This is a genomic window from Streptomyces sp. NEAU-174 (assembly GCF_052665095.1).
The window spans coordinates 1-57,671 of sequence record NZ_JBQTCE010000007.1; the positions used below are offsets into that span (position 1 = coordinate 1).

At 71.7% G+C, this 57,671-nt stretch carries 38 protein-coding genes and 1 pseudogene (1 of these 39 running past the window's edge); 21 read left to right on the plus strand and 18 right to left on the minus strand.

What is annotated here, in order from left to right; genetic code table 11:
* The 5 genes from ACT2CW_RS20730 to mhpA all read left to right on the plus strand — a co-directional run.
* Positions 1 to 625, plus strand: a 625-nt coding sequence (locus ACT2CW_RS20730) for an acyltransferase domain-containing protein (protein ID WP_445517750.1), incomplete at its 5' end; no start/stop codon positions are given.
* Complete coding sequence (locus ACT2CW_RS20735; protein WP_445517751.1) at positions 585 to 2,876, plus strand: SDR family NAD(P)-dependent oxidoreductase; 2,292 nt, start codon at positions 585 to 587, stop codon at positions 2,874 to 2,876. The genes ACT2CW_RS20730 and ACT2CW_RS20735, both read left to right, overlap by 41 nt.
* 26 nt (positions 2,877 to 2,902) lie before the next feature.
* Complete coding sequence (locus ACT2CW_RS20740; RefSeq protein WP_445517752.1) at positions 2,903 to 14,563, plus strand: SDR family NAD(P)-dependent oxidoreductase; 11,661 nt, start codon at positions 2,903 to 2,905, stop codon at positions 14,561 to 14,563.
* 8 nt (positions 14,564 to 14,571) lie between these two features.
* On the plus strand, positions 14,572 to 15,345 hold the full coding sequence (locus ACT2CW_RS20745; protein WP_445517753.1) for an arylamine N-acetyltransferase family protein: 774 nt from the start codon (positions 14,572 to 14,574) through the stop codon (positions 15,343 to 15,345).
* The gene (gene mhpA / locus ACT2CW_RS20750) at positions 15,342 to 16,988 is read left to right on the plus strand and encodes a bifunctional 3-(3-hydroxy-phenyl)propionate/3-hydroxycinnamic acid hydroxylase MhpA (RefSeq protein ID WP_445517754.1); all 1,647 of its coding nucleotides are present in this window, start codon (positions 15,342 to 15,344) and stop codon (positions 16,986 to 16,988) included. Before ACT2CW_RS20745 ends, mhpA begins: the two co-directional genes overlap by 4 nt.
* Before the next feature lie 103 nt (positions 16,989 to 17,091).
* Here mhpA and ACT2CW_RS20755 read toward each other — a convergent pair whose 3' ends face one another.
* From ACT2CW_RS20755 to ACT2CW_RS20780, 6 genes are read right to left on the minus strand one after another with little or no spacing between them, the layout of a single operon-like run.
* On the minus strand, positions 17,092 to 17,388 hold the full coding sequence (locus ACT2CW_RS20755) for an O-linked N-acetylglucosamine transferase (protein ID WP_164424270.1): 297 nt from the start codon (positions 17,386 to 17,388) through the stop codon (positions 17,092 to 17,094).
* A 4-nt stretch (positions 17,389 to 17,392) separates the two neighbouring features.
* On the minus strand, positions 17,393 to 19,453 hold the full coding sequence (locus tag ACT2CW_RS20760; RefSeq protein WP_445517755.1) for a carbamoyltransferase family protein: 2,061 nt from the start codon (positions 19,451 to 19,453) through the stop codon (positions 17,393 to 17,395).
* Between the two features lie 51 nt (positions 19,454 to 19,504).
* Entirely contained in the window at positions 19,505 to 20,623 is a 1,119-nt protein-coding gene (locus ACT2CW_RS20765; RefSeq protein WP_445517756.1) for an HAD-IIIC family phosphatase, read from the minus strand.
* Complete coding sequence (locus ACT2CW_RS20770; RefSeq protein WP_445517757.1) at positions 20,620 to 21,753, minus strand: acyl-CoA dehydrogenase family protein; 1,134 nt, start codon at positions 21,751 to 21,753, stop codon at positions 20,620 to 20,622. The genes ACT2CW_RS20765 and ACT2CW_RS20770 overlap by 4 nt, the downstream gene beginning before the upstream one ends.
* On the minus strand, positions 21,750 to 22,025 hold the full coding sequence (locus ACT2CW_RS20775) for an acyl carrier protein (RefSeq protein ID WP_164424262.1): 276 nt from the start codon (positions 22,023 to 22,025) through the stop codon (positions 21,750 to 21,752). The genes ACT2CW_RS20770 and ACT2CW_RS20775 overlap by 4 nt, the downstream gene beginning before the upstream one ends.
* On the minus strand, positions 22,022 to 22,888 hold the full coding sequence (locus ACT2CW_RS20780) for a 3-hydroxyacyl-CoA dehydrogenase family protein (RefSeq protein WP_445517758.1): 867 nt from the start codon (positions 22,886 to 22,888) through the stop codon (positions 22,022 to 22,024). Before ACT2CW_RS20780 ends, ACT2CW_RS20775 begins: the two co-directional genes overlap by 4 nt.
* A gap of 232 nt (positions 22,889 to 23,120) precedes the next feature.
* On the opposite strand from ACT2CW_RS20780, the gene ACT2CW_RS20785 reads away from it, so the two are divergent.
* Positions 23,121 to 23,777, plus strand: coding sequence for a class I SAM-dependent methyltransferase (locus ACT2CW_RS20785; protein ID WP_182469882.1), 657 nt, complete (start codon positions 23,121 to 23,123; stop codon positions 23,775 to 23,777).
* 67 nt (positions 23,778 to 23,844) lie between these two features.
* Here ACT2CW_RS20785 and ACT2CW_RS20790 read toward each other — a convergent pair whose 3' ends face one another.
* The 5 genes from ACT2CW_RS20790 to ACT2CW_RS20810 all read right to left on the minus strand — a co-directional run bounded on the left by ACT2CW_RS20790 (position 23,845) and on the right by ACT2CW_RS20810 (position 32,373).
* Positions 23,845 to 26,634, minus strand: coding sequence for an AAA family ATPase (locus tag ACT2CW_RS20790; protein ID WP_445517759.1), 2,790 nt, complete (start codon positions 26,632 to 26,634; stop codon positions 23,845 to 23,847).
* 148 nt (positions 26,635 to 26,782) lie between these two features.
* The gene (locus ACT2CW_RS20795) at positions 26,783 to 27,850 is read right to left on the minus strand and encodes a 3-dehydroquinate synthase family protein (protein WP_445517760.1); all 1,068 of its coding nucleotides are present in this window, start codon (positions 27,848 to 27,850) and stop codon (positions 26,783 to 26,785) included.
* An 83-nt stretch (positions 27,851 to 27,933) separates the two neighbouring features.
* Complete coding sequence (locus ACT2CW_RS20800; protein ID WP_037961789.1) at positions 27,934 to 28,128, minus strand: ferredoxin; 195 nt, start codon at positions 28,126 to 28,128, stop codon at positions 27,934 to 27,936.
* Between the two features lie 87 nt (positions 28,129 to 28,215).
* A complete protein-coding gene (locus ACT2CW_RS20805; RefSeq protein WP_182469885.1) occupies positions 28,216 to 29,409 on the minus strand; it encodes a cytochrome P450 in 1,194 nt (397 codons plus the stop codon).
* Between the two features lie 126 nt (positions 29,410 to 29,535).
* Entirely contained in the window at positions 29,536 to 32,373 is a 2,838-nt protein-coding gene (locus tag ACT2CW_RS20810; RefSeq protein WP_445517761.1) for an AAA family ATPase, read from the minus strand.
* Positions 32,374 to 33,191: 818 nt separating this feature from the next.
* On the opposite strand from ACT2CW_RS20810, the gene ACT2CW_RS20815 reads away from it, so the two are divergent.
* Together ACT2CW_RS20815 and ACT2CW_RS20820 are read left to right on the plus strand one after the other, a co-directional pair.
* Positions 33,192 to 33,905, plus strand: coding sequence for an HAD family hydrolase (locus ACT2CW_RS20815; RefSeq protein ID WP_445517762.1), 714 nt, complete (start codon positions 33,192 to 33,194; stop codon positions 33,903 to 33,905).
* A 185-nt stretch (positions 33,906 to 34,090) separates the two neighbouring features.
* Positions 34,091 to 34,717: a TetR/AcrR family transcriptional regulator gene (locus ACT2CW_RS20820; RefSeq protein WP_164424247.1), complete on the plus strand. Its 627-nt coding sequence runs from the start codon at positions 34,091 to 34,093 to the stop codon at positions 34,715 to 34,717.
* A 25-nt stretch (positions 34,718 to 34,742) separates the two neighbouring features.
* Here the strand turns inward: ACT2CW_RS20820 and ACT2CW_RS20825 are convergent, their stop codons facing one another.
* Positions 34,743 to 36,224 carry an LVIVD repeat-containing protein gene (locus ACT2CW_RS20825; RefSeq protein ID WP_414080487.1) on the minus strand — a complete coding sequence of 494 codons (1,482 nt, stop codon included), beginning with the start codon at positions 36,222 to 36,224 and terminating at the stop codon, positions 34,743 to 34,745.
* A 191-nt stretch (positions 36,225 to 36,415) separates the two neighbouring features.
* Between ACT2CW_RS20825 and ACT2CW_RS20830 the strand changes: the two genes are divergently transcribed.
* The 3 genes from ACT2CW_RS20830 (at position 36,416) to ACT2CW_RS20840 (ending at position 40,137) form a co-directional block, all read left to right on the plus strand.
* Entirely contained in the window at positions 36,416 to 37,096 is a 681-nt protein-coding gene (locus ACT2CW_RS20830; protein WP_445517763.1) for a DUF305 domain-containing protein, read from the plus strand.
* Positions 37,097 to 37,278: 182 nt separating this feature from the next.
* Positions 37,279 to 38,622 (plus strand): FAD-dependent oxidoreductase, encoded by a 1,344-nt coding sequence (locus ACT2CW_RS20835; protein ID WP_164424241.1) that lies wholly within the window; start codon positions 37,279 to 37,281, stop codon positions 38,620 to 38,622.
* Positions 38,623 to 38,748: 126 nt separating this feature from the next.
* Positions 38,749 to 40,137 (plus strand): nucleobase:cation symporter-2 family protein, encoded by a 1,389-nt coding sequence (locus tag ACT2CW_RS20840; RefSeq protein ID WP_445517764.1) that lies wholly within the window; start codon positions 38,749 to 38,751, stop codon positions 40,135 to 40,137.
* On the opposite strand, the gene ACT2CW_RS20845 is transcribed toward ACT2CW_RS20840, so the two are convergent.
* Together ACT2CW_RS20845 and ACT2CW_RS20850 are read right to left on the minus strand one after the other, a co-directional pair.
* Positions 40,051 to 40,458, minus strand: a complete 408-nt coding sequence (locus ACT2CW_RS20845; protein WP_375792223.1) for an ArsR/SmtB family transcription factor — start codon at positions 40,456 to 40,458, stop codon at positions 40,051 to 40,053. The two genes, ACT2CW_RS20840 and ACT2CW_RS20845, sit on opposite strands and share 87 nt — an antisense overlap.
* 132 nt (positions 40,459 to 40,590) lie before the next feature.
* Positions 40,591 to 41,670, minus strand: coding sequence for an NADH:flavin oxidoreductase/NADH oxidase (locus ACT2CW_RS20850; RefSeq protein WP_445517765.1), 1,080 nt, complete (start codon positions 41,668 to 41,670; stop codon positions 40,591 to 40,593).
* A 226-nt stretch (positions 41,671 to 41,896) separates the two neighbouring features.
* Between ACT2CW_RS20850 and ACT2CW_RS20855 the strand changes: the two genes are divergently transcribed.
* The 5 genes from ACT2CW_RS20855 to ACT2CW_RS20875 all read left to right on the plus strand — a co-directional run bounded on the left by ACT2CW_RS20855 (position 41,897) and on the right by ACT2CW_RS20875 (position 47,120).
* Positions 41,897 to 42,985, plus strand: a complete 1,089-nt coding sequence (locus ACT2CW_RS20855) for a WD40/YVTN/BNR-like repeat-containing protein (RefSeq protein ID WP_445517766.1) — start codon at positions 41,897 to 41,899, stop codon at positions 42,983 to 42,985.
* A 77-nt stretch (positions 42,986 to 43,062) separates the two neighbouring features.
* A complete protein-coding gene (locus tag ACT2CW_RS20860) occupies positions 43,063 to 43,740 on the plus strand; it encodes a uracil-DNA glycosylase (RefSeq protein WP_164424233.1) in 678 nt (225 codons plus the stop codon).
* Between the two features lie 39 nt (positions 43,741 to 43,779).
* The gene (locus ACT2CW_RS20865) at positions 43,780 to 44,601 is read left to right on the plus strand and encodes a phospholipid scramblase-related protein (protein ID WP_182469896.1); all 822 of its coding nucleotides are present in this window, start codon (positions 43,780 to 43,782) and stop codon (positions 44,599 to 44,601) included.
* A 4-nt stretch (positions 44,602 to 44,605) separates the two neighbouring features.
* The gene (locus ACT2CW_RS20870) at positions 44,606 to 45,829 is read left to right on the plus strand and encodes an N-acetylglucosamine kinase (RefSeq protein ID WP_445517767.1); all 1,224 of its coding nucleotides are present in this window, start codon (positions 44,606 to 44,608) and stop codon (positions 45,827 to 45,829) included.
* Between the two features lie 292 nt (positions 45,830 to 46,121).
* On the plus strand, positions 46,122 to 47,120 hold the full coding sequence (locus ACT2CW_RS20875) for a hypothetical protein (RefSeq protein WP_445517768.1): 999 nt from the start codon (positions 46,122 to 46,124) through the stop codon (positions 47,118 to 47,120).
* Positions 47,121 to 47,215: 95 nt separating this feature from the next.
* Here the strand turns inward: ACT2CW_RS20875 and ACT2CW_RS20880 are convergent, their stop codons facing one another.
* The gene (locus tag ACT2CW_RS20880) at positions 47,216 to 48,250 is read right to left on the minus strand and encodes a lactonase family protein (RefSeq protein ID WP_445517769.1); all 1,035 of its coding nucleotides are present in this window, start codon (positions 48,248 to 48,250) and stop codon (positions 47,216 to 47,218) included.
* Positions 48,251 to 48,405: 155 nt separating this feature from the next.
* On the opposite strand from ACT2CW_RS20880, the gene ACT2CW_RS20885 reads away from it, so the two are divergent.
* Both ACT2CW_RS20885 and ACT2CW_RS20890 read left to right on the plus strand, forming a co-directional pair.
* Positions 48,406 to 49,086, plus strand: coding sequence for an HAD family hydrolase (locus tag ACT2CW_RS20885; RefSeq protein WP_445517770.1), 681 nt, complete (start codon positions 48,406 to 48,408; stop codon positions 49,084 to 49,086).
* A gap of 114 nt (positions 49,087 to 49,200) precedes the next feature.
* Positions 49,201 to 50,142, plus strand: a complete 942-nt coding sequence (locus ACT2CW_RS20890; RefSeq protein ID WP_445517771.1) for a D-alanyl-D-alanine carboxypeptidase family protein — start codon at positions 49,201 to 49,203, stop codon at positions 50,140 to 50,142.
* A gap of 95 nt (positions 50,143 to 50,237) precedes the next feature.
* On the opposite strand, the gene ACT2CW_RS20895 is transcribed toward ACT2CW_RS20890, so the two are convergent.
* A complete protein-coding gene (locus ACT2CW_RS20895; RefSeq protein ID WP_445517772.1) occupies positions 50,238 to 51,668 on the minus strand; it encodes a DUF1996 domain-containing protein in 1,431 nt (476 codons plus the stop codon).
* A 316-nt stretch (positions 51,669 to 51,984) separates the two neighbouring features.
* Between ACT2CW_RS20895 and dacB the strand changes: the two genes are divergently transcribed.
* Entirely contained in the window at positions 51,985 to 53,328 is a 1,344-nt protein-coding gene (gene dacB, locus ACT2CW_RS20900) for a D-alanyl-D-alanine carboxypeptidase/D-alanyl-D-alanine endopeptidase (protein ID WP_445517773.1), read from the plus strand.
* A gap of 177 nt (positions 53,329 to 53,505) precedes the next feature.
* Here the strand turns inward: dacB and ACT2CW_RS20905 are convergent, their stop codons facing one another.
* Positions 53,506 to 54,165, minus strand: a complete 660-nt coding sequence (locus tag ACT2CW_RS20905) for a response regulator (RefSeq protein WP_432046611.1) — start codon at positions 54,163 to 54,165, stop codon at positions 53,506 to 53,508.
* Positions 54,138 to 55,399 (minus strand): annotated as a pseudogene (locus tag ACT2CW_RS20910) (sensor histidine kinase). Before ACT2CW_RS20910 ends, ACT2CW_RS20905 begins: the two are co-directional and overlap by 28 nt.
* Positions 55,400 to 55,592: 193 nt before the next feature.
* Here ACT2CW_RS20910 and ACT2CW_RS20915 point away from each other — a divergent pair.
* Positions 55,593 to 56,330 carry an ABC transporter ATP-binding protein gene (locus ACT2CW_RS20915; RefSeq protein ID WP_445517774.1) on the plus strand — a complete coding sequence of 246 codons (738 nt, stop codon included), beginning with the start codon at positions 55,593 to 55,595 and terminating at the stop codon, positions 56,328 to 56,330.
* A protein-coding gene (locus ACT2CW_RS20920; protein ID WP_445517775.1) for an ABC transporter permease crosses the window boundary here: on the plus strand, positions 56,324 to 57,671 show its 5' portion. The gene runs 1,118 nt beyond the window's last position; the window shows 1,348 of its 2,466 coding nt (coding positions 1-1,348); it begins with the start codon at positions 56,324 to 56,326; the stop codon falls past the right edge of the window. The genes ACT2CW_RS20915 and ACT2CW_RS20920 overlap by 7 nt, the downstream gene beginning before the upstream one ends.

The window sequence follows — 57,671 nt, forward strand, 5'->3', positions numbered from 1 at the left end:
CGGCGGCATGATGTCCGTCCTCACCTCCCAAGAATGGATCGAGGAAGCGCTGGCCCCCTGGGACGGACGCCTGTGGATCGCCGCCGTCAACGGCCCCGCCTCCGTCTCCGTATCCGGAGACCCCGACGCACTCGCCGAATTCGGCAAAACCCTCTCCAAAGCCAAGATCTACCGCTGGCAACTCCCCGGCGTCGACTTCGCCGGACACTCCGGACACGTCACCACCATCAAGGAAGAGCTGCACCAGGTACTCGACGGCGTCACCGCCACACCCGGCCACACAGCCTGGATGTCCACCGTCACCGCCGACTGGGCCGACCCCACCCACATCACCACCGACTACTGGTACCGCAACCTCCACGACACCGTCCGCTTCCACCAAGCCACCCAAAACCTCCTCAACCACGGCTACCGCACCTTCATCCGAGGTCAGCACCCACCCCGTCCTCACCACCGCCATCCAAGACACCACCGAAACCCACCCCGAACTACAAGCCACCATCACCGGCACCCTCCGACGCGACGACGACAGCCCCCACCGCTTCCTCACCCACCTCGCCGAACTCACCACCACCGGAACACCGGTGGACTGGCCCACCCTCTTCGCCGGCTCCGGAGCCCGTAAAGTCCCCCTGCCCACCTACCCCTTCCAGCACCAGCACTACTGGCTGGAGCCCGCCAGGACACCGACGCGGGCCGAGACCGCCGACAGCTCCCTGTGGGCGGCCATCGAGGACGGAGACGCGCAGTCCCTGGCGCGGGACCTCGAGGTGGACGCGGCGGCGCTGGGCACGGTGCTGCCCGCGCTGGCCTCGTGGCGCCGGCGCAGCCGGGAGGACTCCCTCGCCGACGCATGGCGGTACCGGGTCGGCTGGAACGGGGTGGCCGCCGCCGAACCGCGCCTGGCGGGCCGGTGGCTGGTGCTGGTCCCGGCCGTACGGGCCGGTTCGGCACGGGTCCGCGCGGTGCTGGACGGACTGGCCGCGCGGGGCGCCGAGGTGGTGGCCGTCGAGGTCGCCGAGACCAGCCGGGAGGCGCTGGGCGACCAGGTCAAGTCGGCGGACGGCTGCGCCGGGGTGGTGTCCCTGCTCTCGTGGGACGACCGCGCCGACACCGAGTACGGCACGGTGTCCGTGGGCACCGCCGCGACGCTGGCTGCGGCGCAGGCGTTGCGGGACCACGGCGTCACCGCACCACTGTGGTGTGTCACCAGTGGCGGGGTCGCGGTGGCCGGTGAGGCGGCCGACCCGGTGCAGTCGGCGGTGTGGGGATTCGGCGCCGTGCTCGGGCTCGACCACCCGGACACCTTCGGCGGCCTGATCGACCTGCCCACCCAAGGAGACGACGAGGAGGTGCCGGACGGGCTGTTCGCGGCGCTGTGCTCCCCAGAAGGCGAGGATCAACTCGCGGTGCGCGCCGACGGGCTCTTCGCGCGCCGGATGCTGCGGGACCGGGACGGCTCGGGCAGCGTCTGGAAGCCACGCGGCACCGTACTGGTCACGGGCGGCACCGGCGGGCTCGGTTCACACGTGGCGCGCTGGCTCGCCGCGAACGGGGCGGACCATGTGGTGCTGCTCAGCAGGCAGGGCGGTGACGCGCCGGGTGCGGCCGAACTGGTGGCGGACCTGGCAGATGTGCGGGTCACGGTCGCCGCGTGTGATGTGACCGACCGGGACGCCGTGGCCGCCGTGCTGGCGGAGGCGGAGCGGACACATCCGCTGACCGCGGTGGTGCACACCGCCGGTGCCGGGCTGCCCCCGGCCCCGGTCACCGAGGTGACCGCCGAGGAGTTCGCCGCTGTGACGGGGGCGAAGGTGCGTGGCGCGCTGGTCCTGGACGAGCTCGTCGGCGACCGGGAGCTGGACGCCTTCGTGCTGTTCTCCTCCGGTGCCGGTGTCTGGGGCAGTGGCGGTCAGGCCCCGTACGGAGCGGGCAACGCCTTCCTCGACGGGCTGGCGCAGCGCCGCCGCGCCCGGGGTCTCGCGGCCACGTCGGTGGCGTGGGGCGGCTGGGGCGGTGGCGTCGGCATGATCGACGCCGATGGCGGCGACCAGTGGCGTCGTATCGGGATCCTGCCGATGGACCCGGCGCCCGCGCTGCGTGCGATGGCGCGTGCCGTGGGCGGTGGCCCGCCGAATGTGATCGTCGCCGACATCGACTGGGCACGGTTCGTGCCGGGATACACGATGGCCCGGGAGCGGCCGCTGCTGCGGCAGTTGCCCGAGGTGGCCGAGATCCTGGCGGCGGACGCGCCGGGCGGCGGCGCGTCGCGGCGCGAGGTGCTCCTGAACAGCCTGGCCGAGCTGACCGGCCCGGAGCGGGAGGCGTTCCTGACCGACCTGGTACGGCGCGAGGCGGCGGCCGTACTCGGGCATGCCGACGGTGACGCGGTGGAGCCGGAGCGCGCGTTCAAGGACACCGGGTTCGACTCGCTGACCGCGGTGGAGCTGCGCAACCGGATCAACGCGGCCACCGGTCTCCAGCTCTCCCCCACGGTGGTGTTCGACTATCCGAAACCCACCACGCTGGCGAGGAAGCTCCGTACGGAGCTGCTGCCCACCGCGGACGAGACCGCCACCGAGACCGCCAACGGGACCGTGGACGGGCTCGCGAACGGCGCGGCCACCGACGCCGACGGCCGTGAGCGGGAGCTCCGTCGGGTGCTTGCCTCGGTGCCGTTGCGCCGCTTCCAGGAGCTCGGGGTGCTGGACGCGCTGGTGCGCCTCGCGGACTCCACGGCCGGTGGGCCGGGCGGGCTGAGTGGTCTGAGCGAGCCGAGCACCGCCGCCGAGGCGGAGAACACCGCGATCGCGGACCTGGACGCCGACGAACTGGTGAGCCGGGCGATGCGCGGCACGACCTTCGGAAACGACTGACGCCGCGGTTGCGGAGAGGAGTACACATGGCTGCGTCCCGGGAAGACCTGGTCAAGGCGCTGCGTACCTCGCTGATGGACGTCGAACGGCTGCGGCGGGAGAACGACCGGCTGATCGCCGAGTCCACCGAACCCGTGGCGATCGTGGCGATGGCGTGCCGGCTGCCGGGCGGGGTGACCGACCCGGAGTCGCTGTGGGAGCTGGTGGCCGAGGGGCGGGACGCGATCGGCCCGTTCCCCCAGGACCGCGGCTGGGACCTGGACACACTCTTCGACCCCGATCCGGACGCCGTGGGCAAGTCCTACGTGCGCGAGGCGGGATTCCTGGAGGGTGCGGGCGGCTTCGATGCCGCGTTCTTCGGCATCTCCCCGCGCGAGGCCCTGTCGCTGGACCCGCAGCAGCGGCTGCTGCTGGAGACCGCGTGGGAGACCTTCGAGCGGGCGGGGATGGATCCGCGGTCGGTGGAGGGCCGGGACATCGCGGTGTTCGCCGGGGGCAGCGGCCAGGGGTACGGCGGCGGTCCGGGTGAGGCGCCCAAGGGCCTGGAGGGCTATCTCGGGGTCGGCGCCTCCGGCAGCGTCATCTCCGGACGCGTGTCGTACACGCTCGGGCTGACCGGGCCCGCCGTGACCGTGGACACCGCCTGCTCCTCCTCGCTCGTGGCCACCCATCTCGCCGTACAGGCGCTGCGGTCCGGCGAATGCTCCATGGCGCTGGCCGGTGGTGTCGCCGTCATGGGCCAGCCCACCGCGTTCGTGGAGTTCTCCCGCCAGCGTGGCCTGGCGCCCGACGGGCGCTGCAAGTCGTTCGGCGAGAGCGCGGACGGCACCACCTGGTCCGAGGGTGTCGGGCTCGTGTTGCTGGAGCGGCTGTCCGACGCGCGCCGCAACGGCCACGACGTCCTGGCCGTCATCCGGGGCACGGCGGTCAACCAGGACGGCGCGAGCAACGGCCTCACCGCGCCCAACGGCCCGTCCCAGGAACGGGTGATCCGCCAGGCGCTGTCCAACGCCGGGCTGACGGCGGCCGATGTGGACGCGGTCGAGGCCCACGGCACCGGCACCGCCCTCGGCGACCCGATCGAGGCCCAGGCGCTGCTGGCCACGTACGGCCGGAACCGCCCGGAGGACCAGCCGCTGTGGCTGGGGTCGTTGAAGTCCAACATCGGACATGCGCAGGCCGCCGCCGGGATCGCCAGTGTCATCAAGACCGTCATGGCGTTACGGCACGGCCGGCTGCCGAAGACCCTCCACGCCGAAGAGCCCACCTCCAAGGTGAACTGGGCCACGGGTGCGGTGTCCCTGCTCACCGAGGGGCGGGCGTGGCCGGAGACGGGACACGCACGCCGCGCCGGAATCTCGTCCTTCGGCGTCAGCGGAACGAACGCCCATGTCATCCTCGAGCAGGCCCCGGCGGACACCACCGCCCCACAGCCGGAGGAGCCCGCCGAGCCCGGTCCGGTCGCCACCGGCCACGTCGTGCCGTGGGTGCTCTCGGGCCATACGGAGGCGGCGCTGCGGGCCCAGGCCGCCCGGCTGCTGACCCAGGTACGGAAGTCGGACGCCGACAGCGTGCGGGACGTGGGCTGGTCGCTGGCCACCACCCGGACCCTCCACGACCACCGCGCGGTCGTGCTGTGCGCCGATGCCGAGGAGGCCGTCGCGGGGCTGGAGGCGGTGGCCTCGGGCGCGTCCGCCAGGTCGGCGGTCACCGGGTCCGTGGCCTCCGGCAAGGTCGCGGTGCTGTTCACCGGCCAGGGCAGCCAGCGCGCCGGAATGGGCCGGGAACTCCACGGCCACTACCCGGTGTTCGCGCGGGCCTTCGATGACGTATGCGCCCAGTTCGGCGACCTGCGCACTGGAGACGGGGACGGGGGCGGGGGCGACGAGGTGTCGCTCGCCGAGGTGGTGTTCGCCGAGGAGGGGTCGGCGAGGGCGGCGCTGCTGGACCGGACCGAGTTCACCCAGCCCGCGCTGTTCGCGCTGGAGGTGGCGCTGTTCCGGCTCGTGGAGTCGTGGGGGGTGCGCCCCGCGTATGTGCTGGGCCACTCGATCGGCGAGGTGGTCGCGGCTCATGTGGCCGGGGTCCTGTCCCTGCCGGACGCCTGCGCACTGGTGCGGGCGCGCGGGCGGCTGATGCAGCGACTCGACGCGACCGGGGCGATGGTCGCGGTGGAGGCGGCCGAGGACGAGGTCGTCCCCCTGCTCACGGGGAAGGAGCACCTGGCCTCCATCGCCGCGGTCAACGGCCCGACGTCCGTGGTCGTCTCCGGTGACGAGGACGTGGTCACGGCGGTGGCGGAGACGCTGGCGCGGCAGGGCCGCAAGACCAAGCGGCTCGTGGTCTCGCACGCGTTCCACTCGCCTCACATGGACGGGATGCTGGACGCGTTCCGCGAGGTGGTGTCGCGGCTGACCTACGCACCGCCCCGGGTGCCCGTGGTGTCGAATCTGACGGGTGGGATCGCGGATCCCGAGGAGCTGTGCACCCCGGAGTACTGGGTGCGGCATGTGCGGGGCGCGGTGCGGTTCCTCGACGGTGTCCGCGCGCTCGCCGACGCGGGCGTACGCACCCATCTGGAGCTGGGCCCGGACGGGGTGCTGACCGCGATGGGCCAGGACTGTCTGCCGGATGCCGATGCGGATGGGAAGGCGGCCGCGGTCGCGGACGGGGCGTTCGTCCCGTCCCTGCGTCCGGGCGTCCAGGAGGCCCAGGCGGTGCTGGCCGGGCTCGCCGGTCTGTACGTACGCGGTGTGCCGGTGGACTTGGACGCGCTGTTCGCCGGGTCCGGCGCCCGGCGCGTCGCCCTTCCGACGTACGCCTTCCAGCATGAGCACTACTGGCTGGAGCGGGCCGCCGGGTCCGGCGATGTGGGCGCGGTGGGCCTCGGGGAGGCGGGCCACCCGCTGCTGGGCGCCGTGGTGCAGCTGCCGGAGACGGGCGGTGTGCAGCTCAGCGGGCGGCTGTCGGTACGGGCCCAGCCGTGGCTGGGCGAACACGTCATCTCCGGTGCGGTGTTGGTGCCCGGCACGGCGATGGTGGAGCTGGCGGTGCGTGCCGGGGACGAGACCGGCACCCCGGTGCTGGAGGAGCTGGTGATCGGGCAGCCGATGACGCTGACCGCCGACACCGCCCTGAGTGTGCAGGTCGTCGTGGGCGCGGACGAGGGCGGGCGGCGCACGGTGCGGATCTACTCCCGCGCCGACGGCGGCACGGACTGGACCGAACACGCCACCGGCACGCTCACCGCGCAGGTCCCGGCACCGCGGGACGGGGCGGTCGGCGAGTGGCCACCCGCCGAAGCCGAGCCGATCCCGGTGGAAGACTTCTACCGCTCGCTCGTCGGCGCCGGTTACGCGTACGGACCGGCGTTCCGCGGGCTCGTCGCCGCGTGGCGCCGGGACGGTGAGATCTTCGGCGACGTGGCGCTGCCGGAGGCGTACACCACGGAGGCCGAACGGTTCGGCATCCACCCGGCGTTGCTGGACGCCGCGTTGCACGCGGGCAGCTTCTGCCTGCCCTCCGACCCGGAGCGACAGGTGACCCTGCTGCCGTTCGCCTGGAACAACGTGCGTCTGCACGCGGGCGGCGCGACCGCGGTCCGGGTGCATGTCCGGCCGGTGGGCGACGACGCGTTCGCGGTGCGGCTGACCGATGGCTCGGGCCAGACGGTGGCCTCCGTGGACTCGCTCACGCTGCGGGCCGTGGACCCGGCCCAGCTGGAGAGCGGCAAAGCCGATGACGCGCTGTGGACGGTCCGCTGGAGCGAACACGCCTTGCCGGAGGGCGCGGTCTCCTGGGCGCCGCTCGGCGAAGCGGGGGGCACCGAGGGCACCCTTCCCGACGTCCTCGTGGCCGACACGCGCACGTGGGCCGACGGCCTCACCGAGCCGCTGCCCGCGCGCACCCGGGAGCTCACCGGCCGCCTGCTGGCGGAGCTCCAGCGGTGGGTCGGCGACGACGCGATGGCCGGGACGCGGCTGGCCGTGGTCACCCGCGGCGCGGTCGCCGTGCACGGGGACGCCGAGGTCACCGACCCGGCCGCCACCGCGATCTGGGGCCTGGTCCGCTCGGCCCAGGCCGAACACCCGGGGCGGCTGGCCCTGGTGGACGCCGATGCCACGTACGAGGAGCTCCCCGAGCTGCCCGCCGGTGTGTGGGCCGGGTCCGGGGACGAGCCCCAGCTGGCGGTGCGCGGTGGCGCGGTGTGGGTGCCACGCCTGGCCCGGGTCGAGCCCGGCCTGCGGGTGCCCGAACAGCCGTCGTGGCATCTGGACTCGCCCGAGTACGGCACGCTGGACAACCTCGCGCTGCTGCCCGACGAGGCCGGAACCGCGCCGCTGGAGTCCGGTCAGGTGCGGATCGAGGTCCGTGCCGCCGGGCTCAACTTCCGCGATGTGCTGGTGACTCTCGGCATGTATCCGGGCCGGTCGGTGATCGGCACCGAGGGCGCCGGTGTGGTGACCGAGGTCGGCCCGGGCGTCGGGGACCTGGCCGTGGGCGACCGGGTGATGGGCCTGTTCTCCGGCTCGTTCGGCCCGCTCGCCACCGCTGACGCGCGTACGGTGATCCGGATGCCGGAGGGCTGGTCGTTCGGCACGGCGGCCGGGGTGCCGGTGGCCTATCTGACGGCGCTGTACGCGTTGCAGGACCTCGGGAGGGTCCAGCCCGGCGAGACGGTGCTGGTGCACGCCGCCGCAGGCGGGGTGGGCATGGCCGCCGTCCAGCTCGCACAGCACTTCGGCGCCACCGTCCTGGGCACCGCCCACCCCTCCAAACACCACGCCCTGCACCGGCTCGGCATTCCCGCCGAACGGCTCGCCTCCAGCCGCGACCTCGCCTACGCCGACACCTTCCCCACCGCCGACGTCGTGCTCAACTCCCTCACGGGCGAGCACATCGACGCCTCCCTCGGGCTCCTCGGCCACGGTGGCCGGTTCCTGGAGATGGGGAAGACCGATCTGCGGGAGCCCGGCGAGGTCGGGGCGCGGCATCCAGGGGTGGTCTACCGGGCGTTCGACCTCGGTGGCGAGGCCCCTGCCGAGCGGGTGCGGGAGTTGCTGGGCCAGCTGGTGGAACTGTTCGAGGCGGGCCGGATCGAGCCGCTGCCCGTACGGCACTGGGACATCACCCGCGCTCCCGAGGCGTTCCGCTGGATGAGCCAGGGCCGCCACACCGGCAAGCTCGTGCTCACCCTTCCCCGTGCCCTGGATCCGGAGGGCACGGTCCTGGTGACCGGCGGCACCGGCGCCCTCGGCGCCACCGTCGCCCGCCACCTCGCCGGCCGGCGGGGCGTACGCCATCTGCTGCTGCTCAGCCGCCGGGGACCGGATGCCCCCGGTGCCACGGACCTCACCACCGAGCTCACCGAACTCGGCGCCACCGTCCGGATCGCCGCCTGCGACATCGCCGACCGAGACCAGCTCGCGGCCACCCTCGCCGACATCCCGACCGACCATCCCCTCACCGCCGTGGTCCACACCGCAGGAACCCTGGACGACGGCATCCTTACGGCCCTCACCCCCGACCGCCTCGACACCGTCTTCCGCCCCAAGGTCGACGCGGTCACCCATCTGCACGGCCTCACCCACGACAGCCACGACCTGGCGGCGTTCGTGGTGTACTCGTCCGCCGCCGGGGTCCTCGGCGGGCCCGGGCAGGGCAACTACTCCGCCGCCAACGCCTATCTGGACGGTCTCGCACAGTGGCGGCGTGCGCGCGGGCTCCCCGCCACCTCGCTGGCGTGGGGCATGTGGGCGGAGACCAGTGGCATGACGGCCGGGCTGGGCTCCGGCGATCTGCACCGGATGCGGCGCGGGGGCATCGTCGGACTGTCCACCACGGAGGCCCTGGGCCTGTTCGACCGGTCGGTGGAGTCCGGCCTTTCGGTGCTGGTGCCGATGAGGTTCGACCTCGGCGCCCTCGCCGCCCTCGGCACGGAGGCCACGGAGCCCCCGCCACTGCTGCGGGGTCTGGTCCGGCCGACGCGGCGTACGGCCCGGCCGGTGCCCAAGGCCGGTGAGGGTGGTCTCGTCGAGCGGCTGGCCGGACTGTCGGAGGCCCAACAAGAGCGTGTGCTCGTCGAGTTGATCCGCGAAGAGGCCGCTTCGGTGCTCGGGTTTCCCACGATCGACCCCATCGGGCCGGAACAGGCGTTCCGTGACATGGGATTCGACTCGCTGACCGCGGTGGAGCTGCGCAACCGCCTCAACACCGCCACCGGCTTGCGGCTGCCGGCGACGCTGGTCTTCGACCACCCGAGCCCCCTGGCCACCGCCGAGTTTCTGCGTGACCAACTGGGCGGGCGTACGGCCGAGGCCACGCCCCGGCCGGTGCGGCGTGACCGGACCGCTCCGGACCAGGCCGAGGATCCGGTCGTCGTGGTCGGCATGGGCTGCCGCCTGCCCGGGGACGTCCGCACCCCCGAGGATCTGTGGCGGCTGGTCGCCGCCGGAGACGATGCCATCGGGCCGTTCCCGCGGGACCGGGGCTGGGACCTGGCCGAGCTGTTCGACTCCGACCCGGACGCCGTGGGCAAGTCCTACGTACGCGAGGGCGGTTTCCTCACCGACGCGGGCGGGTTCGACGCCACCTTCTTCGGCATCTCCCCGCGCGAGGCGCTGTCGATGGACCCGCAGCAGCGCGTACTGCTGGAGACCGCCTGGGAGACCCTGGAACGCTCCGGGATCGTGCCGACGTCGCTGCGCGGACAGGAGGTCGGTGTCTTCGTCGGGGCCAGCGGTCAGGGGTACGGCGTCGGACCGGGCGCGGCCCCGGAGGGCTTGGAGGGCTACCTCGGGGTGGGCGGCGCGACGAGCGTGGCGTCGGGCCGGGTGTCGTATACCTTCGGGCTGACCGGTCCGGCGGTGACCGTGGACACGGCCTGCTCCTCCTCGCTGGTGGCCCTCCACCTCGCCGTACAGGCCCTGCGCTCCGGCGAATGCACGATGGCACTCGCCGGTGGTGTCGCCGTCATGGGCCAGCCCGGCGCGTTCGTCGAGTTCTCACGCCAGCGCGGCCTCGCGTCGGACGGCCGCTGCAAGTCCTTCGGCGAGGGCGCGGACGGCACCAACTGGTCCGAGGGCGTCGGCCTTGTGCTGCTGGAACGGCTCTCGGAGGCCCGCCGCAACGGGCACGAGGTGCTGGCCGTCGTCCGTGGCACGGCGGTCAACCAGGACGGGGCCAGCAATGGCCTCACCGCGCCGAACGGGCCGTCGCAGCAGCGGGTGATCCGGCAGGCGCTGGCGAACGCCGGACTGTCCCCCTCGGACATCGACGCCGTCGAAGCGCACGGCACCGGAACCGCCCTCGGCGACCCCATCGAGGCACAGGCGGTCCTGGCCACCTACGGGCAGGAGCGCCGGGGGGACGAGCCGGTATGGCTCGGATCACTCAAGTCCAACATCGGCCATGCCCAGGCCGCCGCGGGCGTGGCCAGCGTCATCAAGATGGTGCTGGCGATACGGCACGGCACACTTCCGCGCTCCCTGCACATCAACGAACCGACCACGCAGGTGGATTGGGCGTCGGGCGCGGTGTCCCTGCTCACCGAGGGGCGGGCGTGGCCGGAGACGGGACGTCCGCGACGCGCGGGGATCTCGTCGTTCGGCGTCAGTGGCACCAACGCCCACCTCATCCTGGAGCAGGCTCCTCAGCCCGAACCCGAAGCCGCGTCGGAGGTGGACGAGGGCACGGACACCCCGGGGCTGGTGGCCACCGGCGGAGTCGCCCCCTGGGTCCTGTCCGCCAAGACCCCGGCAGCGCTACGGGCTCAGGCGCAACGCCTGCTGGACCACCTGGAATCCGGCGTGGACGCACGCCCGGTGGACGTCGGCTGGTCCCTGGCCACCACCCGCGCTCTCCACGACCACCGTGCCGTCATCATCGCCGACACCGAAACCGACGCCGATAGCGACGAGGCCACGGCCGCTCTCACCGCCCTCGCCACCGGGCAACCGCACCCCCGCCTCACCACCGGCCACGCCACCACCCACGGCAAGACGGTCTTCGTCTTCCCTGGTCAGGGTGCTCAATGGGTGGGGATGGGGGCCCAACTCCTCCAGACCTCACCCGTGTTCGCCGAACGCCTCCACGAATGCGCTGCGGCCCTGGCCCCGTACACCGACTGGTCGCTGATCGACGTCATCACCGACGCCCCCGATGCCCCATCGCTCGAACGCGTTGATGTCGTCCAGCCCGCCACCTTCGCCGTCGTCGTCTCCCTCGCCGCCCTCTGGCAGTCCGTAGGCATCCGCCCCGACGCTGTCATCGGCCACTCCCAGGGTGAAATCGCCGCCGCCTGCGTCGCCGGACACCTCACCCTGACCACCGCCGCCAAAATCGTGGCCCTGCGCAGCCAGACCATCGCCCACCACCTCGCCGGACACGGCGGCATGATGTCCCTCGCCGCCCCCGCCCACACCATCAACCTCAGCGACTGGCACGGCAAACTCTGGATCGCCGCCCACAACGGCCCCAACGCCACCGTCATCGCAGGCGACACCGACGCCCTCCACCAACTCCACACCCACTACACCGACCAAGGCATAAGGGCCCGCATCATCCCCGTCGACTACGCCTCCCACACCGGACACGTCGACACCATCAAGAACGAACTCCACCAGACCCTGGCCGACATCACCGCCTCCCCCGGCACCATCCCCTGGCTCTCCACCGTCACCGGCCAGTGGATCGAACCCCACACCCTCGAAAGCGACTACTGGTACCGCAACCTCCGCCAAACCGTCCAATTCGAACGCACCATCCGCACCCTCGCCGACAACGGCTACCGCACCTACATCGAAGTCAGCCCCCACCCCGTCCTCACCACCGCCATCCAAGAAACCCTCGAAACCACCAACACCCCCAACACCACCATCGTCACCGGCACCCTCCGCCGCGACGACGACACCCCCACCCGCTTCCTCACCCACCTCGCCGAACTGTCCACCAGGGGAACACCAATGGACTGGCCCACCGCGTACACCGGATCACAACCCTCCCAAATTCCGCTCCCCACCTACCCCTTCGAACACGAGACGTTCTGGCTGGACCGCGGTGGTCCGGGCGACGTCCGTGCCGTGGGGCTGGAGGACACCGGCCATCCGCTGGTCGGGGCCGTGGTGAGCGTGCCCGACACCGGAGGTGTGCTGCTCACCGGACGTCTCTCCCTGCACAGCCACCCCTGGCTGGCCGACCACGCCGTGTCCGGCACCGTCCTGCTCCCCGGTACGGCGATGGTCGAGCTGGCGGTGCGCGCCGGGGACGAGGCGGACACGCCTACCCTGGAGGAGCTGGTCATCAGCCGGCCGATGACGGTACCGGACGAGGGCACGCTGCATGTCCAGGTGCTCGTCGGTGCCGAGGAACGCGGGCGCCGCAAGGTGGGGGTCTACTCGCGCCCGGAGGGCATACGGCAGTGGACCGAACACGCCACCGGCACCCTGACCGCAGGAGCCACGGCCCCGCCGCCCGAGGCCGCTCAGCCGTGGCCGCCCGAGGGCTCGGAGCCCGTCGCCATCGAGGGGTTCTACGAGCACCTGGCCGAGGTCGGATACGCGTACGGCCCGGCGTTCCGCGGGCTGCGGGCGGTGTGGAAGCGGGGCGACGAGGTGTTCGCTGAGGTGTCCGTGCCGGAGGAGCAGACCGGGGTCGCCGGGCGGTTCGGCATCCATCCGGCGTTGCTGGACGCCACCCTGCACGCCGGGAACTTCTGCTTCCAGTCCGATGGTGAGCGGCCCACGATGCTGCCGTTCGCCTGGACCGATGTGCGGCTCCACGCCGTGGGCGCCACCGCGGTGCGAGTGCGGGCGACGGTGTCCGACGGGGACGGGCTGTGCGTACGGATCACCGATCCGCAGGGCGTTCCGGTGGCCACGATCGGCTCCCTCCAGCTCCGGGAGACCACACCCGACCAGTTGCGCGCGCTGTCCGCCGCGTCGGGCGGCAATGCGCTGTGGGCGGTCGGCTGGTCCGAATGCGGGCTCGACGCCACGGAAGCGCGGTGGGCCACGCTCGGGGAGAGCCGACTCCCGGACTCCCCGCCGGGCTATGCCGATGTCTCCGAGGCCGTGGCGGCCATGGAGATCGCGGAAGGCGGGGAGCGGCCCGCCGTGCTCGTCGCCGACGTGTCCGCCTGGGTCCCGGAGAAGACCGGGCCCATCGACCGTACGCACGCGCTCTGCGCCCGGGTCCTGGAGCTGCTGCGGCAGTGGGTGGACCGGCCCGAACTGGCGGACACCCGCCTGGTCGTCCTCACCCACGGCGCCATGGCCGTCCACGACACCGCCGAGGTCACCGACCCGGCCGCGGCCGCCGTCTGGGGTCTGGTCCGCTCGGCCCAGTCCGAGCACCCGGGGCGTATCCAGCTCATCGACACCGACGACCACTCCCACCGAGCCCTGCCCACCGCGCTCGCCACCACCGAGGCCCAGCTCGCCCTCCGCGACGCCACCGCCTACACCCCCCATCTGACGCCCGCGCCGCCCACCACACCCGAGCCCCTCGCCCTCGACCCCGAGGGCACCGTCCTCATCACCGGCGGCACCGGCACCCTCGGCGCCCTCACCGCCCGCCACCTCATCACCCACCACAACGCCCGCCACCTCCTCCTGGCCAGCCGCCAAGGCCCCAACACCCCAGGCGCGACCGAACTCACCACCGAACTCACCGAACTCGGCGCACACGTCCGCATCACCGCCTGCGACACCGCCGACCGCGACCAACTCACCACCCTCCTCAACGACATCCCCACCGACCACCCCCTCACCGCCATCATCCACACCGCAGGAACCCTCGACGACGCCCTGCTCACCGACCTCACCCCCGACCGCCTCGACACCGTCCTCCGCCCCAAGGTCGACGCCCTCACCCACCTCCACGACCTCACCCAGGACCACCACGACCTGACCGCCTTCGTCGTCTACTCCTCCGCCACCGGCACCCTCGGCACCCCCGGCCAAGCCAACTACGCCGCCGCCAACACCTACGCCGACGCCCTCGCCCAGCAGCGCCACGCCGCCGGGCTCCCCGCCACCTCACTCGCCTGGGGCCTGTGGGAAACCACCAGCGCCCTCACCGCGGGCATGACCACCACCCAGCAGCAACGCACCCGCGACAGCGGTGTCATCCCCCTGACCGACGCCGACGGCATGCGCCTCCTCGACACCGCGCTCGCCGCCCCTCACCCCCACCTCGTCCCCCTCAAACTCGACCTCGCCGCCCTCCAGAACAACACCGGCCCGCACACCCTGCCGCCCCTGCTGCGCACCCTCGTACGCGGCCGGCACCGCCCCACCGCCCACACCTCGGCCCAGCCCGAGGACGACGCCCCGCCCCTCGCCGAGCAGCTGGCCGCCCTCGACCCGACTCAGCGGCACCAGCGCCTCACCGAACTCGTCCGCGCCGAAGCCGCGGCCGTCCTCGGACACGCCACGCCGGACGCGGTGGGGCCGGACGACGCCCTCTTCGAGATCGGGTTCGACTCGCTGACCGCGGTGGAACTGCGCAACCGCCTCAACACGGCCACCGGCCTCCAGCTCGCGGCGGCGATGCTGTTCGACTACCCCACCCCGTCGATGGCCGCCGAGCACCTTCAGGACCAGCTCGCGCTGGGCGCGGCCACCACGGACACGGACCTGGCGGCCCGGGAAGCGGCCGAAGACGACGACCAGAGCACGGAGAGGTGACACACAGCATGTTCGACGTGGCGAAGTATCTGCGGCGCATCGGGGTGGAGGGCACCCCCCCACCCACCCTCGACACCCTCCGTCATCTGCACAAACGGCATCTCATGGCGGTCCCGTACGACAACTCCACGGCCCCCGACCGGCTCCCGGCCTCGCGGCACCTCACAAACGTCCCGCTGGACCTGGTGTTCGAGCATGTGGTGACCGAGGGCCATGGCGGAGTGTGCTACGAGCTCAACCGGCTGTTCCATACGCTGCTGACCGAACTCGGCTACGACGTGCGCATGGTGGCGGCCGCGGTGCGGCAGGCGAACGGGACCTTCGGCCCGGAGCGGGAGCACACCTTCGACCTGGTCCACCTCGATGGCCGGATCCACCTCGTGGACGTCGGCTTCCCCGGGCCGTCGTATTCGGAGCCGCTGTACCTGTCCGAGGAGGAGCAGCACCAGTACGGCTGCTCGTACCGCGTGACCGAGCACGACGGCTACCAGGTGGTGGAACGGCGGCCCAAGGAGAGCGACTGGCAGCCGGTGTACCGGTTCCGGCCGGAGCTGGCCGATCCGTCCGGCTGGGACGCGGTGCGGCTGGACAGCCTGGACGACTACGCACAGGACTCGGTGCTCGCGGGAACCACCTTCCGCAGCCGGGCCACGGACAACGGGAAGATCGTGCTCATCGGCAGGCGCTACTTCACCGTCGAGGACGGGGTGGAGCGCACCAAGGTGCTGGTGAAGGCGGACGAATTCCAGGACGTTGTCGATCTGATCCTGGCGGGCGCATGAGCGGGAGGGAGACGGCGGTGGACACCGCGCGGGAAACGGACGGCCTCGCGGCCGAGGTGCTGATCGTCGGCTATGGACCGGTGGGCCAGCTGCTGTCGGTGCTGCTGGCCCAGCGCGGCCGGCGGGTGACGGTGGTGGAGCGCTGGCCGGAGCCGTACCGGCACCCCCGGGCGGTCGGGTTCGACAGTGAGGCCGCGCGCATTCTGGCCTCGGCCGGGATCGGCGACTCGCTCGACAAGTTCACCGAACCCGCACGGGACCACGCCTGGCAGAACACCAAGGGCGAGACGCTGATCGACCACGAGGTGGCCGACCGGGGCCACTGCACCTGGCCGGAGGCGCTGTCCGCCTATCAACCCGCCCTGGAGTCCGCGCTGATCGAGCACGGGGCGACGCTGCCACCGCTGCGGATCCTGCGCGGATACGAGGCGGTGGGACTCGCGGACGACGGCGACCGTGTGACGTTGACCGTGGTCGGCCCGGACGGGGAGAAGACGGACCTCACCGCGTTGTGGGTGGTCGGCTGCGACGGCGCGAACAGCCTGGTGCGGACGGGTGTCGGCACCACCATGACGGATCTCGACTTCTCGTACGACTGGCTGATCTGCGATGTGCGGTTGCACGAACACCGCGAGTTCCGGCCGAACAACCTGGAGATCTGCGACCCGGCACGCCCCCGGACGGCGGTGTCCGCGGGCCCCGGCCACCGGCGGTACGAGTTCATGCGGGTGCCCGCGGACGACCCCGACCACTTCGGCACCGTGGAGAGCGCCTGGGAGCTGCTGCGGCTGTTCGATGTGACGCCCGACAACGGCGTCCTGGACCGGCACGCGGTCTACACCTTCCAGGCCCGCTGGGCCGAGCGCTGGCGGTCCGGGCGGATGCTGCTGGCCGGGGACTCGGCACACCTCATGCCGCCGTTCGCGGGGCAGGGCATGTGCTCGGGATTCCGTGACGCGGCCAACCTGGCCTGGAAACTGGACCTGGTCCTCGGCGGACACGCGGCACCCACCCTGCTGGACACCTACACCACCGAGCGGCGGGCACATGTGCGGCACGCGGTGGAGATGTCGGTGGGCCTGGGCCGGGTGGTGTGCATGGCGGACCCGGCCGCGGCGGCGGACCGTGACGCGGCGATGCTGGCCGCACGCAAACGCAACATCGGCCCGAGCGCCGCCCGCCGCTCCGTGGTGAAACCGCTCGTGGACGGGTTGCTGCGCAAGGACGGCCAGGGCCGCCCGGCGCGTTACGCCGGCCAGGCGGGCCCCCAGTGGCGAGTCGGCCGCGCGGGGACCACCGGCCTGTTCGACGACGTGGTGGGCACCGGTTTCGTCCTCCTCTACGCCGAGGACGTGGTCCCGGCGCTGGACGCACGACGCCTGAAGTTCCTCGACGGCATCGGCACCCGACTGGTCCGCATGGTCCCCGCGAACACACCCACGGCCGACCTGGCCCCACGGGACACGCTGGACGTGGAGGACCGATACCTGCCCTACCTGTCGGAGATGGACGCGCTGGCGGTGCTGGTACGCCCGGACTTCTACCTGTTCGGCATCGCGAGGGACGAGAACGAACTCCACTCCCTGGTGGACGACCTGGCCACCCAGCTGAACCCGCCCCCCGCCTCGTCCGCCTCGTCGTAGGGCGCTTCCCCGCCCGGACATGACTGGTCCCTTCCCCCGAGCCGCTTGGGGGAAGGGACCAGTTGGTTTCGCGCCCCTGACGGGGGCACATCCAGCGGAGTGACTAGGTGTCCGAGGTGACGCTCTCCCCCGTCCGGGCCGCGCGGCGGCGTTCGTCGCCCGCCTTGACCAGGGCGTATCTGATGGCCAGGGCGGCCGCGTTGACCGCGTGAAGGGCTTCCTGGGCGCCGGTGTCCGGGTGTTCCTGGCCGGTGGCGGCGGCCGAGGTGCACTGGGCGGCCTCCAGGCAGGCCACGCACGCCTCCACGAGGGCGTCCGGGCGGGTGCCGGAGGGCCGGCCCAGTTTCGTCAGCAGCCGGGTGATCTCCCGGTGCACTTCGGTGATCGGGTCCGCCGCCATCGGGTCAGCGCTCCCGGGTGCCGTCGTCCGCCGACGGACCGATGTCCCCGGCCGGGGTCAGGGTGAGGAACCGCTGCTCCCACAGGGCGAACACCTCGGTGGCCAGCGCCTCGGACAGCCCGCCCGCGACGGTCTTGGCCAGGTCCCCGAGCGTGGTGGTGCCGTCCACCGCGCCCAGCAGTTCGTACAGCTCGGGTGACACCTTCGCGGACGGGCCGCCGTCGTAGTCGAGGGAGATCTCGTGGGTCTTCGCCCCCGCCGAGGCGTCAGGACCGGCGGTCGTGCGCTCGGCCAGCCGGGTCACCGGGCGGAACCGCGGCACCAGGGCGCCCAGGTCGGGCGAGGGTTTGGCGCGGACCAGGCAGTCCTCCACCACCAGGGCGTCCAGGTCGGTGGTGAGGAAGCTGGTCACCACGTCGTCGAGGCTCTGCACGATGGGTTCGGCGTTGTTGTTGAAGGAGGTGTTGAGGAGCACCGGGGTGCCGGTGAGCTCGCCGAACCGCCGTACCAGGCGGTGGAACCGCTCGCCCGACTCGGCCGAGACGACCTGCACCCGGGCGGTGCCGTCCACGTGGGTGACCGCGCCGAGTTCCGTACGCCGCTCCGGCAGCACCGGCACCACGAAGGACATGAACTCGTGGTGGCCCTCCGCGCCGGAGAGGTCGAAGTAGTCGGGGGCGGCCTCCGCGGTGACCACCGGGGCGAACGGCCGGAAGCCCTCGCGCTTCTTCACCATCGCGTTGATGCGGGTGCGGTTCTCCTCGGGGCGCGCGTCCGCGACGATGCTGCGGTGGCCCAGCGCGCGGGGGCCGAATTCGGACCGGCCGTGGGCCCAGCCAAGCACCTCTCCCCGGGCGAGGAGCCCGGCCGCGGTCTCCACGGCGTCGCCCGGGAACTCCACATCGATCAGCGGCGCCCAGTCGGCCAGCCGGGCCCTGATCCGCTCCCGGTCGCCGAGCGCCGGGCCGAGGCTCGCGCTGAGCAGCCGCTTCCTCGGCCGCTGGAGGGTGCCCAGGCTCGCCGCCGCGGCGTAGGCGGCGCCCTCGCCGGCGCCCGCGTCATGCGAGGCGGGGTGCACGAACACCTCGTCGAACAGGCCGGATTTGAGGATCAGGCCGTTGAGGCTGGAGTTGTGGGCGACGCCGCCGCCGAAGCACAGGCGCGACAGACCGCTGGTCTTCGCCCAGTGCTGGAGGATGTGCAGCACGATCTTCTCGACCGTCTCCTGGAGCGCGGCGGCGAAGTCGCGGTGCGCCTGGGTGAACGGCTCGCCCTTGCGGCGCGGCCGGAAACCCTCGGCGTAGAACAGCGGGCTGACCAGGTTGGGCACCATGATGTTGCCGTGCAGCTCGTACTCGCCGTTGTCGCGGAGGGTGTAGAGCTTGGCGAAGGTGTCGCGGTAGGTGGCGGGGTCGCCCCAGGGGGCCAGGCCCATCACCTTGTACTCGTCGCCGAAGCCGTAGCCGAGCAGATAGGTGGCGTTCAGATAGAGCCCGCCCAGTGACTTGGACACGGGGTAGTCGGCCAGCTTCTCCAGCTGGGTGCCCCAGGCGCGGTAGACGGTGCCGGAGTGCAGCTCGCCACGGCCGTCCAGCACCAGGACCAGGGCGGATTCCATGCCGGAGTGCAGATACGAGGAGTACGCGTGTGCCTCGTGGTGCGGTACGTACACCAGCTTCTCGTCCGGCAGGTCCCAGCCCAGGCCCTCCTTCAGCCGCTCCCGGATCAGCTCCCGGGAGTAGCGCAGGGGCACCCGCGGATATTCGGTGTAGAGGTGGTTGAGGACGGTGTCGATGTGGTTCTCGGGAAAGTAGTAGCCCACCGCGTCGACGTCCTCGGGCCGCGCACCGGCCAGGGCCAGACACTCACGGACCGCGTTGAGGGGAAATTTCGTCGTCTTTTTGATCCGGTTGAGCCGCTCCTCCTCCACCGCGGCCACGAGTTCGCCGTCGCGGATCAAAGAAGCCGCCGAGTCGTGGAAGAACACCTCACCCAGCTGCGGCACCACATCGGTGTCCGCGGCGGAGAAGTTGCCGTTGAGCCCGAGCACAAGCACAGTGATCACCCAAACCAGTCAGAGGCGAACGCGAGGATCCGGGGCGGAAGCGCCCGCCGGTCAGCGGGAGTGCGGCAGCGCCGCGTCGGCGAGGTCAGGCGCCGTCAGCCGCAACGTCGTCGGGGCCGGCTGGAACGCGGGGGTGAGGTGGAGGCGTTCGACCCCCTCCTCGCCGGGGGGCGCGAGGGCCGCGGTGCACCCGCAGGTGGTTTCGGCGAACCCGGCGAAGCGGTAGGCGACCTCCATCATCCGGTTGCGGTCGGTCCGCCGGAAGTCGGCGGCCAGGTGCACCCCGGCCCGCGCCGCCTGGTCGGCCAGCCAGTTCAGCACGGTGGATCCGGCGCCGTAGGAGACCACGCGGCAGGAGGTGGCGAGCAGTTTCAGATGCCACACCTTCGGATGCCTCTCCAGCAGCACGATGCCGACGGCCCCGTGGGTGCCGAACCGGTCGCCCATCGTGAGGACCAGCACCTCATGGGCGGGGTCGGTGAGCAGTCCGCGCAGTACGGAGTCGGCGTAGTGCACACCGGTGGCGTTCATCTGGCTGGTGCGCAGGGTCAGTTCCTCGACCCGGGACAGCTCCCGCTCGGTGGCGCGGGCGATGGCCATCCGGATGTCCAGGGTGCGCAGGAACTCCTCGTCGGGGCCGCTGAATTCGGCCCGCTCGGCGTCCCGGCGGAACCCCGACTGGTACATGGCCCGCCGCTGCCGCGAGTCCACGGTGACCACGGCGGGGCTGAACTCGGGCAGCCCGGTGAGCCCGGCCACGTCCTCGGCCCGGTAGCAGCGCACCTCGGGGAGCCGGTAGGCGACCTCGGCGCGTTCGGCGGGCTGGTCGTCCACGAAGGCCATGGCGCGGTGGGCGAAGTTCAGCCGCTCCGCGATGGCGCGCACCGCTTCCGACTTGGGGCCCCAGCCGATATGCGGCAGGACGAAGTACTCGGCGAGACCCAGCGCCTCCAGCCGTGCCCAGGCGTGGTCATGGTCGTTCTTGCTGGCGACCGACTGGAGAATGCCACGTTCGTCGAGGGTGGTGATGACATCGCGCACCCACTCGAACGGCGGCACCTCCCCTTCCTCGAGCAGGGTGCCGCGCCACAGGGTGTTGTCCAGGTCCCAGACGAGACATTTGACGGCCGTCGGCGGCTCGCTCCCGCTCACGGGCTTCCCCTCCGTCATGCTTGCACCTTCCTCCGCGTGTGCTGGGCCGGCTTCCGCGTGTGCTGGGCCAGGATGAGCTGGCAGATCTCGCTGGTGCCCTCGATGACTTCCATCAGCTTGGCGTCGCGGTACGCCCGGGCCACCACATGGCCGTCGGAGCCCGCGGCGGACGCCAGGAGCTGTACGGCGCGGGCCGCGCCCTCGGCCGCCTCGCGCGAGGCCACGTACTTGGCGTGCACCGCGTCCACCGCCATGTCGGGCGAGCCGGCGTCCCAGGAGTCACTGGCGTGTTCGCAGGCCCGGGTGGCGTGCCGCTCCGCGACATACAGCTCGGCCAGGTGCCGGGCCACCAACTGGTGCTCGGCGAGTACCCGGCCGGACTGCTCCCGGGTGGCGGTGTGCGTGGCGGCGGCGTCCAGGCACGCGCGCAGAATGCCGACACACCCCCACGCCACGGACATCCGCCCGTAGGTGAGCGCGGCGGTGGTCGCGAGGGGCAGCGGCAGCCCGGTGCCACCGAGTACGTGGTCGGCGGGCACCCGGACCGCGTCCAGGGTGATGTCCGCGTGGCCCGCGGCACGGCAGCCCAGCGGGTTCGCCACCCGGGTGATCCGGACTCCGGGCGCCCGGGCGGGCACGACCACGGCCGTGGCGCCGCCCCGGTACATGCCGAACACCACCAGCAGATCGGCGTAGTGGGCGGCGGTGATCCACACCTTCCGCCCGGTGACCACCACGTGTGTGCCGTCGTCGGCGATCTCGGTCTCCATCGCCGACAGGTCGCTGCCCGCCCCTGGCTCGCTGAACGCGACCGCCGCCAGGTCGCCGGAGGTCAGCCGGGGCAGAAAGGTGTCCGACTGCTCCGGGCCGCCAAGTCTCCGCACGGTCCACGCCGCCATGCCCTGCGAGGTCATCACGCTGCGCAGGGAGCTGCACCGGGCGCCGACCAGCGCGGTGAGCTCCCCGCCCGCCCGGCTGTCCAGCCCGGTGCCGCCGTGCTCGGGGCCGACCTGTGCGCACAGCACTCCGGAGGCGCCGAGTTTGACCAGCAGGTCGCGGGGCAGCTCCCCGGCCACGTCCCACGCGTCGGCCCGGTCCCCGATCAACTCGCCGACCAGCTCGGCATGGCGCGTGACGGCGTCGGTCACGGCTGTGCCTCGCGCAGCCGCAGGACCATCCCGGTCATCGCGTTCACCGTGCGGAAGTTGTCCAGCGCCAGGTCGGGGCCGGTGATCATCACGTCGAAGGTCGACTCCAGGTGCACGACCAGTTCCATGGCGAACATCGAGGACACGGCACCGCTGCTGAACAGATCGGTGTCCGGGTCCCAGGTCTGCTTGGTGCGCTGTTCGAGGAACTGCTGCACCTCCTGCGCCACCGTCTCGGCGGTGTGGCTGCCCGGCTTCGATGAGATGGTCACGCCAGTTCCTTCCCGTATGCGTAGAACCCGCGGCCCGACTTGCGGCCCAGGTGGCCGTCGCGGACCTTCTCCAGCAGCAATTCGCTCGGTGCGCACCGGGAGTCCCCGGTGCGTTCGTGCAGCACGCGCAGCGAGTCGGCGAGGTTGTCCAGGCCGATCAGGTCCGCGGTGCGCAGCGGCCCGGTGCGGTGGCCCAGGCACTCCCGCATCAGGTCGTCCACGGCCTCCACCGTCGCGGTGCCCTCCTGCACCACCCGGATCGCGTCGTTGATCATCGGGTGCAGCACCCGGCTGGTGACGAACCCCGGCCCGTCGCCGACGACGACCGGCTTGCGCTCCAGCGCCCGCAGCAGGTCCGTCACGGCGGCCATCACCACGTCCCCCGTGCGGGGGCCGCGGATCACCTCCACCGTGGGGATCAGATAGGGCGGGTTCATGAAGTGGGTGCCGACCAGCCGCGCCGGATCGGCGATGAAACCGGCCAGTTCGTCGATCGGGATGGAGGAGGTGTTGGAGATCAGCGGCACCTGGGCTCCGGTGAGCCCGGCGACCGCCTCGAGCACCTTGGCCTTGGTGGGGGTGTCCTCGGTGACGGCCTCCACCACGGCGGTGGCGTCCCGGCCGTCGGCCGGGGACGCGGTGACCGTCAGCTCGCCCTGCGGGCGGCCGGCCGGCAGGGCTCCCATGAGCTGGGCCATACGGAGCCGTTCGGTGACCGCGGCCCGCGTCCGGCCGGCCCTGTCCTCGTCCACCTCGACGACCGTCACCGGGATTCCGTGGCCGACGGCGAGCGAGGTGATTCCCAGTCCCATCGTTCCTGCGCCCAGCACCATGAGCCGCGGCGCTTCCGCATGTCCGCTCATTCATCGCCCTCCGCAGCGCGTTGTGAACAACGTGCCGACCATGACACGCGCTTCCGCGTTCACGATATTGTCCGGGCGTTCGCGCAAATCCCCTAAGGATCCCCCCTAGACCCCCCTCAGCCGGAATATGAGTTCCGGCATTCCGGCAGGCGCCATTGCGCGGCGCGTCCGCGGATTCTTAGCATCGGTCGCATTGACTTTCCCTTTCACCTTTGCGGGGTGCGACAATCCGATGGCTCAGCAAGTCGATGTGACCGAAGAAATTCTCGGCTATGTACGGGAACTGTCCCTGCGCGATGACGAGGTGCTGGCCGGGCTGCGGGCGGAGACCGCCGGTCTGCCCGCCGCGCAGGCCATGCAGGTGATGCCCGAGGAGGGCCAGCTCCTCGGGCTCCTGGTGCGGCTCGTCGGCGCCCGTTCGGTGCTGGAGATCGGCACCTTCACCGGATACAGCACACTGTGCATGGCGCGGGCGCTGCCGGCCGACGGCTCGCTGATCACCTGCGACATCACACCGAAGTGGCCGGGGCTCGGCCGCCCGTTCTGGGAGCGCGCCGGGGTGGCGGACCGCATCGATGTGCGCATCGGTGACGCGAAGGACACGCTCGCCGGACTGCGGCGGGAGGGCCGGGAGTTCGACCTGGTCTTCATCGACGCGGACAAGACCGGCTACGCCCACTACTACGAGGAGTCGCTGGCGCTGCTCCGGCGCGGCGGGCTCATCGTCCTGGACAACACCCTCTTCTTCGGCCGGGTGGTCGACCCGGCCGCGCAGGACGCCGACACCGCCGCCCTGCGCGAGGTGAACAAGCTGCTCCGGGAGGACACCCGCGTCGAGATCAGCATGCTCACCGTGGGGGATGGCATCACGCTCGCGGTCAAGCGCTGACACCGCGCACACCCCACCCCCACGACGGCCATGCCCCGGGGTCCGCCCGGGGCATGGCCGTCCGCTGTCACGCCAACTCCATGCGGTCGGCGTAGAGTTCGGTGGGCAGTTGCTCCCGGTGCTTGATGTCCAGCTTGCGGAACACCCGGGTCAGATGCTGCTCCACGGTGCTGGCCGTGACGTACAGCTTTCCGGCGATCTCCCGGTTGGTGTAGCCCATGGCGGCCAGCGACGCGACACGCCGTTCGGAGTGGGTCAACCGCTCGATCCCGGTGTCCGTCTTCGGCATCAGCGCCGTGGCCTGGGAGGGGTCGTCGGCCGGCAGCCACTCCTCGTACAGCGAGGCCGCCTCGCACATCTTCGCCACGTGCCAGGCCCGGCGCATGGTCCGGCGGGCCTGCTTCTTCTCCCCGAGCGCGTGGTACGCCTGGCTGAGGTCCCACAGCGTGCGGGCCAGCTCGTACTTGTCCTCCTGCTCGGTGAACAGCCCCACCGCCTCGTTGAGCAACTGCGGCCGCCGCTTGGCCGAGCTGGTGGCCGCCAGGAGGCGCAGCGACTGCCCGCGGGCCCTGGCCCCGTCCGTGTGCGGACGGCTGAGCTGCTGGTAGACCAGGATCCGGGCCTGGTCGTGGTTGCCCTGTGCGAGCCAGGCCTCCGCCGCCCCGATCCGCCACGGCACCGGGTCGCAGCCGCTGCTCAGCCCCCAGTCGGTGAGCAGTTCACCGCACAGCAGGAAGTCCGCGAGCGCCGCCTGGTGGCGGTTGGCCGCGAGGAAGTAGTGGCCGCGGGCGAACAGGTAGTGCAGCCCGTAGGTGCTCTTGAACATGGCGTTGGGCACGGTCTGCGCGACATGGAACCCCGCTTCCTCGTACCGGCCCATCCGTGTGCACGCCAGGATGAGGGCGCCGAGCGGCAGCCCGATCGCCACGCCCCACGCGCCGGGGGAGGCATGGGTGAGGGCTGCCCGGGCCCGCTCAGCGGCCTCGGCGAGGTCACCGCGGCGCAGGGCGATCTCCGACCTGGCCGCCGCCAGCACCGCCTGCCGCATGGGGACATGCGGTCCCCCGCCGGTCTCGCCGAGCGCGCCCTCGCACCAGGAGGACGCCAGGTCGATCCGGCCGCCGTAGACCAGTGCGAGCAGGGCGAACAGTCCCGCCTGCTCCTGGCATGCCGGGTCGTGGCCGAGCTGAAGTTCGCGCAGTACCTCCTCGGCGCGCCGTACGGTGTCATGGGTCTGGCCGCCGGTGAGCACATCGGCCAGCACGGTGCCGGCCCGGGGCCACACCGCCGCCCGCGTGGCCGCGGAGCCACCGTGGTGCGCCGGGGCGGCGCGCCGCTCGGCCAGCCAGGGGTAGGTGCAGGTGAGCGCCGCCTCGATGGCGTGGAGCTGGTCCGTGGCGGCGGGGTCGTCGCGCAGATGGGCGAGCAGCCCCTCCACCTCGGTCAGACCGCCCTTCCACAGGAGTTGCATGAGGAGGGTGACGCTGTCGGGGAGGCCGAGCCGGCCGGCCCGGACGGCGCCGTAGAGCGGTGTGTGGTGGCGGGTGGCGGTGGAGGGGTTGATCTTCCATTCCGCCTCGGCGAGTTTGGCCTGGAGGGCGGCGCGCCGCTCCTCGTGCGGACACTGCTCGAAGGACTGCTCCAGCAGATCGACGGCGATGGACGGCTCTTCGCCCACCGCCACCTGCTCGGCCACCTCCAGCAGCACCTCAGCGGGCCACGAGTCGGGGATCTGCCCGGCGCGCACCAGATGGCGGGCGATCGTGGTGGCGGGCCTGCCCTGGTCGTGCAGCAGCCGCGCGGCCCGCTGGTGCAGGATCCTGCGCTCCCGCGCGGGCATGTCGTTGAGCACGCCGAGCCGCGCCGCCTCGTGCCGGAACGCGCCCTCGTCCATCAGCCCGGCCCCGGTCAGCGCCGCCAGCACCTGGCTGATGGGCTCGGGCTCATGGCCGGTCAGCCAGGCGAGGTCGGTGGCGGGTAAGGAGGCGCCCACCACGGCCAGCGCGCGCACCACGTCCAGGAAGATCGGCTCATTGCGGTGCAGACAGCTCAGGAAGGACTGTCCGTAGCCCGCCTGGCGGGGCTCGCCGTGCTCGCCGTAGTCGGAGAGCAGGGTGTGCAGCAACAGCCGGTTGCCGCCGGTGGCGGCGTAGACGTCGCCGGCGCGGTGGCTCGCGGTCTCGCCCAGCTCCGCCACGACCACGTCCGCCACCTGCTCGCGGTTGAGCGGGCCCAGGCCGATCCGGCGCAGGCTCTGGGAGCGCAGCAGTTCGTAGCGGAGCGGCAGGGACGGCGCGGGCAGGCTCAGGTCGTCGGTGAACACGGCCGCGATACGTGCCGCGTCCAGGCGGCGCACCAGCTGGAGGAGGAAGTGCGCGGAGCCCGGGTCGCTGTGCCGCACATCGTCCACGGCGAGCAGCAGCGGGGTGTGCTCCGCATGGTCGATCAGCGAGGTGCACAGCCGGTGGCACAGCCGGGCGGTCTCGGCCTGGTCCGCCGGATCGCTGGTCCCGTGGAGGATGGCCGACAGCCCCGGCACCTCGGGCAGCCCGCCCGGTGACTTCCAGACACCGCGGGCCAGTTGGGAGACGACGCCGAAGGGGAGCTCCCGCTCGCTGGGGGAACACGTCGCCGTGACGGCGAGGTAGCCGGCCTCCGAGGCTCGCTCGGCGAACGACCGGAGCAGGGTCGTCTTGCCGCATGCCAGCGGTCCGTCCACGAGAAGGGCCTGCCCGGGCCGCACCGAAGAGTCACCGAATGGATGTCCGAGGTGCGCCGCGGCATTCCCTATTCTGTCCATCGGACGGGAATTCCGCTCGGTATTCACCGGCATGGCATAGCTGTAGGGCATGTTCATGGTCCCCGATCGAGGTCGACGAAATGCGGACTCGCGGCCCTTGGGTCAGACCAAACGTTGATCGGGAAACGATTCCATCAGCACGCCCGTACCAGCATCAACCCCTACCGGAACCTCCGCCCCCTAACCGACCCCAACGCATCTCCCTTTATGCGCCGCGCCGTTCACGGGGCATCTCCGCGAGGGTGGCGCTGACCGTCTCCTCGGGGATCCCGCGCACGAGCCCCGGACCCTCGGGCCCGTCCAGGACGAACGTCAGCCCGTCGGTGGCCTTCTTGTCCAGCCGCATCAGCTCCACCAGCTCGGGGACGGAGACCTGCGGGGGCAGCTCCGTCGGCAGGCCATAGCGGGCGACCACCTCACGGTGCTCGGCGACCCGCTCCGGGCCGATGCGTCCCAGCGCGCCGGCGAGCCGCCCGGCGAACACCGTGCCGATGGCCACGCCCTCCCCGTGCCGCAGCGCGAACCCGGTGGCACGTTCCAGCGCATGCCCCAGCGTGTGGCCGTAGTTGAGCAGGTGGCGCAGGCCCGAGTCCCGTTCGTCCGCGGCGACGACGCCCGCCTTGAGCGTCACACTGGCCGCGATCTGGTCGAGCAGCGGCAGCCGGTCGAGATCGGGCGCGCCGATGAAGTGGCAGCGGGCGATCTCACCGAGGCCGTTGCGCCACTCGCGTTCGGGGAGGGTGTCCAGGTGGTCGAGGTCGCAGAGCACGGCCGTGGGCTGCCAGTAGGCGCCGACGAGGTTCTTGCCCTCGGGCAGATTGACCGCGGTCTTCCCGCCGACACTCGCGTCCACCTGGGCCAGCAGCGAGGTCGGCACATGGACGACCGGTGTGCCCCGGTGGTAGAGGGCGGCGGCCAGGCCCACCGTGTCGGTCGTGGTGCCGCCGCCGCACGACACCACCACATCCGAGCGGGTCAGCCCGAATCCGACGAACTGGCGGCACAGGTCCGTCACGGCGGCCAGGTCCTTGGCCTCCTCTCCGTCGCGGGCCGGTACGACGAGCGAGGGCACTCCCGGGTCGGGGGTCCGCTCGGGGGGCCGCGCGGTGACCACCACCGCCTTGCGCGCCCCCAGGGCGGCCACCACCTGCGGGAGCAGCCGCTGCACACCGCGTCCGATGTGGACGGTGTACGAGCGTTCGGCCAGCCCGACGGTGACCTGCCGGGAAGCGGACGCGGAACTGGCGGCCGGACTGGAAGTCGACGTGGTCAAGACTGCCTTCCCCTCGCTTGCGCGGCCCCGGCGAGAAACGTCTCGCCGGGGCCGCGATCGGGTGTGGAGCGTTTGCTGATCCGCTAATCCTCTACCGCGATCGCGGCGGCCGGGCAGAGGAACGACGCCTCGGCGACGCTGTCGCGGAGCGCGAGCGGCGGGTTCGGGTCCAGCAGCACGACGGCCCCGTCCTCCTCCCGCTGGTCGAACACCTCCGGCGCGGCCAGCGCGCAGTGTCCGGCCGCGCAGCACTTCTCCTGATCCACCGAGACCTTCACCATGGTGCTCCCCTCTCCTTCTGTTGTCCGCCCGGCCTCCGGCCCGCGGTCACCGGCCATCGGCCATCACTGGTGACCGGTGACCGGTCACCAGGCGACGGGCACACGGGCGACGCCGAAGTTCATCGACTCGTACAGGAACGCCAGGTCCTCGAACGGAACCTCCAGCCGCAGCGTCGGCAGCCGGCGCACCAGGGTCTCCAGGGCGATCTGGAGCTCGACCCGGGCGAGGGTCTGCCCCAGGCACTGGTGCACGCCGAAGCCGAACGCGACGTGCTCGCGGGCGTTCGGCCGACTCAGGTCCAGCTCGTGGGCGTCCGCGAAGTGGGGATCGCGGTTGGCGCTGGGCAGGTTGATGATCACCCCTTCACCGGCCGGGATGAGTACGCCGCCGACCTCGACGTCCTCGATGGCCACCCGTCCGGTGCCCTCCTGGACGATCGTGATGTACCGGAGCAGTTCGTCCACCGCGTTGGGCATCAGCCCGGGGTCCGCCCGCAGCCGGGCGAGCTGGTCGGGGTTTCGCAGCAGCAGGACGGTGGACAGGGAGATCATGTTGGCGGTGGTCTCGTGCCCGGCCAGCAGCAGCACCAGGGCGGTGGCGACCACCTGTTGCTGGGTGAGCGCGCCCGTCCGCTCCTGGTCGACGATGAGCCGGCTGAGGAGGTCGTCGCCCGGGGCGGCGCGCTTGGCCGCGCACATCCGGGAGACGTAGTCCACCATGACACCGAGGGCGGCGCCCATCTCCTCGGTCGACACGGTGAAGTCCATGACGCCCTGCGACGCCCGCTGGAACTCGGCGAAGTCGGCGTCCGAGACCCCCAGCATCACGGCGATCACCTGGGACGGCAGCGGGAAGGCGAAATCGGCCACCAGGTCGGCCGGCGGCCCCTCGGCGATCAGCCGGTCCAGGAGGCCGTCCACGATGTCCTGGATCATCGGCCGCATCGCCTCGGTGCGCCGGATGGTGAAGTGGGCGGTGAGCATGCGGCGGATCCGGGCGTGCTCCGGATCGTCCATCCTCCCGAGGTTGAACACATCGGCCGGCACCTCGAACTTCACAAAGCGGGGCATCGCCTTGTGAGTGCCGTCGGCGCTGAACCTGTCGTCGCCGAGCACGGTCCGCGCCTCGTGATAGCCGGTGACGAGGAACGGGGTGCTGCCGTCCCACATCCGCACCCGTGTGACGGCGGACCGCTCGCGCAGCTCCTCGTATCCCGGCGGGGGTGAGAACGGGCATGCAGCAGCCCGCAGTTCGGGGTAGTCGCGTATCTCGTCCATGCCTGTCCGTCCCGTCAGTCGCTCCATCGCCGCCACTGCGCCGCCCTACGGATTGCCAAGTCTGGTCCGCGCGCCCGCTCCCCAGTCCCCTAACCACTCCCCTATCCCCCCTTGCCTCGGGGGCGGTCAGCCGGACGACGCTCCCGTGGCGCCTATGAGCAGCCACAGCCGGCGTGACAGCTCCTGCCGGTTTCCCACCGAGAGCTTGCGGTAGATGCGGGTCAGATGCTGCTCCACGGTGCTGACGGTGATGTACAGACTCTTGGCGATCTGCCGGTTGGTCATTCCGGACGCCGCCAGCGTGGCCACCCGCCACTCGGCCTCCGACAGGACGGGTTGCTCGGCGCTCTCGGCCGCCGTGCCGGGGGTGTCGTCCTCGGCATGTCCGGAATCGCCCGCGTCCTTGAGCGGTTGAGGGCTCCCGACGCTCTCAACACCCTCCACGACGAGCTCTCGCCGGCTCTCGTGCTGAGCGCTCATCCCGCACTCGTCCATCAGCTTCTGCGCCTCGTGCCAGGTGGTGCGCGCCTGTTGGGTCTCCCCGGTGCTGAGGTAGTCCTGGCTGAGCTCGGCCAGCGTACGGGCGAGCTCATAACGGTCGCCTTGCTCGCGCAGGCACTTGGCGGACTGGTAGAGGAGCAGTCTGCGCTTGTCCGGGTCCTCGGCCATGGCCAGGATGCGCAGCGCCCTGCCCCGGGTGCTCAAGGGCCGGTCGGGCGACAGCTTGAGCTCTTCCAGGGCGAGTCTCTTGGCCTCCGCAGGTTCATGGACCCGCAGATACGCCTCGGCGGCGTCGACGCGCCAGGGCGCCAGGTCACCGAAGTCCACGGGCCACTGGTCGATCAGCATCCCGCTCGCCATGAAGTCGTTCAGCGCGGCGTACGGGCGGTTGGTGGCCAGGCAGTACTGCCCCCGGGAGCGGAGGTACTCCAGTCCCACCACGCTGTCGAACATTTCCTTCGGCACCCAGTAATTCACATACCGCTGGGCCTCTTCGAGTCTGCCGACGGCGGTGTGGGCCGCCACCAGCACGGACAGCGGCAATCCGATGGCGACACCCCAGCCGCGCGGCGGGATGGAACGCAATGCCGTACCCGCGAGATCGATGGCGGTAGTGAAATCCCCATGGCGGCAGCGGATATAGGCGCGCATGGACAGGGCGACGGCGCACGGGGTCTTCATGTTCAGCTTGTCGGCCGCGGTGTAGAGCGCCCCGCACAGCCGGTCCGCCGCCTCCGATTCTCCCCTGGCGGCCAATGCCCAGACGATACGGCAGGCGTATGCGTAAGCGAACCAGAAATGGTTGGAGGGCGACAACAGGTGCATGGCGTCGGGGGAGAAGTCCGCCATCTGCCGAGGGTCCTGAAGATGCCCGATCTCCATGCCCAGCTCGTCCACGGAGAGCTGGAGACCGTGCTCCAGATTGGCCGCCCACAAACCGTCGACTTCCCCGTCCGGGACATCCTGTCCGGGAAAGTCATGGATCAGCGTCGGTTTGAGGAAGGTGACCCACTGCCGGGTCACCCGCAGGGCGGCCATACTGGACGCGGTGTCGGTGTCGTCACAGCCCGACGACCATTTGAAGGTCTCGTCCGCGTCGGCGTACCGGCCGAACCACAGCACCATGAAGAGCAGGAAGCACTGATACGGCTCCGGGATGTCCGCGGGGGATTCCGCCCGGATCGCGGCCAGCAGGCGGTCCAGCTCGGGTTCGGCGGCCGCCGGATTGCTGGACCATAACGCGCCGACCAGCGCCATGAGAATGTCCATGTGCTCCCGCCGGCTGAGGTCCGCGCGCTCGGCGAGCCGCAGACTGGCGATCGCCTCCTCCGTGCAGCCCTCGTCGAGATTCTTCTGGGCCGCCTGCCAGAGCACGGCCACGCCCTTTTGGTCCGGCGTTTTGTCGGCGGTGACCAGGAGTTCCGCCACCGCGATCGGGTCGGCCCCCTCGGCATACAGAAGTTCGGCCGCCTTCGCGCTGAGGCGGGCCCGGTCCTCAGCCGCCAGCGTCTCCAGCGCGACGGAACGAGCCGCGGGGTGCCGGAAACGCCCGTCCCGCAGCAGGCCCGCGGAGTTGAGGAGGTCCATGGCCCGGGACACGCGGTCCGCACCGCATTCGAGCAGAGTGGCCACCCGACAGGGGCTGCCGTACGGGCCGAGCACGGCGAGCGCCTGTGCCACCTGGAGCAGCGCCTGATGACACAACAGGGACAGGCGATAGGCCTCCTGGAACTCCGCCCCGACCGTGACCTCCGCACCCGCCCCACTCCGAGCGGCCTTGAGGTGGTCCCGCAGCAGGGCCTTGACCAGCCTCGGGTTACCTCCGCTGATCGCGTAGCAGGAGGAGTGGATCCGGCCGGCCAGGTCGGCGTCGCCGTACCGCTCCAGCAGGCGTTCGACTCCGGACTCCGGGAGGGTGCCGATATCGATCTTGTAGAGGTGGCGGAAGCTGTGAATGCGGGTGCACAGGTGGTGGGTCTGCCCGCTGGTCATCACGACGAGGGTGCGGGTGCCGGACGCATGCCGGGCGATATGCAGAAGGCACATCAGGGAGGGATAGTCGGCATGCTCGGCATCATCGACCGCGAGGATCAGTTGCCTGCCGCCCGCGATGCGGTGCAGCACATCGGATATCTCCCGGACCAGACTTCTCAGCAGATCGTGCTCGGCTTCGGCATACCGCTCCCCGGCGGTCCTCCAGCGCGCCACGACATCCAATGCGTCGGTGGCCGTGGACGATCGGATCAGCTGTTCCACGATATTGAACGGAATGGCGGTGTCGTCCGCGAATCCGGACGCCGTGAGACAGACCGCACCCGATGCGGCCGCCCGCTCCTTCAGACTTCCCAATAAGGTGGTCTTCCCGACACCGGGCCCCCCGGTCACTTGCAGAAGTCCGCCATTGCCTTCTGCTGCGGCGCCGAGAACATCGCGGAGTTCGGATTGATAATCTGTCAGTCTCATACTCATCAGTCCTCGCTGTGGGGGTTGCGTTTGAGCGATGAGTTGATATCCGCAGTCATCCCGCCCTGCGGAGGAAGGTTTCTCTGGCGAGACAGATATCCGTGATGTCCGCTGCGTCGGCGGCGGCGAATTCTCTGATGTGGATCACCTCCGGTGGGAGCCAGTGCCCTTGACGATCATATAAGCAGAGACGCAACCGGAACGATAGCTTCCATCGGTTGTGACCTCAGCCACGGTTACCTGCCCCCGTGTGATCGTGCTCAACTGAGCGGGCGGCCTGTCCGCACACCCCGGAAAGGGCGGAACGCCACCGGCGCCGACGCGCACAACAAAAGGAGAGTGCGGCATGCCGACGCGAATACACCTCAGTCTATGAAACCGGTTGCGGAAACCGGCCACGTTCTTTGCTTTGTGCAAAGCCGGCGTTTACCAGCAGCCACCCCGGTCGGTCGCCACTCCCGGCCCGCCGCGGCGAGCTCCGGACCGGCATACGCCCAACCCGTGGCCATCCCCCGGTTGCCTCGACGTCATGTCACGTACCATTACCGGCAACCTCCTCGCGCTCAGCAGATATCGCCTGCCCCGACTCGGTCGCGGAGTTACGGGGATTGACCCCTGTATGATCACCACGACAGCGAGACCATAAACGGCCTCCACCTCATGAATCCCCTAAACCCTGCGCCTTGATTCGGCCGGTATTTATCTGCCAGCAAAACGGCCGAAACGGATGCGCCGGTGGCCGAAGAGGATCGGGCCCACGGCATACGATGCCGGAAGTCCCGGCTCCTGGCCACATCGAAGATGAGGGAGCGTCAACTGTGACCATCAAGGGTGCCCTGTTCGACTTCTCGGGGACGCTCTTCCGCGTCGAGTCCACCGAGTCCTGGCTCCGTGCCGCGCTGGAGCGAACCGGAACCACCGTCCCGGAGGAGGAGGTCGTACGGTACGCGCGGGATCTGGAGGACGCCGGGGCGCTTCCCGGCGGCGCCCCGCCGCTCGCGGTGCCCCCGCAGCTGGAGGACGTGTGGCGCGTACGGGACCGCGACGCCGAGCTGCACCGGGCCGCCTACACCGGTCTGGCCCGCCAGGTGCCGCTCCCCCGCCCCGAGCTCTACGACGCCCTCTATGACCGCCATAGGGAGCCCGCCGCCTGGCGGCCCTACCCCGACGCCCCCGAGGTGCTGGGCGAACTGCGCCGGCGCGGTGTGCGGATCGCGGTGGTCAGCAACATCGGCTGGGATCTGCGCCCGGTCTTCCGCGCCCACGGCCTGGACGGGCTGGTGGACGCCTATGCGCTCTCGTACGAGCACGGCGTCCAGAAGCCGGATCCACGGCTGTTCCAGGCCGCGTGCGACGCGCTGGGGCTGGACCCGGGTGACGCCGTGATGGTGGGCGACGACCGCCGGGCGGACGCGGGAGCGGCGGCCCTGGGCTGCCGGGTCCATCTGGTGGACCATCTCCCGGTGGACCGGCGCCCGGACGCCCTGCGGGCGGTTCTCGGCCCGCTGCCGGACGCCGCCACGGCTCCGTAGCGCCCCAAGGTCGGGCCCCGCAAGGGTTCCAAAGGCGCCCCAAAGGCGCGAGACCACCGGTTCGGGCGATCCCCCCGTGTCGCCCGAACCGGCGGAGACATGCGTCCGCCCCCCAAGGGAACGGCGGACAACCGCACGTCCCCTGAGTATATTGGCTGACAGCCAGCCAACGCAGGAGTTACAGCATGGTCCCCCGAAGCCCGTCGGTCAATGAGGAGTTGCGGCGCCGATCCCAGGCCCGTCTGCTGGAGGCGACGGTCGAGCTGATCGGCGAGCACGGCTATGAGGCGACCACCCTCGCCGATATCGCCGACCGGGCCGGGGCGGCCCGCGGTCTGGTGTCGTACTACTTCCCGGGCAAGCGGCAGCTGCTGCAAACGGCCGTCCACCGGCTGATGCACATGGAGCTGGCCCGGGCGCTCGAGCGGGAGCCGCGGCCGGAGGGCGAGGAGGCCGGGCGGGAGCTGCTGGCGCGGGCGATCGACGCGATCCTGGGCCTGGCCCGGGACCGGCCGCGGCTGATGCGGACGCATATGGCCGGGATCCTCACCGCCGAGGGCTTCATCCAGTGCCCCGAGCAGCAGCGGCTGGCCGCCCTGCTGCGGGACACCGTCACGCGGTACGGCTCCGAGGACCCCGAGGCCGACTACCGGCTGCTGCGCGCCCTGCTGATGGGCGCGGTGGTCGCGGTGCTGCTGCCGGGCGCGCCGATGGCGCCCGAGCGGCTGCGGGCTGAGCTGTTCCACCGCTACGGACTGGACTGGGAGCTGGGGCTCCCGCCGGGCGACGAGCCGCCCGGCGGGAGCCGATGAGTGCTCTGGGCCAGGGAGCCCCCGCTCAGCGGTAGTCGGGCTGCGTCTGCGTGTTGAGCTCGCGCAGCCGGACTGACTCGGCGCTGTCGGTGCGCCGGTCGTGGATCTTCAGGACGTCGAAGCCCTTGTTGATGTCGTTGGAGTAGATGTAGCCGTTGTAGTAGTACGCGGACCAGGAGCCGCCGGTGATGAGCGTGTCGGCGGAGAGCGGCCCGCGCTCGAAGTAGCCGATCTCCTTCGGCCGGTCGGAGTCGGTGAAGTCCCAGATGGACACGCCGCCCTGGTACCACGCCTGGACCATGATGTCGCGGCCCTTGGCCGGGATCAGCGAGCCGTTGTGGGCCACGCAGTTCTCGGTGGCGGCCTGGTGGCGCGGGATCTTGAAGTAGCTCCGGAAGACCAGCTTGCGCTTGTCGCCCTTGCCGACGATGTCGTAGATGCCGTCGGCCCCGCGGTCCTGGCCCACCTCGGTGTTGCAGGTCGCGGCGCCACCGCCGCCCAGCTCATCGGTGAACACGACCTTGGTGCCGCGCTCGTTGAAGGTGGCCGAGTGCCAGAAGGCGAAGTTCACGTTGTCCTCGACCCGGTCGATGACCCGCGGCTTCGCGGGGTCGGCGATGTCGAGCAGGATGCCGTCGCCCATGCACGCGCCCGCCGCCAGCTTCAGCGCGGGGAACGTGGTGAGGTCATGGCAGCCGGTGGTCTGGGAGACGCCGGGGTTGGTGGGCCCACCGGGGTTTCCGCCGTCCGGGAAGAGCACGGGGAAGTCGATGACCGCGGCCTTCTCGGGCGCCTCGCGGGGCACCTTGATGACGGAGATGCCGTCGTGCGGAGGCTGGCAGTCCGGGAAGGTGGCGCTGGGCGAGTACGAGGAGACGTAGATGTACACGTCCTTGCGCTCGGGCACCAGGGTGTGGGTGTGCGAACCGCAGGAGGTCTCGACGGCGGCGACGTACTCCGGGTTCCGCTTGTCGCTGATGTCGAAGACCTTCATGCCCTCCCACGAGGACTTCTCGGTCGCGGGCTGGGTGGTGCTGTTGCAGGAGTTGTCGCTGCGCGAGGAGTCGGTGGAGAGGAAGAGCAGGTCTCCTGAGACCGACACATCGTTCTGCGAGCCCGGGCAGAGCACCTGGCTCACGATCTTCGGGCTCTTCGGCCGGCTGATGTCGTAGATGACAAAGCCGTCGTAGTTGCCCGCGAAGGCGTACTTGCCCTGGAAGGCCAGGTCGGAGTTGACGCCCTTGAGGTCCTGCTTGGGGATGTTGGTGAGGTGGCTGACATTGTCGCTGTGGACGATCTGGTCCACACCGGGTATGTCGCCGTTCTCGATCGCCGCCCTGGCTTCCGACTGCTGACTCTTCGTCACCCGCTCCTTGTGGGGAGCGTCACCGGGGTCGGGCGTCGCGGCCGCCGGGCCCGCGGCCAGCAAGGTGGCCACCAGTCCGAAGGCGGCCGCGGCCGCGCCGAGGTATCTGCGCCGCTGCGGGGATCTTTCCCACGGCTTCACTGCGTCCTCCCTTTGTCGCCGTCTCCGCTCGGAGTTGAACGGTTGACGGACGGGGGAAGTATCGCTCTATCCATGTACACCACAACAGGCAGCAACATGTTCGTAAAGAGATTTTCCCAACGCGCCCGGACCGGGAGCGCCGCTGACGTGCTAAGACGGTCTGCGGATCCCAAGCGCCCCAGGAGGCCACGGTGTTGAACCGCCGTACGACGCTCCACTCCGCATCCCTCGTGGCCGCCGCGGCGGCCGCCGTGGCACTCGTCCTGACCGGCTGTGACACGGAGAGCGGTGGCGGGGCGGACGCGGGGAAGGGCAAGGACGGGAAGCCCGCGGTGATCGCGCCGGGCAAGCCCGGCGAGGCGGCGAAGAAGCTGTCGGCCGAGGAGGCGGCGAAGGCGGGGGACGACGACTCCCCCAACACGGCCGACCGCTCCTACGTCCGCATGATGATCGAGCACCACCGGCAGGCCCTGGTGATGACCGGCCTCGCCGCCGACCACGCCAAGTCGGCGAAGGTCAAGCGGCTCGCGGAGCGCATCGCGGCCGGGCAGAAGCCGGAGATCGAGGCGATGCGCGCCTGGCAGAAGACGGCGGGCGGCGAGCCGAAGGGCGGCGACGGGGACGGCCACGAGGGCCATGACGCGAAGATGCCGGGGATGGCCACCGAGGCGCAGCTCGCGCGGCTGCGCGCCGCCAGGGGCGCCGACTTCGACGCGCTCTTCCTCAAGCTGATGATCACCCACCACCGGGGCGCGGTCTCCATGGCCACGGATGTGCTGGCCCAGGGCAACAACGTCCGGGTGGAGGAGATGGCGAACGACGTGATCGCGCAGCAGAGCAGCGAGATCCGGCGGATGCGGCAGATGTCGTAGCGGGTGGTGCGCGGAGCCCTGTTCGGACCGTCGGACCGGCTTCGAGCCGGGCTCGCGGCGCGGTCGCGGACCAGTGGACCGGCGGCCGGGCGGTGTCACCCGGAACGGTCCTCGGCGCGTAGTGCCGGACAGGGCGCCCCGCCGGGTGGGATGCTGGAGACATCCTGCGGAAGGAGCTCCTCGTGCTTCGCGTCGCGGTCATCGGTTCCGGGCCGAGCGGGGTGTACGCCGCCCAAGCGCTCGTCCAGCAGCAGGCTGTCCCCGAGGTGTCGGTGCATGTGCTGGACCGGCTGCCCTGTCCCTACGGGCTGGTGCGCTACGGCGTCGCACCCGACCACGAGAAGATCAAGTCGCTCCAGAACACGCTGCGCACGGTCCTGGAGCACCCCCGGGTCAGCTTCCTCGGCAATGTGGAGGTGGGCCCGCCCCCGCTGGTGCCCGAGCGGCTGCTGGGGCTCTACCACGCGGTGGTCTACTGCGTGGGCGCCGCCACCGACCGGCGGCTCGGCGTTCCGGGCGAGGAGCTGCCGGGCAGCTTCTCCGCGACCGAGTTCGTCTCCTGGTACAGCGCCCATCCCGACGCGACCGTCGACTCCTTCGCGCTCGGGGCGGGCTCCGCCGTCGTCATCGGGGTGGGCAATGTCGCGGTGGACGTGGCGCGCATTCTGGCCCGTGGAGCGGAGGAGCTGAGGCCCACCGATGTGCCGCACGCCGCCCTCGGGGCGCTGTCCGAGAGCCAGGTCTCGGACATCCATATGGTCGGCAGGCGCGGGCCGTCGCAGGCGAAGTTCACCACCAAGGAGCTGCGCGAGCTGGGCGCGCTGACCGGCGCCGATGTGCTGGTGCGCCCCGAGGAGCTGGCGCTGGACCCGGCGTACGAGGACCCGTCGGGGCTGCCGGGGATCAACCGGCGCAATGTCGAGGTGCTGCGCGACTGGGCGCGGCGCGCGCCCGCCGGCCGGCCGCGCCGGATCCATCTGCGGTTCTTCCTCAAGCCGGTGGCGCTGCTCGGCGAGGGCGCGGTGCGCGCGGTGCGCTTCGAGCGGACCGCGCCGGACGGGCGCGGCGGGGTCGCGGGCACCGGGGTGTTCGAGGACATCGAGGCGCCGCTGGTGCTGCGGTCGGTGGGCTATCGGGGGGTGCCGCTGCCGGGGCTGCCGTTCGACGAGGAGCGCGGCACGGTCCCCAACGCGGCGGGGCGGGTGCTGCGCGGCGGCGTGCCCTCGCCCGGGGAGTACGTGGCGGGGTGGATCAAGCGCGGCCCGACCGGGGTGATCGGCACCAACCGGCCGTGCGCGAAGGAGACCGTGGCCTCGCTGCTGGCCGACGCGGACGCGCTCGCCGCCCGCCCGGTGGCGCCGGATCCGCTGCGGGCGCTGCGCGAGGCGGGGGTGGAGCCGGTGGAGTGGACCGGCTGGCTGCGGATCGAGGCGGCCGAGGAGGCGCTCGGCGAGGCGCTGGGGCGTACGAAGGTGAAGATCCCGGACTGGACGGGGCTGCTGGGCGCGGCACGCGGACAGGAGTGATCCGGGCAGTCCAGGGGGTTGACACAGGGCGGTAACACCCCTGCAATCAACAGATTGTTGAAGTCTTCTACGGTCGCCTCACCTGATCCGCCGCCCAACCCCACCCGCGCCGCGCGAGGAGCCGCCATGACGTCCGTACGCCATCCCGTGGACGAGGTACCGCCGCCCGGCCGGCTCGCCGCCTTCGGACTCCAGCATGTGCTGGCCATGTACGCGGGCGCGGTGGCCGTGCCGCTGATCGTCGGCGGGGCGATGAAGCTGTCCCCCGCCGACCTGGCGTATCTCATCAACGCCGATCTGCTGCTGTGCGGTATCGCCACGGTCCTCCAGTGCGTGGGGCTGTGGCGGTTCGGCGTCCGGCTGCCGATCATGCAGGGCTGCACCTTCGCGGCGGTCACCCCCATGGTGCTGATCGGTACGGAGGGCGGCGGGCTGCGCGCGATCTACGGCTCGGTGATCGTGGCCGGGGTGGCGATGATCGTGCTGGCGCCGGTCTTCGGTCGGCTGCTGCGGTTCTTCCCGCCGCTGGTGACCGGCACGGTGATACTGGTCATCGGCCTTTCGCTGCTGCCGGTCGCGGGCAACTGGGCGGCGGGCGGCCAGGGCGCGCCGGACTTCGGCGCGCCGAAGAACCTGGGCCTGGCCGCCGGGGTGCTGGTCCTCGTCCTGGCCGTGCAGCGGTTCGCGCCCGGGTTCCTCAGCCGGGTGGCGGTGCTGGTCGGGATCGTGGCCGGGACGGCGGCCGCGGTACCCCTGGGCTTCACCGACTTCTCCGGAGTGGGCGACGCCGACTGGGTCGGCGTCTCCACCCCGTTCCACTTCGGCGCCCCGACGTTCGAGACCCCGGCCGTGGTGTCCATGCTGGTCGTCGCGCTGGTGACGATGACCGAGACCACCGGCGACTTCATCGCGGTGGGCGAGCTGACCGAGCGCCCGGTCGACGGGAAGCGGCTGGCGGACGGACTGCGCGCGGACGGTGCCGCGACCGTACTCGGCGGGGTCTTCAACACCTTCCCGTACACCGCCTTCGCGCAGAACGTCGGCCTGGTGGGGATGACCCGGGTGCGCAGCCGCTGGGTGGTCGCTGCCGCGGGCGGCCTGCTGGTGCTGCTCGGGCTCGGCCCGAAGCTGGGCGCGGTGGTGGCGGCGATCCCGGCCCCGGTGCTGGGCGGTGCGGGTCTGGTGATGTTCGGTACGGTCGCGGCGAGCGGGCTGCGCACCCTGGCCGGGGTGGACTTCCGGGACAACCACAACCTGACGGTGGTGGCGGTGTCGGTCGCCGTGGGGCTGCTGCCGGTGGGTGTGCCGGGGATCTACAAGGAGTTCCCTGACTGGTTCCAGACGGTGATGGACAGCGGGATCAGCGCCGGGTGCGTCACCGCGATCGCGCTCAATCTGCTCTTCAACCACCTGCCGGGCGGGCGGACTTCAGCCCCGGTCGCCGCCGAGGCGCCCCTCCTGGAGGGCCGCGGCGGCGAGGACGCTGTCGAGCAGTCCGGGGAACAGCGCGTCTAGGTCGGCGCGGCGCAGCGCGCTCATCTTGGCGGTGCCCCGGTAGATCTGGTGGATCACACCGCATTCGCGCAGCACCCGGAAGTGGTGGGTGGTGGTGGACTTGCTGACCGGGAGGTCGAAGACCGAACAGGACAGCTCGCAGTTCTCCTCGTCGAGCGTCCGCACCACCCGCATCCGCATGGGGTCGGAGAGCGCGTGCAGCACGTCCTCGAGGCGGATCTCCTCGCGCCGTGGATGCTCCAGCGAGCGCCCGGCCGCCGGGGGCTGGGCCGACGCCCGGGGCCGGGACTGGGGCGCGGTCGGCGTGGTCTGCGTCTGCACGGCTGCTCCTCATCGCCTCGTTCCGAGACCTCCAGTGTAGTTTGACGATCGCCGTACTACTTCGGCTCCGAACTACTCGAGGCCCCGAACCACTCGAGGCCCCGGACGGGACGGCGGTGTCGCTCGCGGCGCCTACCGGACCGCGCGGTGGTACTGGTCCGGGTTGTGCACCTGGCCGCCCAGTTCGGCCGCCGCATGGCGGGCGAAGTAGGGGTCCCGGAGCAGTTCGCGGCCCAGCAGCACGGCGTCCGCCTCGCCATTGGTGACGATCTTCTCGGCCTGCTCCGCCTCGGTGATCAGCCCGACGGCGGCCACCGGCAGCCCGGTCTCCCGGCGCACCCGCGCGGCGAACGGCACCTGGTAGCCCGGCTCCACCGGAATGCGCACACCGGCGGCGTTGCCACCGCTGGAGACGTCGAGGAGGTCCACACCGTGGTCCTTCAGCAGGGCGGCGAGCCGGACGGTGTCCTCCGGGGCCCAGCCGTTCTCCTCCAGCCAGTCGGTGGCCGAGATGCGGAAGAACAGCGGCAGTTCGTCCGGCCAGACCGCGCGGACCGCGTCCACGACCTCCAGGGCGAAGCGGACACGGTTCTCGAAGGAGCCGCCGTAGCCGTCGGTGCGGTGGTTGCTGTGCGGGGAGAAGAATTCATGGATGAGATAGCCGTGGGCGCCGTGGATCTCGGCCACCTCGAAACCGGCCGTGAGCGCGCGCCGAGCCGCGTCCGCGAACTGGCGGACGATCTCTGCGATCCGCGCCTCGGACAGCTCGTCCGGCACCGGATGGCCCTCGTCGAACGGGACCGGGCTCGGCCCCAGCGGCTGCCAGCCCCGCTGGTCGGCGCCGAGCGGCGCGCCGCCCCTCCAGGGGGCGTCGGTGGACGCCTTACGGCCGGCATGGGCGAGCTGGATGCCCGGGACGGTGCCCTGCCCCTTGAGGAAGCCGACGATCTTACGGAACGCCTCGACCTGGGTGTCGTTCCAGATGCCGAGGTCTCCGGGGCTGATGCGGCCCTCGGGGGACACGGCCGTCGCCTCGACGAGGATCAGCCCGGTGCCGCCGACGGCGCGGGCACCGTAGTGGACGAAGTGCCAGTCGTGCGGGACCCCGGCACCCTTGTCCGGATCCGCGCTGTACTGGCACATGGGCGACATCCAGAGGCGGTTGGGGATGGTCACCGACCGCAGGGTGAAGGGGTCGAAGAGGGCACTCATGAACGTCTCCGTTTCTCCTCGTGGGGTCCGGCCGGACCGCCGCTTAGTACGGTAACCATCGTAGTACGACGAACGTCAAATTACGAAGCTTCTCGTATAACGCGCAAGACCTTGTGTGCCGCGGCCGCTTCCGGGCCGTTGTCGGTGGGTGGGTGCAGACTCTGTGATGACGGACACATCCATGCGTTCCGCCGTCCCGTCCCCGCACTCCAAGGAGTGAGCCGTCATGAACGATGTCCTGCTCGCCGTCGGCACCCGCAAGGGTCTCTTCCTCGGCCGCCCCGGCGGCCGCGGGGGCTGGGATTTCACCGGCCCCCACTTCCCCATGCAGGCGGTGTACTCCGTCGGCATCGACACCCGGGGCGACCGCCCCCGGCTGCTGGCCGGTGCGGACAGCTCGCACTGGGGCCCCTCGGTCTTCCGCTCCGAGGACCTCGGGGCGAGCTGGCACGAGCCCGCCAGGCCCGCGGTGAGGTTCCCCGAATCCACCGACACCTCGCTGGAGCGGGTGTGGCAGCTGGAGCCCGCCGGGCCCGACGAGCCGGAGGTGGTCTACGCGGGCACCCAGCCGGGCGCGCTGTTCCGCTCCGAGGACGGCGGGGAGACCTTCGCGTTCGTCCGCAGCCTGTGGGACCACCCGCAGCGGCCGGAGTGGGGCGAGGGGTTCGGCGGGCAGGCCGTGCACACGGTCGTCACCGATCCGAGGGACCCGCGGGCGCTCATGGTCGCCGTGTCCTCCGGCGGGGTGTACCGCTCGGCGGACGGCGGGGAGAGCTGGGCGCCGTCCAACAGCGGACTCAGGGCGGAATTCCTGCCGGATCAGTATCCCGAGTTCGGGCAGTGCGTCCACAAGGTCGCCCGGGATCCGGCCGACCCCGACCGGCTCTATCTCCAGAACCACGGCGGGGTGTATCGCAGCGACGACGGCGGGGCGCACTGGGCCGAGATCAGCGAGGGACTCCCGGCGGACTTCGGCTTCGCGGTCGCCGTCCATCCGCGCCGCGGCGGCGTCGCGTATGTCTTCCCCGCCGCCGACGGCTCGGACCGCTACCCGCCGGGCTACCGCTGCCGGGTGTTCCGCACCGAGGACGCGGGCGCCAGCTGGGAGGAGCGGTGCGCCGGGCTGCCGGGCGAGCCGCACTACGGGGTGGTGCTGAGAGACGCGCTGCGCACCGATGACGCCGATCCGGCCGGGGTCTACTTCGGCAATCGCAACGGCGAGGTGTACGCGAGCGCCGACGAGGGCGAGAGCTGGCGGCAGATCGCCCACCATCTCCCCGATGTGCTGTGTGTCCGGGCCGCGGTGGTCGGCTGAGGGCGATCGCCGCAATCGGCTGAGAGTGATCGTGAGGTGGCACGCGGCCACCCGCTGAGCCACTAGAGTGACGCGGTGTGGCAGCACGACCCTTGAATGAAATTGTGGAAGCGGGCTGGGCCAAGGCACTTGAGCCCGTCGAGGAACGCATCGCGGCGATGGGCGACTTCCTGCGGTCCGAGATCGCGGCAGGCCGCACCTATCTGCCCGCCGGGCCGAATGTGCTGCGCGCCTTCCAGCAGCCCTTCGACGAGGTGAAGGTGCTGATCGTGGGTCAGGACCCGTATCCCACGCCCGGTCACGCGGTGGGGCTCAGCTTCTCGGTGGCGCCCGAGGTGCGGCCGCTGCCCGGCAGTCTGGAGAACATCTACCGCGAGCTGCACACCGACCTCGCGCTGCCGCGTCCGTCCAACGGCGATCTGACGCCCTGGACCCAGCAGGGCGTGCTGCTGCTCAACAAGGCGCTCACCACGGCCCCGCGCCGCCCCGCCGCCCACCGCGGCAAGGGCTGGGAGGAGGTCACCGAGCAGGCCATCCGGGCGCTGGCCGGGCGCGGCCGCCCCCTGGTGGCCATCCTGTGGGGCCGCGACGCCCGTAACGTACGGCCGCTGCTGGGCAGCTTTCCGGCGGTCGAGTCCGCGCACCCCTCCCCCATGTCCGCCGACCGCGGGTTCTTCGGCTCCCGTCCCTTCAGCCGCGCCAATGAGCTGCTGGCGCAGCAGGGGGCGCAGCCCGTGGACTGGCGCCTTCCCTGACCCCATAGTTCCAGGTGGGCGAGGGGTAGTCTGCCCGCCATGACATCACCTACGAACACCCCTCCGGGCTGGTACGCCGACCCCCAGGGCACACCGAACCAGCTGCGCTGGTGGGACGGTGCCCAGTGGACCGCCCATACCCACGCAGGCCAGCCCGGGCAGCCCCCACCGCAGCAGGCCGCCCCGCCCAACCACAACCCCGGCAAGGTCCAGCACCAGGTGCAGCAGCAGGCACATGTGGGACCCGCGGCGGGCGGCGGCGGCACGCTGTTCACCGAGCCGGTGCTGGTGGTGAACCAGAAGGCCAAGCTGATCGAGCTCACCAATGAGTACAGCGTCTTCGACCAGCACGGGCGCACCATCGGTTCGGTGGTCCAGGTCGGCCAGAGCACGCTGAAGAAGGTCGCGCGGTTCGTCACGAGCCTCGACCAGTTCATGACGCACCGGCTGGAGATCCGCGACGCCAACGGGCAGCCGCATCTGGTGCTCACCCGGCCCGCGAAGTTCGTGAAGTCCAAGGTGCTGGTGACCCGTCCGGACGGACAGCCGGTCGGCGAGATCGTCCAGCAGAACGTCTTCGGCAAGATCAACTTCGGCATTCTCGTCAACGGCCAGCAGGTCGGCGCCATCAAGGCGGAGAACTGGCGGGCCTGGAACTTCGCCATCGTCGACCACACGGACAGCGAGGTCGCCCGGATCACCAAGACCTGGGAGGGCCTGGCGAAGACGATGTTCACGACGGCGGACAACTACGTCCTCCAGATCCACCGCCAGCTGCCCGATCCGCTGCTGAGCCTTGTGATCGCCACGGCCCTCACCGTGGACACGGCGCTCAAGCAGGACTCGCGCGGATTCGGCTGAGCCGGTGGCCGATACGGTGCCCGACACCGCGGCGACGCATGTGCTCGGGATCGATTCGGGCGGCTCGGGCGTACGGGTGGGGGTGGCCCGCGCGGACGCCTACCGCGGCTCCGCCGCGCAGAACCCGCTGACCGGGGCCCCGCCGCCCATGTCGTCCACGCCGCTGGGGTGGTCCTCGGCCACGCCCGCCGTCGTCGGCGCCCGGGGCATCGACGCGGAGGACCTGCTGGCGCGGGTGCTGCCCGCCGCCCGGGAGCTGCTGCGCGAAGCCGGGGCCCGGCGCCTCGGCGCGGTCTGCGTCGGCGCGGCGGGCATGGCCACCCTCGGGGACGACCTGCGCGCCAGACTCCCGGACGCGCTCGCCGACGCCCTGGGCGTACGGCGACTGGCCCTGGCGGCCGACGCGGTGACCGCGTACGCCGGGGCGTTGGGCCAGCGCCCCGGCGCGGTGGTCGCGGCGGGGACGGGGCTGATCGCGCTGGGGGCGGTGCCGGAGGGCGTCGCGGAGGGCTTGGACGCCGCGTCCGACCCGGATGACGGGTCGTCCCGTACGGGCGGTGCACCCGGCACGGGCGGTGCGTCCAGGACGGGCGGCGTACCCGGAACGAGCGGTGCGCCCGGCACGGGCGGCGCATCCGCCGCGGACGGCGCCGCCCCGGGCGGGAACACTCGCTGGGCCGCCACCGGCTGGCGGCGGGCCGACGGGTGGGGCCATCTGCTGGGCGACTGCGGCGGCGGTGCGTGGATCGGCCGGGCGGGCCTGGAGGCGGCGATGCGCGCGTACGACGGGCGCGACGGCGGCTCGAAGCCGCTGCTGGCCCGTCTGGAAGCCGTCTTCGGCCCCGCGACCGGGCTGCCGGGGAAGCTGTATCCGCGCCCCGACCGCCCCGCCGTCCTGGCCTCCTTCGCCCCCGAGGTGGGCCGGTGCGCCGCCGAGGACCCGGTCGCGGAGGCGATCCTGCGGACCGCCGCCCGCCATGTCGCCGAGGCCGCCGAGGCGGTCTGCCCCCGGCTGGAGTCGAGCGAGGTGGCGCTCACCGGCGGGCTGTTCCGCATGGGTGCGCCGCTGCTGACGCCCGTGCGCCAGGAGCTGGCGGCGCGGCTGCCCGGGGTCCGGGTCACCGAGGCGGCCGGGGATCCGCTGGACGGGGCGCTGTGCGTCGCGGCGGCGCTGGCGGCGGACGAACTGCGGCTGCCACGGGACCCGACGCTGCTCAGCGTCGTCTGAGCCGTCTGAGCGCACGCCCCGTACGGAAGACGACGCGGGCACGAAGCAGTACGCCCGCCGCGGGACGCCCAACGCAGGGCGCCCGATACGGGCGTCCCATACGGGTGCCCACTACCCGGCGACCCATATCGAACGCCATGACCGACGATTCCGGACACATGACTGATTCTTCGACCAAGTATGGCCGCTGAGCGCACATCAACACACAACACCGGTCGACAGAGTGGGACATATACCCCCAGTCACCCCCTCCCGAACAGCCGAGCCCATTGAGCGACTAACATGCGGCGCCATGAGCTCCCCCACAGGGCCCGCGTCCGGCCTGCCTGTACGAATGCCGCGTCCCCGCCAGCCCGGACGGCACCGCCGACCGGAGCCCGCCGCCGTACCTCTCGGTGCGCCTCCGCTGGTGCTGGCCGTCCCCGGTGCGCCGAATGACGGTGCCCGGCGCCTGGCCGAGGAGCTCCTGAGCATCGCCCGTTCCGAGATGCCCGGGCTCGACGCCCAGATCGGTTTCCTGGACGGCGACGGCGAGGAGTTCCCGCAGCTCGAGGCGGTGCTCACGCGCGCCGCCCAGGAGAACCCCGAGCGTCTGCGCCAGGCGGCCGAGGCCGCCAAGGCCCTGGCCGACGAGGCGGCGGAGGCGATCGCCGCGGCCGAGGCCGCGGGCGAGGTCGTCGACGAGGTCCCGCCCGTCCCCACGGTGCCCACGGACGGCCCGGCGGCCGTCGTGGTCCCGCTGCTCGCGGGCCCGGACAGCGGCCAGCTGCGCCGGATACGCCAGGCCGTCATGAGCAGCGGCTCGGCGGCCGAACTCACCGACGTCCTCGGCCCGCATCCGCTGCTCGCCGAGGCCCTGCACGTACGTCTGTCGGAGTCGGGCCTGGCCCGTGCCGACCGCGCCCGGCTCTTCACGGTCGCGACCGCCGCGGACGGCATCATCCTCGCCACGGTGGGCGGCGAGGAGGCTGCCCAGGCCGGGGGCATCACCGGCATGCTGCTCTCCGCGCGCCTCGCGGTGCCGGTGATGGCCGCCGCGCTGGACGAGGACGGGGCCGTCCTCCGCGTCGCCGAGCAGCTGCGCTCGGCCGGCTCCGCGCGGCTCGCCCTCGCGCCGTACCTCATCGGCCCGGAGGTCTCCACCGAGCTGATCTCGGCGGCGGCCGAGGAGGCGGGCTGCTCGGCGGCCGAGGCGCTGGGCGACTACCCGGCCGTGGGCAAGCTGGCGCTGGCGAAGTACGCGGCGGCGCTGGGCATCACGCTCCAGCAGGCATCCCCGGCGATGCGCTGACGCGGCGGGCGAGGAACAACGGACGACGAGTGGGGGCGGTGACCACAAGGTCACCGCCCCCACTCACATCAACACTCTCATCAACCGGACGAACGTCACCCGAAGACCACACAGGACGCCGCCGGGACCGGAACCGAACCCCCACGGCGCGGCACCCCGCTCGACGGATCGATGTCGAACCAGGTGACATCGCCCGAGCGCTCATTGGACACATAGAGCCGTCGTCCCGACGGGCCGAGCGTCAGATCGCGCGGCCAGTGGCCACCACAGGGCGTGGTGGTGACCAGCTCCACGCGGTCGCCCGACGCGTCGAGGGCGAGCGTCGCGATGCTGTCGTGCCCGCGGTTCGCGGCCCACAGGAAGCGGCCGTCCCCGGAGACCACGACCTCGGAGGGGTAGGTCTCGACGTCCGTACCCTCGGGCACCACACGGGTCTCACCGAGCGGCTCCAGAACGCCCGACGCCGCGTCCCAACGGCACGCGGTGATCGTCGGATCGAGCTCGTTGATGACATACGCGCGGTCGCCCCGCGGATGGAACGCCAGATGGCGCGGACCGCTCCCCGGCCGCAGCCGGACCTCACGATGCGGACGCGGCCCGGGCAGCGCGTACACCCACACCACGTCGATCCCCAGGTCCACCGCGAGCAACCAGCCGCCCGACGGATCGGCCGCCACGGCATGAGCGTGCGGCCCCTCCTGCCGCTCCGGATTCGGCCCCCTGCCCTCATGCCGCAGCACGGCCACCGGCTCCCCGAGCCGGCCGTCCTCCAGCACCGGCAGCGCCGTGACGCTGCCGGACCCGTAGTTGGCCGTCAGCAGCTGCCCCCCGGCAAGCGCCAGATGAGTGGGCGCCGCACCGAGCACCGGCACGGCCTCCCCGACCAACGAGGGCGGATCCTGCCCGACGTCCAGAGCCGCGGCCGCCCCGTCATCGGTCTCACTCACCGCGTACAGCACCCGCCCACCGGGCGCGACCGCCAGATAGGACGGATTGACGACCGCGTCCGTGGAATTCCGGATCCGCAGCGCCCCCGTCTCATCATCCACATCGGCCACGGTGACCCCGGCCCCACCCGCCGAGGTGAACGACCCGATATACGCCCGCCACCCACTCCCTGTCACACCCACCGCACTACCCTTCCGCCGACTCCGGTTCGGTATCCGCTCGGGGCCGACGCTAACAGAGCGGTCTAGACCAACACGCCGCCACACGGGCCCTCGGCGGGCCCGGCGTACGCGGAGTTCCGGCGATAGCGCGAGCGAACTCTTGGCATGCTGTCCCCATGAGCACCATGCCCGCCGTGATCTTCGACCTGGACGGCACGCTAGTGGACAGCGAGCCCCTCTACTACGAGGCGGGGAGGCGGACCCTGGAGCGGTATGGGGTCGCCGGCTTCAGTTGGGAGGAGCATACGCAGTTCATCGGGATCGGGACCCGCGAGACGCTGGAGACGCTGCGCGAGCGGTATGGCATCGAGGCGCCCGTGGAGGAGCTGCTCGCCGTCAAGAACCGGCACTATCTGGAGCTGGCGGCCACGACCGAGATCTTTCCCGAGATGCGGGCCTTCGTGGAGCGGCTGAGGGATGCCGGGCATCCGTTGGTCGTGGCCTCCGGGTCGTCGCGTTCCGCGATCGAGACCGCGCTCAAGGCCACGGGGCTGGACGCGCTGCTGCCCGGCTATGTGTCCGCGGAGGACGTGGGCCGTGGCAAGCCGGAGCCGGATGTGTTTCTGGCCGCGGCGCGGCTGCTGGCCGTCGAGCCGGGGCGGTGTGTGGTGGTCGAGGACGCCGGTCCAGGGGTGGAGGCGGCGCGGCGGGCCGGGATGCGGTGTATCGCCGTGCCGTACGCGGGCGGGCCCTCCCCGGACGGGGAGCTGTTCGCCTCCGCGGGGCTGCTCTTCCGCGGCGGACAGCCGGAGTTCGACGCCCGGCGGGCCTATGAGTGGGTCACCAGCGGTAGTTGACGCCCCCGCGACCGGTCGTGGCGGCACCCCGGACCGCGGCCACCGTCCCTCCAGTGAGACGATGCGCGCATGCCCGGACATTCACCGGCATGTCATAGGAGAGACGGAGGGCGTATGGAAAGACGTGGGGGTAAGGCGATCCGCCGCTGGGGGACGGCGGTCATCGCCTCGGCGGCGGCCTTGGCGGTCGCCGTGCCGGCGACCAGCGCGCAGGCCACCGAGGCCATGCGCGGGCCGTCGGGGGTCAGCGCCAAGGGCGCGTATCTGCTGGACAACGGCACCAACAAGCAGCTGTGGGCCAAGGCGGCGGACACCAAGCGGCCGATGGCGAGCACCACGAAGCTGATGACGGCGATGGTGGTGCTCGACAGCCGGGGGCTGAATCTCAACAAGAAGGTCTCCGTCAAGCAGTCGTACATCGACTACACCGCGCGCGTCGGTGGCAGCAAGGCGGACCTCCAGAAGGGGGACAAGCTCACCGTCAAGCAGCTGGTGTACGGGCTGCTGCTGCCGTCCGGCTGCGACGCGGCCATGGCGCTCGCCGACACGTTCGGCACGGGTGACACCACCGCCAAGCGCACCAAGTCGTTCATCGCGCAGATGAACAAGAAGGCGTCCGCGCTGGGGATGACCAGGACCCACTACGACACCTTCGACGGCATCTCGGAGGGGGGACAGAACTACACCACACCGCGCGACATGGCCAAGCTGGCCAGGCACGCGCTGCGCAACGCCACCCTCAGCACGGTCGTGAAGTCCGTCGACACCATCCAGAAGGCCCCGGCCGCCAACGGCAGGACCCGGACGTACTACTGGAACAACACCAACCGGCTGCTGGGCTCGTACAGCGGCACGATCGGCATCAAGACGGGCACCGGTACCGCGCCCGGCAGGTGCCTGGTCTTCGCCGCGAAGCGTGACGGACGCACCGTCGTGGGCGTGATCCTCAACGCGCCCAAGCGCTACCCGGACGCGAAGAAGATGCTCGACTGGGCCTTCCAGGCCAACACCCAGGTGACGTGGCGGCAGCTGCCCAAGGGCACGCCCCAGGACTGAACCTGCTGAACCGCCGCACTGCGGTGCCCCGGCCGGATGTGAAGTCCGGCCGGGGCGCCGGGCCCTGCGGGCGGCGGGCCCTACGGCAGCGGCCGTCAGCCGCACTTACGCCCGGTGTTGATGCACTTCACGGCCTTCTTCATCAGCGAGTTGGACATCACGTTGATGAAGTCGCCGTGGTCGGTCACCGGCTTGTGCAGCTGCTCGGGGAAGCTGTCGACCGCGAAGAGCGAGCCGGGTGCGACCTTGTAGGTGATCCGCTGGATCAGCTGCGGGATGGGCTTGAACCCCTTGGCGCACGCGCCGTTGGCGTCCGCGAACGCCACATGGGTGCGGTGGTTCGCGCTGTCGGCGTTCTTGCCGTCCCAGCAGCTCTGGAACTTGAACGTACGGACCACCTTGCTGCCCTTCGGGCAGAGCGGGTACTTGTCCTTCAGCTGCCGGTTCTCGAAGCCGGTGCAGCTCCACGAGGCGTTGGCGTTGGCCGTGCCGTTGGTGAAGGCCTTGGCGTCGCCGGTGATGATGCGCAGGAACTTGGGCATCGCCACGACCTTGGACACCGCGCTGCCGCGGAAGGTGATCGATGCGGTGGCCGGCCGCAGGATCTTCCCGATGTTGCCCTCGGTGCCGCCGCCGGGCGCGTCGGCGTCGACCTCCTTCGTCCCGTCCTGCTGCCGCAGGACCGGCCAGTAGTGGGTGGAGCGGTCGCCGTTGGTGCAGGTGGTCCCGGCGGCGGCGAGGCCGTCGTTGGTGGAGAAGGCGTCGGTGTCGCGGTTGCCGACGTAGTCGTGCATGTGGTGGGCGCCGTTGGACACACCGGGGGCGACGATCACGTTGTCCGAGTTGAAGTGCTTGTTCTCATTGCGTCCGCAGCGCGATGAGAAGGTGCCGCGGGAGGCGTTGCCCCGTGTGCGGGGGTTCTTGACGTTGGGCTTCACCTTGCGGATGTCCACGAAGTCCGCCCGGACCGGGCCCGACTGCGCCTGGCCTCCCGCGGCCGGAGCGGCGGGGGCGGCCGTTCCCGCGGCGGGAGTGGCGCCCGCCGACGCGGCAGCGGGTGCGGCGGCGGGGTCGGGCGCCTCCTGCACGGTGCAGGACGCCATCGTGTCCAGGCCGGACGGGCGGCTCGCCACCCGGTCGATCTCGTTCCCGATGCGGTTCAGCGCGCCACGCCGCTGGGCGGTCAGCGGCTCCAGCACCCGGGTGCGCACCCAGTCCCGGTCGGCGCCTGGACCGCGCGCGGCCAACTGCTTGTAGGCGTCGGCCACCTGGCTGTCCATCGTCGCCAGTTCCTTGTCCACGGTGGGCCGCGCCTGCTGCGGCACACTCGCCAGCCGGGTCGCGGCATCCGGGCACTTGACGGTCATGGCCATCCGCGCCGACGTCTGCTGCCCGGCCGACTGGCGGGCGGCGGAAGCGTCGTTGTCGGTCATCAGGAGAGCCCCGCCGCCCACGGCCAGTGCGGTCACTCCGACCACGGTCAGCCCGATGACCCTGGATCGCTTGTGTCTCTTCTTGTTCCTCATCCTTCGCCCCTCATCGGCAGTCTCCATACGCCGGGGACGTCTTGCCCTCGGCCACGTCGGAGCGCGCTCCCCCACCCGTCCCGGAGTGGAAGGCACAGCCCGACGCCGATGGATACGGACGGCGGGGCGATCGTTCTCAACGGTGGTCGCAACATCTCGTAAATAGCCGGAGGAGTCGGTGCAGGGATGGATCTCCCTAGTGGCTTCACCACATGTCCACCGACCGGCGGGGACGGAGCCGATCAGTCGCGGTTAAAGTGTGTGCTTCGCTCTACCAGCCCTGTTGTCCCTCCTACGCGCCCGCGGAGCCCCCCACATGTCCAGCGCGACCTCGTCCATCGGGCGTCATCGCAAAGCCAAGCCCATGAGCCTCGCGGTCCGCCGCGCGTTCATCATCGCCGCCGTCCCGGTCACCGGTGCGCTGCTGTCCGCTCCGTCCGCGCTCGCCGCCGACAAGAGCACCAAGACCACCACGACGGCCCAGTCCGTGACCGCCGACGGGCTGGACCCCGCCGAGCAGCGGATCGCGGAGAACCTCAACACCCGCGCGCAGAACCCGAACCTCGGCGACACCTTCAGCGGCATCGTGCTGGACTCCGCGTCCGACAAGGTCATCTGGGGGCATGACGCCGACACCGCGCTGATGCCCGCGTCCAACGCCAAACTGGCCACCGCCACGGCGGCGTTGACCGTGCTCGGCCCCGAGCACCGGTTCACCACCAAGGTGGTCTACGGCGACGGCACGCTCACCCTCATCGGCGGCGGCGACCGCATGCTGACCACCGCCGATCTCACCGAGCTCGCCAAGACGGCCGCCGCCGGGGTGAAGCTCGGCGGCCTGGACTCGGTGAAGGTCCGCGTCGACGACAGCCTCTTCCCCGAGCCGACCCTCGCCACCGGCTGGAACGACTCCTACTACGACGACCAGGTGTCGCCGGTGCGCTCCCTGGTGGTGGACGGCAAGCTGTCCGCGGACACCTCCATCGACGCGGGGAAGGTCTTCGCCCGGCAACTCGCCGACCAGGGCGTCACCGTCGACGGCGAGGTCACCCGCGGCACGGCCTCGGCCACGGACGTCCCGGTGGGGCGGCACCTGTCCCCCACCCTGGCTGAGACGATCAAGAAGATGCTCAAGAAGAGCGACAACGACATCGCCGAGACGGTGCTGCGCATGACCGCGCTCGGCGCCGGCCGGCCCGCCACCTACGAGGACGGCACGGCCGTGGTGCGGGACGTCCTCAGCCGCCACTACGGGGTCTCGATGGACAACTTCGAGATCCACGACGGCAGCGGGCTCTCCCGCGCGGACCGCATCCCGGCGCGGACCGTGGCGGACATCCTCGACCTGCTCACCGATCCGCGCTACAGCGGGCTGCTGCGCTCCATCGACGAGGGCCTGCCGGTGGCGGGCGAGGCGGGCAGCACCCTGGGCCCCGAGTGGGGCCGCTTCGACACCGCGGACTCCCAGTGCGCCGTCGGCCGGGTCAAGGCCAAGACGGGCACGCTGACCGGCGCCATCGCGCTCAGCGGTCTGACGAAGGCGGAGGACGGCCGGTGGAAGGTCTTCTCCTTCATCGAGAACCAGTCCTCCGCCGACCCGGCCGCCACCAAGGACACCCTCGACGGCCTGGCCGCCACGGTCAACGGCTGCTGGGCGTAGCCGCAGGGCCCGCGTACTACATCGAGCAGCTCTGCGGGATACAGGCCGTCGATCCGGCGGTCGCCGATGTGGTCGGGGGCCGCTTCCCGCGGGCCCGCTCACCCCGGAACAGGTCCACGAGGTGATGGAGAACCTCACGGGCCGGCGATAGCCGGGCCGACCTGCCTGGATTCCGTGTCACGCCCGCAGGTAGGCGAGGACCGCCAGCACCCTGCGATGGGTCTCCTCCGCCGGCGGAAGGTCCAGCTTGGTGAGGATATTGCCGATGTGCTTGCCCACGGCCGCCTCGGACACCACCAGCGCACGGGCGATGGCACCGTTCGACTTGCCCTCCGCGATCAGCCCCAGCACCTCCCGCTCCCGCGCGGTGAGCCGCTCCAGCGGATCGCGGCGTCGGCGCAGCAGCTGCCGCACCACCTCGGGGTCGACCACGGTGCCACCGTCCGCGACCTCGCACAGGGCGGCCACGAAGTCCGCCACCTGACCGACCCGGTCCTTCAGCAGGTAGCCGACGCCCGTGCCGTCTCCGGAGTCCAGCAGTTCCGAGGCGTACGTCCGCTGTACGTACTGGCTGAGGACCAGGACGGGCAGCGTGGGCCGCCGCTCGCGCAGCCGCACCGCCGCGTGCAGCCCCTCGTCCTGGAACCCCGGGGGCATCCGCACATCGGTCAGGACGATGTCGGGAGCGTGCTCCTCGACCGCGGCGAGCAGCGCGGGAGCGTCGCCGACGGCCGCGACGACGTCGTGCCCGCAGCGGCCGAGCAGGCCGATGAGCCCCTCCCGCAGCAGCACACTGTCCTCGGCCAGTACTACGCGGAGCGGTCGGTCCGTACGCAAGGAATCTCCACACGCAACAGGGTCGGTCCGCCCGGCGGGCTGGACAGGGAGATTCTGCCATCCAGCGCCGAAACCCGTCCGCGAGTCCGGTCAGGCCGGTTCCGGCGCGGGCGTCCGCACCGCCCCGGCCGTCGTCGCGCACCTGGAGGAACAGCCGTCCGTCCCGGTGTCCTCCGCTCACCTCCGCACGGCTCGCCCCGCTGTGCCGGGCGACGTTGGTGAGGGCCTCGCGGACGACGAAGTACGCGGCGGCCTCGACCGCTTGGGGCAGCCGTCCGGACAGGGCCAGATCCACGTCCACGGGGATCGCGGAGCGGTCCGCGGCGTCGGCGACGGCCGCGGGGAGGCCGTGGTCCGACAGCACCTTGGGGTGGATGCCGCGGATGAGTTCGCGCAGTTCCGCGAGCACCGTGTCCGCCTCCTCCTGGGCCCGCGCGAGCTGATCGGCGACCGGCCCGGGAGGTGCGTCCAGGCGGGCCAGGCCGAGCGTCATCGTCAGTCCCACCAGCCGCTGTTGGGCCCCGTCGTGCAGATCGCGCTCGATGCGCCGCCGTTCCGCCTCGAAGGCGTCCACCAGCCGGAGGCGGGAACGGGTCAACTCGACGACCCTGGTGCCCAGTTCGGCCTCGCGCGGAGCGATCAGCAGACGCGTCAGTCCGGCCCGGGCGCCCGCCACCACCCCCAGGGCGTAGGCCCCCAGCGTCAGGAGCACCACACCGAGGACGGCGATGCCGAAGGCCGCCGGCCAGGTGGTGACCGTCCACTGCTTGAGCACCTTCGCCTCCTGGCCGCCGCCGACCGTGGCCATCAGCAGCGGCGTCGCGACCATGGACAGCGGGCAGAGCAGGGAAACGGCGACGACGAGCGCGTCGACCGGCCACAGCAACACCGCGAACAGCAGGGCGTGGCCCAACTCCCGCCACGTCGCCTGCTCCCTCATGCGCGTGGTCAGCCAGGCCCAGAGGCCATGGGCGAGGGGCGCCCGGTGCGGATCCGCGGCGGGGTCCGCGTCGATCAGCCGCATCCGGTGGCGCTCCACCCAGGCCACCGGGATTCCGGCGAGGGCCGCGAGGACGAGCAGCGGGATCCCCACCAGCACGACGGTGAGAACGGCTCCGGCCGCCGCCGTGGCCGCGATCAGCACGAGCGCGACGGCACCGGTCACGGCCCCGGTGAGCAGATATCCGGCGGAGCGCCACGGCCACGACGACAGCAGGAAGCCCGGTCCTGACATGGCGTGCCACACGTTCCGCGGATGCATGGAGGTCACCGTAGAAGGCCCCGGCCCGCCGGTGCCATCGGGCCAGGGAGCCCTTCGGGGGTATGCCTGGCCCTACCTCAGGTCTCGCCCCTGCCGTACTGCGGCGCCGTGTCCCCGCGCGGTTTCGTGAGGTCACCGAGAAGGCGACACCGCGGAGTGGGGACAGATGGACAACGACGTGATCCAGTTGCGTTCCGTCAGCAGACGCTACGGTTTAGGGGATGGCGCGGTGACGGCGCTCGACGATGTCTCGCTGTCGTTCCCCAGGGGAACCTTCACCGCCGTCATGGGCCCCTCGGGATCCGGCAAGTCGACGCTGTTGCAGTGCGCCGCGGGGCTGGACCGTCCCACGTCGGGGTCGGTCACCGTGGCCGGGACCGAGCTGACGAGGCTGAGCGAGACCGGGCTGACCCTGCTGCGCCGCCAACGCGTCGGGTTCGTGTTCCAGGCGTTCAACCTGCTGCCGTCCCTGACCGCGGAGCAGAACGTGACCCTGCCACTGCGCCTCGCCGGCCGCCGCCCCGCCAGGGCCCGGGTGCGTGAGGTGCTCCAGCAGGTCGGGCTCGGCGAGCGGGCGCGGCACCGGCCGGCACAGCTGTCCGGTGGTCAGCAGCAGCGCGTCGCCCTCGCCCGCGCCCTGATCACCCGGCCCGATGTGCTCTTCGGCGACGAACCGACCGGCGCCCTCGACTCGCGGACCGGCCGTGAGGTGCTGACGTTGCTGCGCGGCATGGTCGACGGCGAGGGCCGGACGATCGTCATGGTCACGCACGACCCGGTGGCCGCCTCCCGTGCCGACCGTGTGATCTTCCTCGTCGACGGGCGGGTGAGCGGCGAGTTGGCCGGGGCCGGTGCCGACACCATCGCCGCGCACATGGCCACGTTGGAGGCCGTGCCGTGCTGAGTGTCGTCCCGCGCACCCTGCGCACCCGCTGGGCCACGTTCGTCGGCAGCTTCGTCGCCCTCGCGCTGGGCGTCGCGCTGACCGCGGTGATGGGCCTGGCGCTCGCCTCGTCCCTGGACGCGCCCGACCGCGGACCGGAGCGGTTCGCCGCCGCGCCGGTCGTGGTCAGGGGAGCCGACACCCTGCGGGTGGCCACCCCGGCCGGTGTCCAGGTCCGGAAACTCGCACATCCGCGCGCCGTGCCCGCCGGGACCGTCGCGAAGCTGCGGCGGCTCGGCGCCGTCGTCATGGACCGGTCGTTCGCCGTACGGGCGCGGGGCGGACCGGACGACCTGGTGGGGCACCCCTGGTCCACCGCCGCCTTCGCCCCGTACCGGATCGACGCGGGACGCCCGCCCCGCGCGGCCGACGAGGCCGTGGTCAGCGGGGACTGGGCGAGGCCGGGGAAGCGCGTACGGACCGACCGCGGCACCGTGCGGGTCGTCGGCACCGTCGCGGCGCGCGGCTTCGAGAACGCCGTCTTCTACACCGACGCGCGCGCCGCCCGGCTGTCACCGATCAGCGTCCAACTCGTCGTGGACGCCGACCCGTCGGCCGTACGCGAGGCGGTGCGCGGCGGCGACGGCGTCCGGGTCCTCACCGGGCAAGGGCGCCGCCACGCCGACCCCGACCCGGACCGGGACCGCGAGGCCCTCGCGGCGATGAACGCGATGTTCGGCACGGCCGGGGGTGTCGCCGCCTTCGTGTCGGTGTTCGTGGTGGCCTCCACCTTCGCGTTCGCGGTCGCCCAGCGGCGCCGGGAGTTCGGGCTGCTGCGGGTGGCGGGGGCGACTCCGGGCCAGCTCCGCCGGATGGTCTTCGCCGAAGCGCTCGTGGTGGGTGTGCTCGCCTCGGGCACCGGCTGTCTGCTCGGGGCGTACGGCGCGCCACGGCTGGCCGACCGGGTGGCCGACGGTGGTCTCGCGCCGCGCGGGTTCACCATCGGCGACCACATCTGGCCGTACCACCTGGCCTTCTGGACGGGGCTGTGCGTCGCGCTGTGCGGCGCCGCGGCCGCGTCCTGGCGGGCGGGCCGCACCGGCCCCGCCCAGGCGCTGCGCGAGGCGTCCGCGGACTCCACGACGGGCGGGACGATGACCTGGGGCCGATGGCTGTCCGGCCTGGCCCTGCTGGTGACCGCCGCCGTGACACTGTGCCTGAGCCTGCTCACCGACCCCGGCGACCTGCTGCACCGGAAGACCTATGTGAGCCGGCCGATGCTGCTGATCACCGCGGTCGCGCTGCTCGCGCCGGTGGCGGTGCGCCCGCTGACCCGGCTGATCGCCTGGCTCCCGGCCCGGC

Coding starts and splice junctions, on each gene's coding strand:
- ACT2CW_RS20790 (WP_445517759.1), bottom strand. CDS start 26,634: ATGAACATGCCCTACAGCTATGCCATGCCGGTGAATACCGAGCGGAAT.
- ACT2CW_RS20820 (WP_164424247.1), top strand. CDS start 34,091: ATGGTCCCCCGAAGCCCGTCGGTCAATGAGGAGTTGCGGCGCCGATCC.
- ACT2CW_RS20890 (WP_445517771.1), top strand. CDS start 49,201: ATGGAAAGACGTGGGGGTAAGGCGATCCGCCGCTGGGGGACGGCGGTC.
- ACT2CW_RS20810 (WP_445517761.1), bottom strand. CDS start 32,373: ATGAGACTGACAGATTATCAATCCGAACTCCGCGATGTTCTCGGCGCC.
- ACT2CW_RS20755 (WP_164424270.1), bottom strand. CDS start 17,388: ATGGCGGCGGACCCGATCACCGAAGTGCACCGGGAGATCACCCGGCTG.
- ACT2CW_RS20915 (WP_445517774.1), top strand. CDS start 55,593: ATGGACAACGACGTGATCCAGTTGCGTTCCGTCAGCAGACGCTACGGT.
- ACT2CW_RS20885 (WP_445517770.1), top strand. CDS start 48,406: ATGAGCACCATGCCCGCCGTGATCTTCGACCTGGACGGCACGCTAGTG.
- ACT2CW_RS20855 (WP_445517766.1), top strand. CDS start 41,897: ATGAACGATGTCCTGCTCGCCGTCGGCACCCGCAAGGGTCTCTTCCTC.
- ACT2CW_RS20780 (WP_445517758.1), bottom strand. CDS start 22,888: ATGAGCGGACATGCGGAAGCGCCGCGGCTCATGGTGCTGGGCGCAGGA.
- mhpA (WP_445517754.1), top strand. CDS start 15,342: ATGAGCGGGAGGGAGACGGCGGTGGACACCGCGCGGGAAACGGACGGC.
- ACT2CW_RS20745 (WP_445517753.1), top strand. CDS start 14,572: ATGTTCGACGTGGCGAAGTATCTGCGGCGCATCGGGGTGGAGGGCACC.
- ACT2CW_RS20765 (WP_445517756.1), bottom strand. CDS start 20,623: ATGACGGAGGGGAAGCCCGTGAGCGGGAGCGAGCCGCCGACGGCCGTC.
- dacB (WP_445517773.1), top strand. CDS start 51,985: ATGTCCAGCGCGACCTCGTCCATCGGGCGTCATCGCAAAGCCAAGCCC.
- ACT2CW_RS20865 (WP_182469896.1), top strand. CDS start 43,780: ATGACATCACCTACGAACACCCCTCCGGGCTGGTACGCCGACCCCCAG.
- ACT2CW_RS20850 (WP_445517765.1), bottom strand. CDS start 41,670: ATGAGTGCCCTCTTCGACCCCTTCACCCTGCGGTCGGTGACCATCCCC.
- ACT2CW_RS20895 (WP_445517772.1), bottom strand. CDS start 51,668: ATGAGGAACAAGAAGAGACACAAGCGATCCAGGGTCATCGGGCTGACC.
- ACT2CW_RS20805 (WP_182469885.1), bottom strand. CDS start 29,409: ATGGACGAGATACGCGACTACCCCGAACTGCGGGCTGCTGCATGCCCG.
- ACT2CW_RS20785 (WP_182469882.1), top strand. CDS start 23,121: ATGGCTCAGCAAGTCGATGTGACCGAAGAAATTCTCGGCTATGTACGG.
- ACT2CW_RS20840 (WP_445517764.1), top strand. CDS start 38,749: ATGACGTCCGTACGCCATCCCGTGGACGAGGTACCGCCGCCCGGCCGG.
- ACT2CW_RS20740 (WP_445517752.1), top strand. CDS start 2,903: ATGGCTGCGTCCCGGGAAGACCTGGTCAAGGCGCTGCGTACCTCGCTG.
- ACT2CW_RS20875 (WP_445517768.1), top strand. CDS start 46,122: ATGAGCTCCCCCACAGGGCCCGCGTCCGGCCTGCCTGTACGAATGCCG.